This is a genomic window from Lactobacillus taiwanensis (assembly GCF_017894345.1).
Classification (GTDB): domain Bacteria; phylum Bacillota; class Bacilli; order Lactobacillales; family Lactobacillaceae; genus Lactobacillus; species Lactobacillus taiwanensis.
Genome location: NZ_CP059276.1, coordinates 173,015 through 230,685, shown reverse-complemented (window position 1 = coordinate 230,685; position 57,671 = coordinate 173,015). Strand labels below are relative to the sequence as shown.

The following is a 57,671-nucleotide window of genomic DNA, read 5'->3' as shown; positions in this document are numbered from 1 at the left end:
GATCAAAGTATGAGGGCGAGCTAAAAGATACTTAACCATATCAACTAATCTTTCTGAACGTTTCATGCTTTTACCTTCCTAAACATTAAATATTTCTAAGTTTAAATATACTCTACATAAAGAAAAATCACTAGCATTTTAAACAAAATACTAGTGATTGTTCGTAATCTTCTATTGTCAATTACATTTCATCAAACTCAAGCTCAATATTCTTGGTTAATAAATCCGTGTAACTATAAGATACTCGTTCAAAGTTGTTTTGATCTTGATCAAGATCTACAACAAATACTGCACGGTAGGTCTTAGTTAATCTACCCTTGCGGCGTGTTACTTTCTTTCTTCCTGCTTGAGCTACTACAATCAAGCTTTCACCCAAATGAGAATCCAAATTATGTTTAATTGCCATTAGTGTTGTTGGCACTGGACGTCACTCCTTTGCTTGATCTAATTTTATCAAAAAATTAATATTTTTTCAAGTCTGTAAATTGTAATCGTTTTATGCTTGCTGATCTTTTAAAAGATGAACTAACTTAACAAATTGTTCGAGAGTTAATTCTTCCGGACGAACCCTAACATCCAAGCCTAAATCACTAATTATTTTTTCTCGTTCATCTTTATCTTTAATTAAAGCTTTTAAATTATTAACTAATGTTTTACGACGCTGTGCAAAGCACATTTTTACTACATGATCAAAGAATGCATAATCACTAATATCAGGCTTTTCAATAAGTGGTGTTAAAACCACAACAGCTGAATCAACTTTAGGCCTTGGCATAAATGATGTACTTTTTACTTCTTCTGCCAGTCTTACATTCATTCGGCTTTGAACAGCGATAGTTAAGGGACCATATTCTTTAGTCTTTGGCTTAGCAACTAGTCTTTCAGCAACCTCTTTTTGCATCATCAATGTTAAACTAGAAAAATCCAAATCACTTTTAATAAGATTAAAAATAATCGGCGTTGTGATGTAGTAAGGCAAGTTAGCAACAATCTTTACTGCTTTACTTAAATTCAAGAAACCGCCATTATCTTCAATAAAGTTAGCCTTTAACACATCTTTCATTACTAACTTAAATCGATCTTTTAAATCTTCACCATCAATTTTTTGTGGCAATTCATTGTTTAAAATTTCTGGCAAATCTTGATCGACCTCATAAGCTAAGACGTTTGCCCCTGCTAACAGCAACTGTTCAGTTAATGAACCAATTCCTGGTCCAATTTCAATAACTTGATCTCCTGCTTGAATATCAGCTGCTTCAACTATTCCTTTAATAGCAGCCAAATCCACTAAAAAGTTTTGACCTAAATTCTTTTTCGCATGCATAAAGTAGCGATTTACAATTGCTTGAGTACGTACAGGACTAGCAATTGGCATACTATTTGACATCTTCAACTGCCCTCTTTAATTCATCATAAGTAATTCCAAACATCTTTAAACGTTTTAAAAATTGTTTACTGTTTCCATAGCCGATCCCTAGTTTAACACCAACCTTTTCACGTAAAAGACGTGCTTCTGAACTCATTCCTAAGCCTAAATCATCGTACTTTTCTTTAGTAATATCGCTTTTTATAGGCTGAACTTCATGTAAATCGCTGAGTGCGCGCTCTAAAGCTTCTTTTGAGGCATGTTCAACTCCCAAACTATTTCCACGCTTAGTTGGTTCTCCTTCTTTACGTGTAATAAAAGCCTGTTTGGCATTAGGAGCAGCTTCAGTAACTAATCGGCGTATTCTTTCACCGTTATAATCTGGATCAGTAAAAATTATTATTTCTCTTGTTTGAGAAAGTTTCTTTATTTCAGCTAAGGTTTCTTTAGATACTTCTGAACCGTTGGTTTCAATCGTTTCAATTCCAGGAAAGAACTGTTTCAACCGTTTCGTATCGTCCCTACCCTCAACAATAACTACTGCATTAAACTGCTTTTTATTCTTTGATTCCATATGCCCTCATCGTATTTTCAAACGTATGCTTAGCGACTTCTTCAACAGATGTATCGCGTAACTTAGCAATTGCCTCTGCCACATAGCGAACATATCCTGGCTCATTTTGTTTGCCACGGTATGGCTTAGGAGTTAGATATGGTGCATCTGTTTCAATTAAAAACTTATCCCATGGTACAACTTTAGCAGAAGCATGTACGTCAGTTGCCTTTGTAAAGGAAACAACCCCAGAAAATGAAACCATCATCCCTAAATCAAGAAACTTTTTAAGCCATTCTGGATCACCATTAAAATTGTGAATAATTCCGCCATATTCACCCACATGACTATCTTTTAAAACTTGATATGTATCTTCAAAAGCATCTCGAGTATGAATATTAACTGGCATTTTTAAACTATGTGCTAAATCAAGTTGCCTTGCAAAAACTTTTCGTTGAACATCTCTAGGTGATTCATCCCAGTAATAATCTAGTCCGATTTCTCCTAAAGCAACCGTTTTAGGATTTTTCAGCTGCTCAACTAGCTTATCTTCTGCTTTTTGATCGTAGTCTTTAGCTACATCTGGACAATAACCAACAATAGCGTATAAATTATCAAATCTCTGACTAAGGTCAACGGCGCGTTCATTAAATTCTGGATCTTGTCCGGCAACTGCACTTCTTACTACATCTAATTCTTTCGCCCGATCAAGATAAATCTCTTCTTTTCCGCGAAAAGGAACGTCATTTAGATGCGTATGTGAATCAAAAATCTCCATTAGCCTAATTCAGCCCCAACTTCATGCTCATTGCCTACAAGAGCTAATTTAACTTGACCATCTTTTTCACTAGATAAAAGCATACCTTGACTTTCATGTCCCAGCATCTTACGTGGCTTCAAGTTAGTTACTGCTAATACCTTTTTATCTAACAATTCACTTGCATCTGGATAAAACTTACGAATACCACTCAAAATTTGGCGCTCATTACCATCACCAAAGTCTAGCTTAAACATCAAAAGCTTGCTTGAGCCTTTTACGGGTTCAACAGATAAAATTTGACCTACTTGGATCTTTACTTTATCAAAGTCATCAATAGTAATGTGCTTTTCTTCATTTTGTTGACTTCTAGTCTTCTTCTTTGGCTTAGCCTTCTTCATTTCTTCCTTAATGTATTTAACTTCTACATCATTCTTAAGTCTTGGGAAGATTGGAGTTGGCTTTTCAGTAACTTTAATATTCCAGTCAAAAGCACCAAATTCAAGTTTCTTTTGATCTTCATTATTCCAATTAAGACCAAGTTGTTCAAACATCTTAACTGGGCTTTGAGTCATTACTGGTGCAATTAAAATGGCAACTAAGCGAAGACTCTCTGCTAAATTAGACATTACTTTAGATAATTCTTCACTCTTGCCCTCTTTATTCAAAGTCCAAGGCGTTGTTTCATCGATATACTTGTTTGCACGAGAAATAAGCTTCCAAACACTGTCCAAAGCTTGAGAGAAGTGAAGTGCATCCATTTGCTTTTGGTACTCTGAAATTGTTTCATTAGCAGTCTTAATTAAGTCTTGAGCAACTTCATCTTGTTCTGATGCAACAGGTGCTACTTGACCATTTTGGTATTGATTAATCATTGAAACAGTTCTGTTTAATAAGTTACCCAAATCATTAGCAAGATCAAAGTTAACTCTTTCAACAAAGTCTTCGGGAGTAAAAATACCATCTGACCCAAATGGAATTGCACGCATCAAGTAATAACGAAGTGCATCTAAGCCGTAGCGTTCAACAATCATTTCTGGGTAAACAGCGTTTCCTTTAGACTTAGACATTTTACCGTCTCTCATCAATACCCAGCCATGACCAAAAATTTGCTTAGGAAGAGGTAAATCAAGTGCCATTAACATAATTGGCCAATAAATTGTATGGAAACGAACAATTTCTTTACCAACTAAATGCACATCAGCTGGCCAATACTTTTTAAATAATGAATCATCATCAGAGCCGTATCCCAAAGCAGTAATATAGTTTGATAAAGCATCAATCCAAACATAAACAACATGTTTTGGATCACTAGGTACAGGAATACCCCAGTCAACGGTCGTACGAGTTACTGATAAATCTTCCAAGCCAGGTTTAATAAAATTATTTACCATTTCTTTTTCACGAGAGTGAGGCAAAATAAAGTCTGGGTGATCCTTGTAGTATTGAAGTAAGCGATCAGCATATTTGCTCATTCTAAAGAAGTATGATGGTTCTTTAACTAAACGTACTTCGTGACCTGAAGGTGCCTTTCCACCAATAACGTTCCCATCATCATCTTTGTATACTTCAGCAAGTTGAGATTCAGTAAAGTATTCCTCATCTTCTACAGAATACCACCCAGTATATTCACCTAGGTAAATATCACCTTGCTTTAATAATCTTTCAAAAATCTTTTGAACAGCCTTAACATGGTCTTCATCGGTTGTTCTAATGAAGCGATCGTAAGAAACGTCTAGCATTTTCCATAATTCTTTGTAAGAATTGGCCATCTTATCCACAAATTCTTGGGGTTTAATTCCTTGTGCTTCAGCTTTTTGTTCAATCTTCAAACCATGCTCATCAGTTCCAGTTAAAAAGAATGTGTCAAAGCCGCGAGATTTTTTATAACGGGTCATTGTATCAGCCGCAATAGTAGTATAAGCGTTACCGATAGTTAATTTTCCAGATGGATAGTAAATAGGTGTAGTAATATAGAAAGTTTTCTTTTCAGCCATCTTTATTCTTCCTCTCATAAGTCTTTTAATTGCTAGTATAACATAGCATGCAGGACTTAATTTGTACATTAAAAAAGGAATTCCATAAAATACGGAATTCCTACAAATTATTTAGATAATTAATTGTCATATGTCGCTCGAATCCTGGGCGTATCAATATTGGCTTTTACCAAGTTATTTACAATAGCTGTTGGCATTACTTCAGCCATTATACCAACAGCTATTGCCATAGCAAAAATTAAAGCATTTTCCCAATTGCCACGCATTATTTCATTAATTAGTAAAACAACTGGAACAATAACCAGAATCAATGTCAAAAAGATTTTGGTTAATCTTTTCATACTAAAATTAAAGAAATGGTTTTCTAGATTAAGCTTAGAAAGATTTTGGACTACTCTTCCAAAAACAGTTTCTTTACCAGTCGCAAAAACAACGCCAATGCCTGATCCAGAAAGAATAATTGTGCCAGCATATAAAATATTAGCGTAATCTAAGCCATCATTTTTATCAGTGTAATTAGCACTCTTTTTCACAGTGTCTTCTTCGCCAAGTAAAGAACACTCTAAATCATTACTTTTAAGTAACTTAATGTCAGCGGGAACAATATCTCCAGTTTTAAGTAACACGACATCACCAATTGTTAGATCTTTAGTTAAAATTTTTTGCGGTGTGCAATCGCGCATTACTTGAGTTGTTCTAGAAATTCGATTTATCAAGTTCTGAATATTAGTATTAATACGAATATTCTGCACAGCAGTTAAAATTACTGAGATAAATAAAATAGCTAAAACAAAAATTGCTGGACTTAAGTTAAGAGTACGTTGAGAAGAATTTAGAAAAATTGCTACAATTGCTAAAAAAAATAACGTCAGGGAAAAAGGAGTTATAAAAGCCTTTAGAAAATAGTGAAACTTAGTCTTATCATGTTTGATTATTATTTCATTAGAACCGTATTTTGCTAAGCGTTGCCTCGCATCTTTACTTTGAAGGCCACTAATTGAGGTTTTTAATCGTTGCAGCGTCGCAAACTTATCTTCGCGTGCAATCCGGCGCACCAGCTTGGTGTCTGTAGTATTTCTTGTGCCGGAAGTGTTGATTTTGAACATCTTCAACATCCTTTCTTAAGAACCTAGCAAACAAACAAAAAGACCGATGCAAAAACTGCATCGGCTTAAATCCAAGCGATTTTTATACTCGTCGTTCAGTTTTAACACTACGTGACGTAAGGTTATTTAACATAACTAGCTGGCTGGGGAGGGCCTTATATCGACGATCCCTGTTTGACCCGTTGGCATCTCTGGATGTTGCTGGGCGACAGCATGTGTTCACGTAGGAGTCTCACCTAACAGTTTATTTGCTCTAAATATTTAATTTCTACTGATACTTTAACGGCTAACTAGCATTTAGTCAAGTCCTTAATGCGGTTTTCGCATACTCTTAAATAAAACAAGACCAAAACTAATTAAGGCCGCAATCACTAATCCCCAAACTAAATTTACGCTTTGTGGATGGTCTATTTTTTGTAATTCTTCTTGAGTTAAAGAATTTTTATCATAAGACAACTTATCTTTTTGTGCGATTAAGGTTGCACAGGCATTAAATACCAATTGAATGCCCGAATTAAAAGTTGCTTGCTTTTCACTTCTCAACTTGTTACCCGCATAGCGAATAATGTTACTACATTTAGCCTGCGTTAAAGTGTCCTGATAATTTTTACCAACAAGAATTTGGATATTTTTCTTCTTGTTTTGTAAGGCTGCTGCAATGATAACTTGATTCTTCTGTGGTCGAATTCTATTTATTGCATTACTATCCTTTAAACTTAAAAGACGAATCTCAGGTTTACTCTTTGTCTTTTGATACTCTACATTTTTTTGCGTAACAAGTTCTTCAGTTTTAGTGTTAAACAAATTTTCTGGATCATTAATAAATGAACTTGTACTAGCAGTTAATAATAGAAGACAAGCTAATAAAGATAGAAAACTAACAAATTTATTTTTCATTATCAGCCTTCTCTAACCTATCAGCTAAGCTTTGAACATACTTATGATCTAACGTTACTTGTTCAATTGCTACACCCTTTTCACGTAAGAGTTTAAGTGCCAAAGGATTATCATGATAATCATAATAATAATTGATTTTCTTAATGCCTGCTTGCACTAAACATTTACTGCAATTAAAGCATGGAAAATAGGTAACATAAATTTCAGTACCTTCAGTTGAGATACCATTTTTAGCACACTGAATTAAAGCGTTCATTTCAGAATGAATAGTTCTAACGCAATGTCCATCAACCATCAAGTGACCTACGTCATCACAGTGCGGCTGACCGGAAACACTACCGTTATATCCCGTTGCAATCATCCGGTCATCCTTAACTATTACGCTCCCAACTAAAGCACGATCACAAGTGGAGCGTTGTGCGATAACTAAGGCCTGCATCATGAAATATTGCTTCCACGGAATCCTGTCTCTTGTCATTAATCTTACCTTCTTTAAATTATTTGTTTAATCTATCAAAATAATTTAAACCAATTGCTTCTCTAACTTCTTGTAGAGTTTGGTTAGCAACTTCATTTGCCTTCTTTGATCCTTCTAAGAGCATTTCATATACAGCATCTGGATCTTGAGCAAATTTCTCACGACGCTCTCTAATTGGAGCGAGTTCTTCTTCAAGAACCTTGTTTAAGTAACGTTTGATTTTTACGTCGCCCAAACCACCTTTTCGGTATTGTTCTTTAAGTTCAGCTACCTTATCTTTATCTGGTGCAAAAACATCAAGATAAGTAAATACAGTGTTTCCTTCTACTTGACCAGGATCTTCTACATGAATATGGTTTGGATCGGTGTACATTGACATAACTTTCTTTTGTACAGTCTTTGCATCATCAGCTAAGTAAATCGCATTGCCAAGTGATTTAGACATCTTCGCATTGCCATCTAAGCCTGGAAGTCTACCTTGTCCCTTAGGTGGGAAGTAGCCCTTTGGCTCAACCAAAATATCAGTATTATATACTCGGTTAAATGTACGTACAATTTCACGAGTTTGTTCAAGCATTGGTTCTTGATCATCCCCTACCGGTACCACAGTTGCTTTAAAGGCGGTAATATCAGCAGCTTGGGAAACAGGATAATTCAAGAATCCAACTGGAATTGAATCTTTAAAATTCTTTTGTTTAATTTCAGTCTTAACAGTTGGATTTCTCTCTAAACGTGCAACTGTTACCAAATCCATGTAATAAGCAGTTAATTCAAAAAGAGCAGGGATTTGTGATTGCACATAGATAGTAGACTTTTTAGGATCTAGTCCAACAGCTAAATAGTCTAAAGCCACTTGAATTAAGCTATTCTTAATTTTTTCAGGATCTCTAGCATTATCAGTTAGTGCTTGAGTGTCCGCAATCATAATATAAGGCTCATATTTACCTTCATTTTGTAATTTTACACGGTTTTTTAAGGAGCCAATATAGTGACCAATATGAAGTTTTCCGGTTGGTCTATCCCCAGTTAATAAAATTTCCTTTGTCATATTTTTTCTCCAATATATCTGTAATCTTTAACTTTACCTCCAATTCTAGCAAAAATCCTTATTTGTTTAAACTTACCTAAAACTTGCTAAAATTAAATTGAGAGAAAAATTATATAAAGAAAGGATGAATAAGGATGTGTAGTCATTATGAAATGCCGTCGCTTAAAGAAATTAAGACATATCTAAAAACCGATTTAAAATTACCGCTAGTTGTATCAAAAAATATTGAAGATAAATTTGAATCCGTTACTCAAATTTATCCTAAATCTCCATCTTTAGTTATGCTATATAGCGATGACGAACTAAAGCTAGTCGAAAAGAAATGGGGCTATCCTAGTCCATTTAAAAAGAATCGAGTAATTTATAATGCTCGGGTAGAGCGTTTTTATGAAGAAAAGCCATCAATGTGGGATGATTCATTTGCTCGTCAGCGTTGTATTATTTTAGCTAATGAATTCTGGGAAAGCAGCAAGCAAACTTACCTTGCTTCAAATAACAAAACCTATCATGAGCACTCATCTTTTACTGCAAAAGATGAACCGATGGCACTAATTGCTGGCATTTATAAAGGTGATGATTTTTCAATGGTTACTACTGCTTCTAATGATACTGTGCTTCCAGTTCATGAAAGAATGCCATTAGTATTAAAGCCATCTGAATTACGTCGTTGGCTCTTTCAAAACTTTACTTCTCTACTTGATCGTTCAGAATATAATTTGGATAGGCATCAGTTGCCACATCGTTAGCAAAATGATATAATCATTTTGCTTATGCGGGTATAGTTTAATGGTAAAATGTCAGCTTCCCAAGCTGAAGATGCGGGTTCGATTCACGCTATCCGCTTATATTAAAAACGAGGAACTCTACGAAGTTCCTCGTTTTTTGTTAGGCTAAAATCACCATAAAAATTCCATTTAGGATTGCTAAATAAATTGGCATCACGATTCTTTGTGAATATAAGTAAGACCAAGCAAATAGCATCCCATAAAGACTATTAAGAATAAATAAACTAAATGAAGTTTGAAAATTAAGTATTCCATAGAGAAAGCCTGAACACATAATGCCAACTATACCGCTAACCATATTCTGGGCTCTAAACCCATAATTAAAGAAAAAGCCTGTTGTTAAATATACTTGCATCGCTGGCAGCAAAAGACCAGTAGAAAATATAAGAAACCAAAATAAAAGATTACATTCAGCTTTTTGATAAATTATTTGAAAAGACATTAAGGGCACGCTTCCCTTAGCTTGAAGATAGGAAACAAAAATACGTCCTAAAATCACGAGAATGGATACACCAACTATAAATCCATAATCTGCCAATAAAGGCATTGTAGGCCTTTTTTCAAAAAATCGTTGTTCTCGATTAAATTGACGAATATAAAAATATAAAGTAAACAAGGAACAAAGTAAGAAAAAAAAGTACCCTATTTTATTTACATGATCATTTAATAGAGCTAATTTTTTAACTCCAATTACAATTAAATACAAGACTAAATAAACAATATATCTAGTCAAATTTCCTTGTCTGGATGATGGCGTATTCATGTCTTTTCCCCTTTATATCAATTACTTTCAATTATAGCAAAGCATTTAATATTAGTTGTACTTCATGAAAAATATATACTTATTGACAACGCTTACTTTGGTGATTAACATGAAAGATAAGATAAAAAGAGAGGTAATACTAATGAACTTAATTGCAATTGATATTGGCGGAACAACTATTAAAATCGCTACTTGGATAAATCAAAAATTAAAAATGATATTTATCATTGATACGCCAGATAATTTAGATACTTTTTATGAGGAATTAACTGATGCAGTTAATGAAATAAAAGCTAATCATAAAATTGATGGTGTAGCAATTTCTTCTCCCGGTGCTGTTAATAAAGCTACCGGAGTAATTGAAGGAGCAAGTGCCCTACCTTATATCCATAACTTTAAAATCGTACCTGAATTAGAAAAAAGATTTGGTCTACCAGTAAGTATCGAAAATGATGCAAATTGTGCAGCTCTTGCCGAAATCGCTGACGGAGCAGCTAAAGGATGCAAGAGCATGGTATTTTTAGTTATTGGGACCGGTGTTGGCGGAAGTATCATTATTAACAATCAAATTTGGCATGGTGCTCATCTCTACGGTGGTGAATTTGGCTTTATGATTATTGATGGTAAGCAGTTAAGCGATCTAGCTTCACCTGTTACCATGGCTAAGAGCTACAATAAGAAAACTGGAAAAGATTTTGACGGTAAAACTGTTTTTGAACTCGCAGACACTGATGATCCAATTGCTCAAGAAGAACGCGAAAAGTTCTTACATGCTCTTGCTGTCGCAATTTTTAATATTCAACACAGTTTTGATCCTGAAAAAATTATTATTGGTGGTGGAATTTCACAAAATCCGGAATTAGTTCCACTACTTGATGATGAGATTGCTAAATTAAGAAATAAGATCGAAGTTACGACAATTAAACCAATTTTGGATATTTGTACGTTAAAAAATGAAGCAAATTTGCGTGGAGCGGTTGCAGATTTTGAAAAAGAGCATTAAATTTTATATAGACACTTTTTTATTATTAAATAAATGTGTTTGAAAGCATCATGAAAAAGGACTGAGGAAACTACCTCAGTCCTTTTTTGTTATCTAATTAAGTAAAGTATATATTTTAAAATGAAAGTGCTTTACTTCTATTTTAAATAAGCTTATATTTATACATGTAAAATATGTAAGCGATTACAAAGAGGGAATATTATGAATAAGCAAAAAATGCCTAAAGACTTCTTCTGGGGCAATTCAGTTTCAAGTATGCAAACTGAAGGCGCCTGGGATGAAGACGGTAAAGGCTTATCAGTTTACGATGTACGACCTGCTACAGAAAATACTACAGACTGGCACAGCGCGATTGATGAATACCATCGTTATGATGAGGATTTAGACCTAATGAAAGAAATGAATATGAATATGTATCGTATTCAAATTTCATGGTCAAGAGTTTGTCCCGAGGGAGACGGGGATTTTAATCCTAAGGGAATTGAATTTTACGACAAATTAGTAAATGCCATGCTTGATCGCGGAATCGAGCCAATGATTTGTCTTTATCACTTTGACATGCCACTACACCTAGCTAAAGAATACAACGGTTTTATGTCACGCCATGTTGTTGATGCTTTTGTTAGATTCGGCAAAAAGATGATTGATCATTTTTCAGATCGAGTTAAGTACTGGATTATTTTCAATGAACACAATCTTTATTTCCAAGATGAAGTATTTAACATCTCCGGTTATGAAAAAGGTGATAAAACTTTAGATGATATGTATACCATCTTTCACCACACCATGATCAGTCATATTCGATTAGCTAATTACATCCATGAAAAATATGATGATGTAAAAATCGGTGGAATGCTTGCCTTCCAACAAATTTATCCTGAAACTTCAAAGTCTACTGATGTTTGGGCAGCAAAACAAATTCAAGAATTTTTGAATTTCAATATTTATGATGCAGATACTGGTCGCGGTTATTCACCAGAAGTGATGCAATATGCTAAAGAACATAATATTAGTTGGGATATAACCGAAGATGATAAAGAAGAAATGAAAAAAGCAAAAGCTGACTTTTTAGCTTTTAGTTACTATTCTTCTTGGACAGTTTCAGCTGATAAAATTCCTGCTGACGTTGCACCTAACCGTTACATGAATTATGGCGGTGTAGAAAACAAGTATCTCAAGACAAATGCTTGGGGCTGGACAATTGATCCACTTGGTTTTAGAAACGCTATTACCACTATGTATAACCATTACAAGATTCCAGTTTTCCCAATTGAAAACGGAATCGGCCTAAAAGAAACTTGGGATGGTGAGCATATGATCGAAGATGATGAACGTATTGCTTACCACGAGGAACATATTAAGGCTATGAAAGATGCCATGTTCTTAGATGGAGCTAAAGTTTTAGGTTATCTAGGCTGGGGATTAATCGACATTCCAAGTTCACATGCCGATATGGAAAAGCGTTACGGTGCTGTTTATGTCAACCGTTCAAATCATGACTTAAAAGATTTAAAACGTGTTCCAAAGAAATCATTTTATTGGTTCCAAAAAGTATTAAAAGATAATGGAGACGAAATATAATGGGCGAACAAAAACAATCAGGCTTTAGTGTGTTTGTTAATAAATGCATACTGCCTCCAGTAATGAAATTTGTTAATACTAAGGCTATCCAAGCTTTACAAAATGGTATGATTTATACTTTACCATTTATTCTTATTGGATCTATTTTCTTAATTTTAGGAAATATTCCTATTCCAGCTGTAGCTGATGCAATTAATAGTTCCGGATGGGGAGCCTTCTTTAACCAAGCCTACACTACTACTTTTAGTATCATGGCTATGTGGGCATCAGTTGGTATTGCCTACATTTATGTTAAAAATGAAGGATATGAACCATTAGCTCCCGGTCTTACTTCACTAGCCGCATTCTTAATGCTTCAAACTTTAACTATTGACAGCCCATTAAAGAATGCCATGGCTAAAGGTATTGACGGTGGAATGAGTGCAAAAGCAGTAACTGAAAATATTGATAAGTTACCACACGCTTTACAAACATTCTTAGAATCTCCAGTTACAGGAGTATTTAACATTACCTGGCTTGGCGGAGACGGTATGATCGCTGCAATTATTGTTGGTTTATTAGTCGGCTGGATTTACTCAGCTATTATGAAAAAAGGTTGGACTATTAAGTTACCTGAACAAGTTCCAGCTGCTGTTTCTAACCAATTTACTGCTATGATTCCATCAGGAATTATCTTAATTGGTACTATGCTTATTTACGCAGGCTTTAAGTTAACTACTGGTTCAGACTTCTTACAATGGACCTACCAGACTCTTCAAATTCCACTTCAAGGTATTTCAGATTCACTTGGTGGTGCCATCGCTATTGGATTCTTAGTACCATTCTTCTGGTTCTTTGGTGTTCACGGTGGTTTGATTGTTGGTTCCTTAGCTGGTCCAATGCTTCAGGCCAACTCATTCGATAACGCTCAATTATACAAGGCCGGTAAGTTAACTATCGCTAACGGTGCCCACGTTGTTACTAACGAATTCTACAACAACTTCATTAACTTAACTGGTTCAGGTATTACTATAGGTTTAATTATCTTTATCTTAATTGCTGCTAAATCAGCACAATTACGTTCAATTGGTAAAGTTGAATTAGTTCCTGGTATCTTTAATATTAACGAACCATTCCTATTTGGTTTACCTATTGTTATGAACCCATTCTTAGCAATCCCATTCTTCTTAACTCCAGTTGTAGTTGCAATTTCAACTTACTTTGTAATTAAAACCGGTATTGTTCCTCCTCTTAACGGTTTTGCTTGTCCATGGACAATGCCTGCTGTTATTTCTGGTTTCCTAATTGGTGGCTGGAAGATGGCAATTTGGCAAGCATGTACATTAGTAATTTCAACCTTGATCTACTGGCCATTTGCTAGAAAATACGACAAGATCTTGGTTCAAAGAGAAGCTGCAACGCTTAAGAAAGACGAAGCTGAAGGTAAATAATTTTTTAGTTATTAATTGACACTTATAATTAAAATAGTGCTATAATGTAAATGCTTTCAATGATGAAAGTGCATACATTTAATTTATAGATCAACACTCAAACACTGAAAAACACCTAATTGTATTTACAAAGGAGATAATTATTATGGCAGATAAAACTATTATGTTAGCTTGTTCAGCAGGTATGTCAACTTCACTTTTGGTATCAAAGATGCAAAACGCAGCTAAGGAAAAAGGTAAAGACTATAAGATCTTTGCTACTGCAGCATCAGGTATCCAAGATGAAATTGATAAGGAACACCCAGATGTATTAATGCTTGGACCTCAAGTTCAATATATGGAAGATAGTGTTAAAAAGATCACTGATGAAGCAGGCATTCCATTAACAGTCATTAACATGCAAGATTACGGTATGATGAATGGTGAACATGTTCTTGAAACTGCTCAAGAATTAATGGGCGACAAATAGTCAAAATGAATGACGAAGTAAAAATTGTTAATGAATTCGATCGCGATGGACATCACTTTAAAATTGGAGTTAGTGCAGATGGGCAAGTTTCTATCTATGTAGATAATGAAACTAAAGCCCATCATGGCTATCATTTCCCAGGTGTGATTCAGGTTCCTAAGGGTCTTGAACTAGATGGAAAAATGATGTTGCAACTACCAATTGATTGCGATGCCGCAATTGATCAAGGAATTCAAGAATTAAAACAAAAATAATTTATGGGAGATGCTTGCTGACATAGTAAAATAAAATATTGTCAGGAGCATCTTTTATTTTAAAAATACTATCTAGGAGAATTAAAATTATGGCACAAGAAAATAGCGATAACATGCAAGTTGTAATGGGAATTATTATGCAAGCTGGTAATGCAAAGGCTGCTGCTATGCAAGCAATCCAAGCTGCTAAAAAAGGCGATTTTGAAAAGGCTGATGAGTTTATTAAGCAAGCAAACGAAGGTTTAGTAAATGCTCACAACGTTCAAACCGATATGTTAACCCAAGAAGCACAAGGTAATCACGTAAAAGTTGACCTTTACATGGTTCATGCACAAGACCACTTAATGACAGCCATTACTTTTATTGACTTAGCAAAAGAAGTAGTAGCTGTTTACAAAAAAATGGCTGAAAAATAATGACTGCAGAAGCGAAATACTTAAAAGTTGCTCGAATTCTACAAAAAAGAATTGAAGATGGAGTCTATAAACCACAAAATCCCCTTCCTGACCAAAAAACACTTGCAGAAGAATTACACGTAAGCCGTTTAACTGTTAAAAAAGCTTTAGATGGGCTGCAAAGAAAAGGACTCGTTTATAAAGAATCTGGTTTAGGTACTTTTGTCTTAGGTCCAGTTCCAATTCAAGATAAGTTTGATTCACCAGCAAATGCTTTTAGTGGATTGGCTAATTTACTGGGATCAGATGAAGTTACTAGTGATATCATCGAATTTAATGTCGAATTTCCAAATGAAGATATTCAACATTACCTAAGAATAAAAGCTAGTGACCCTGTTTACAATATTCGGCGCTTAAGACGACTTGAAGGTAAACCTCTAATTCTTGAACATACTTTTATGCCCGTTAATTTAGTTCCGAATTTAAATGAAGATATCTTACACAATTCTATCTATAATTATCTTCATCATGATTTAAAACTAAAATTTAGCGTTGCATATCGTAAAATCAAAGCTGCTAAAGCTGATGATTGGGATCAAAAATATCTTCAAGCTAAAAAGGATGACCCAATCCTAGAGCTTGAACAGATCGTGTGGTTAAACAATGGTCAACCAGTTGAATATTCAACAAGCCGCAATCGCTACGATGAACGAAATTACGTCGTTTTGGAAACAAACAGCTTTTAAGTAAAAGTTCTAGAGCAATTCTAGAACTTTTTTTATAAAATTAAACAAATTAAGAAAGGAAAAAAGTATGACTAAAACCTACTCAATGCCTAAAGATTTTTACTGGGGCGGTGCTAGTGCTGCTAATCAATATGAAGGTGGCTATCAAGAAGGTGGTAAAGGATTAAATGCAATTGATGTCTTAACTAACGGCTCTGCTATCGAACCAAGGAAAGTTACTTGGAAAACACCAGACGGCAAAACTGGTACCACTGCAATGACTTGGGGAAACGAATTCAAATTGCCTGAAGGTGCAAAACCAGCTCTTTTAGATGATTACTATTACCCTAGTCATGAAGGAACAGACTTCTACCACCACTATAAAGAAGATATTAAATATATGGCTGATATGGGCTTTAATATGTTCCGTTTATCTTTAAATTGGTCACGTATTTTGCCAAATGGGGATGATGAAAAGCCAAATGAAGAAGGATTAGCCTTCTACGACAAGGTTTTTGATGAATGTGCTAAATATGGTATTGAACCTTTAGTAACTCTTTCGCACTATGAAACTCCCCTATCTTTAATCAACCGTTTTGGTGGCTGGAAAGATCGAAAAATGATTGATATCTTTGTTCACTATGCAGATATCGTCATGAATCACTACAAGGGTAAGGTTAAGTACTGGCTTACTTTTAACGAAATTAATGCGATGGATATGGCTCCTTATATGGGCGGAGGTCTAATTGATGGAAGTAAACAAAATCGTGCTCAAGGGGCTCATAATCAATTTGTAGCAAGTAGTAAAGTTGTTAAATTAGCTCATGAAATTGATCAAAGCAACCAGGTTGGTCAAATGCTTGCCTACTCTGCTTACTATCCTTATACTGCTGATCCAGCTGATCAAATTTTAGTTATGAAAGCTAAACAAGAAATGCTCTTTTACTCAGATGTTCAAACTGGTGGTCGTTACCCTGAATATCGTTTAAAACAATATGAACGTGATGGCATCAAACTTGATGATAAGCCAGAAGACTATGAGCTAATTAAAAACTATCCAGCAGACTTTCTCAGCTTTTCTTGTTACACCTCTAATGTCCTCACTACTCATGAAGCTGATGCTAAAGCTAATGGTAATGTTTCCGCAGGCGGCGTTAAGAACCCTTATCTTGACTATAATGCCTGGGGATGGGCAACCGACCCAGATGTATTACGAATTGCCTTAAATGACCTTTGGGATCGATACCACAAGCCCCTCTTTATCGTTGAAAATGGTCTTGGTTGGGGTGATGAATTAACTGAAGATCATAAGGTTCATGATGATTACCGCATTAACTATCTTCGTGCCCAAATCAAGTCAATGGAAGAAGCAGTTAATGAAGATGGCATTCCTTTAATGGGCTACACGATGTGGTCAGCAATTGATTTAGTATCAAATGGAACAGGTGAAATGAAGAAACGCTACGGCTTTGTGTACGTAGACCGCGATGACAAAGGTAACGGCTCATTAAAGAGATATCCTAAGGATTCCTTTAACTGGTACAAAAAAGTTATTGCATCACATGGTGAAGATTTAGACTAAAAGCAAAATAGAACCTAGCATTTCTAGGCTCTCTTTTTTTGACAAGATAGATAGAGAAAGACAAACAAAATGATTACAATCAAAGAACAAGCAAACTTTAAAGCAAGAGATTTCTTTAATTACCTAGATAGACAGCTTACTCAAGCAATTAAAAAAGCTCGTGGTAATGACTTACCTGTTAAAATTGCTGCAGGAACAACATATCAACAAAGAAATGTGAAAGCCGAAATCACTGAATATGAATTCGGTAAAAAATATGTTTCAGTTTTCAAGTCACCTAAAATAGATGTTAAAATTGGCTACTATTTAACCGATACACCTCAAGGTTGTCAGATTATTTTTAAAGAAGATGTTCTCAGCTATGACGAAAAGAAACATTCTAATATCGGTACTTGGTTTTACAACTGGCAATTAAAGCAAGGCGCTAAAAAGCAATTAAAACAAATGAAAAATAATGTGCTCACATATGCAAAATAACAAAAATGCCCTAGTCTCAAACAACGATAGTTTGAGATTAGGACTATTTTTTTAAATAATGTCATCAGAACTTTGATCATAGAATTTAGAATTTTGATAATTGTATACCAACTTAGAACTATCAAAAGGAGTTCCATTAGCTAAATAGAAAGTATCATAAACTTCTAAACAGGGATCTCCTTCTTCTAATTCTAGATACTTTGCTTCATCAGCAGTTAACTTTCTAACACGCATATATTTATCAGAGAAACGAATTTCTTTCTTTAAACCATCTTTGATATAGTCAAAAATCGATCCTTCAGCAATTTCCTTACTCATAAACGGAATAATGCTCTTAGGATAATATGATTCTTCCAAAACAAATGGCTTACCTTCTTGTCTGCGCAATCTTTTTATAAAGTAACATACTTCATCAGAATGAAGATACTCATTTAGAGGACTAGGCGCTTTTTTCTCTGAGAACTCAATGACTTCCGTACTAGGATTTTTTAATACATGAGCAAAACCAGCATTGTCTGTTAGTGACATATATCCATCTCGCCCAGTCGGTCTGACAAAAACTCCAGAACCTTGAACTTTATAAACTATTCCTCGTTGAGTCAACAACGTAATCGCCTGTAAGATCGTTGATTTACCAACCTGATATTCTTTCATTAATTCGGTAATTGTTGGTAATTTATCTCCATGATGAAGTTTGTTTTTGGTAATATAAGCTTTTATTTTATCCGCAACTAATTCATATTTTTTCATTACTATGTCCTTAAAATAAAAAACCTCATAGTTATATTTTAAACTACGAGGTTTTAAAAGCATATACTTTTTAATTATGCTTTAGTAGCATCAGCTTGTTCTTTCTTATAAATCGCTGTATCGTAGTGTCTAATAAATGGGAACCAAATTAAAAATGCTACTACAGCACATACAACCGAAAGAACGAAACCTTGCCAACTAGCAGTTGCAATCATACCACTTAATCCAACTGGAGTTGGCCATGGTTGTTGAACAATAATTTTAGGAACCATGTGCGTTGCGATTGCAACATAAGCTACAGCACCAGAAGCAAGTGGTGCACAAATAAATGGAATAAATAGACCCACATTATAAACAATAGGTAATCCAAAAATTAATGGTTCGTTAATGTTAAAGATTGCGGGAATCAATTCAAGCTTACCTAGTTCTTTCAATTGCTTTGATCTAGCCAAAAATGCAATAAAGATTGCCATACCTAAAGTAGCACCAGAACCACCAATAGTAACAAATGCGTTTATTGGGTCACCAGCAAATACATGGAATCCACCTTTTACGTTATCTGCCATATTTGCTAAAACAATTGCTTGATAGAAACTTGATGTAATTGTAGCACCATGAATACCAAACCACCATAAAAAGTGAATGAAGAAGATAACGATTAAGAATCCCCACCAAGTATCAGCAATAGCAGAAATAAATGAAAATGGAATATATAGTACTTGGAAAATATCAGTACCTAGAACAATTAAAATGATATCAATAATACCAATTGTAAATGCAACGACAAATCCTGGAATTAATGCAGAAAATGAATTTGCCACACCAGATGGAACAGATGCTGGCATCTTAATGCGCCAATTATGTTTAATACAGAAACGATAAATTTGAACCGTTAACCAAGCAACTACTAAGCCAGTAAAAATACCAGTTGCACCGATTCTGGTCAACCCAGAACCAGATACACTATATCCTCCTGCTATTACATTATTATTTTTTAAAATATTTATAAAAATTGTGCTGCCGCTTTTCCAAACCAATTGTGGAACAGTGATGAATAGGCCCATTAAAGTTAAGAAAACAGCGTTTAATGGATCAAGTAGCAAATTCTCTTCTTTACGGTAAATATCTGCATAATTATATGCAAATGAACCAGCAAAGAAAATTGCAATAATCCCCATAGTCGCATTATAGATAACTGTGTACATATTACTAAAACGACCGATGGTATTATTGTAAAAATCTACAAATCCTTTAGCAGTAATAACTTGTGGTAAAACCGTTAAAACTAAAAACATTGATCCAATGATAGAAAAGGCAATAATGGAATAACCAGCACCCATAATTGCACGTACAAAACGTGAACCTGAGAACTTGCCGAGTATCTTCATCATTTTATTTTTAAATGATGGTTGCGCAGTGTCAGACATAGTACATCCCCCTCAATTTGTCCTACTGTCTATTACTTTCAAATGTCTTAATTGCTCCTGCATATTTGTCGCGACCATTTTGAATGTTGCTAATTCTTCTTAAGATTAAGATGGATCCTAATATTCCAATAATTAAAATTGTAAAGATCACATTTGCGACATCATTTGTAGTCATAAAAGGAAATAGAATCTTTCCAAATGGTAAATAGCAACCTATAGCAAAGATTACATTTGCAGCTAGCTGCAGTTGATAATACAGTTGGGTAAATTTCAAGTCAGTATTTTTAACATTCCACTTACTTATCTGCTCTACTGAAGCTATTAATAATAAAACAAATAATAATCCTGAAATTATCGAAGCAACAATATCGTGGTAACAAATTGCAAAAACTAACCAAAATAGATTAGTGAATAAGAACGCCGCAGAAAAATAACGAATCATTAAATAGCGGCTAAAATTTATAGATCTTACACTCATGTCATGTTTCTTTTGTTCTAAACTCTGATCTTTTTTAGTCATTATTGTATCTGTCCTTTCAATATTGTTCCTGAACAATTCAGACAACACCTGTATAATACTCCACTATGAAACCGCTTGCAACAATAATAACTGTTTTCTTATAAAAAATAAAATTCTATACTTTTACGCTTTACAATTGAGTTTTTAATTTGTAGAATGAATTCCGAAAACGCTTACTTTAGAAAGGACGTATTGAATATGACTGGATACACTATGCCTGAGGGCTTTTTATGGGGCGGCGCTGTTGCCGCTCACCAACTTGAAGGTGCATGGGATGAAGATGGAAAGGGAATGTCAGTTGCTGACGTTATGACAGTAGGATCAGCAACTAAGCCACGTGAAATTACTGATGGTGTTATTCCTGGTAAGAACTACCCTAACCATGACGCAATTGATTTTTACCACCACTACAAAGGTGATATTAAGTTAATGGCGGAAATGGGCTTTAAGGCTTTCCGTACTTCAATAGCTTGGACTAGAATTTTTCCTAAGGGCGACGAAAAAGAACCAAATGAAGCAGGGCTTAAGTTCTATGATGACTTATTTGACGAATGTCATAAATATGGAATTGAACCTGTAATTACCCTTTCTCACTTTGAAATTCCATATCACTTAGTTAAAGAATATGGTGGCTTTACTAACCGTAAATTAATTGATTACTTCGTTCGCTTTGCCCGTGTTTGTTTCAAGCGCTACAAGAACAAAGTTAAATACTGGATGACTTTCAACGAAATTGATAATCAATCTAGTTTTAACAATGACTTCTTAATGGCTACTAACTCTGGTATCTTGTTTAATAATGGAATGGGCGATAAAGAAAAAGAAGCTGCTATGTATCAAGCTGCCCACTATGAATTAGTTGCTTCTGCTTTAGCAGTTAAAGAAGGTCACAAGATTAATCCCGACTTCCAAATTGGTTGTATGATTAACTACTCACCTGTTCGTCCTTTAACTTCATCATCAGATGATGTTTTACTTGCTGATAAATTTGAACAAAGACGTGACTTCTTCTCCGATGTACACGTTAACGGTGAATATCCAAATGCTGTTGAAGATTACATTGAAAGAAATGGTTATCGTCCAGATATTACTGAAGAAGATAAGATTGCCTTAAAAGAAGGTACAGTAGACTACGTTGGCTTCTCATACTATCAATCCACTACTGTTTCAAGTAAGAAAGTTAAACCAGATGAATTAACTGACTTACAAAAAGCGATCGTAGAAAACCCTACTTTAGAGCGTAGTGACTGGGGTTGGGAAATTGATCCAGAAGGTTTGAGAATCTCTCTTAACCACCTAACTGACCGCTACCACAAGCCACTATTTATCGTTGAAAATGGTCTCGGTGCTTACGATAAGCGCGAAGCTGACGGTTCAGTTCACGATCCATACAGAATTGACTACCTAAGAAAACACATTGAACAAATGGAAAAGGCTGTTGTTTTAGACGGTGTTGACTTGATGGGTTATCTTCCTTGGGGATGCATTGACTTAGTTTCAGCTGGAACTGGTCAAATGGACAAACGCTACGGCTTCATCTATGTTGACAAGAATGATAAGGGTGAAGGAACACTAGAACGTTCAAAGAAGGATTCATTTAACTGGTATAAGAAAGTCATTGAATCTAACGGTAAAGACTTAGATTAGTAATTTAAAATAGAATTTAGCAAGTATACTAAATCTTATTTTTTTCTTCCAAATTAGCAGTTAATGTGCCAGAGTGCTAAATAATTTACATTCTATCCTAACCTACTACAATAAACAGTGTAGAGAGCGTAATGGAAGGAAGTTTTATTATGGCAAACGAAATAATGAAGAATCGTAACAATGATAATATGATGGATCAATTAAGCGATTGGTTTAGTTTTCCAAAAGACTTTTTTGATGACAGTTCAATTAAGAACATTATGCAATCTGATGTAGCAGAAACTGATAAGGATTATATTGTTAAAGTTGACATGCCTGGAATGGATAAGAAAGATATCAAGGTTTCATATAAAGATGGTGTCTTAAATGTTTCAGGTAGCCGTGATTCGTTTGATAACTTAGATGACAAGAATGGCAATCTTCTTCACCGGGAAAGAAGCGTTGGTCACATTCAAAGAAGTTACCGCATCCCTGATGTTGACTCTAAAGAAATTGCCGCAAAAGATATTAATGGCGTTTTAACCATTACCTTGCCAAAATTAACTGAAGAAGATAAGGAAAATACAATTACTATTGAATAGTACTATTGCTTATAAAAAACATCCCGCTTACGCGAGATGTTTTTTAGTTTACTGCAATAATCTTAACATCGTAGTTTCCAGCTGGTGCTTCAACGGTTACCGTTGCACCAGCTTTTTGCTTCATTAAGGCTTGCCCTAAAGGCGAATCAAAGGATATCTTTCCCTTAGCTAAATCTGCTTCCATTCTACCAACAATACGATATTTTTCAGCTTCATCATCACCATCAAAAAGCAAAGTAACATTTGATCCTAAATCAATAGTTCCACTTTCATCTTTTTGAATAATTTCTGAATATCTTAATTGCTTATCTAAATAGCGCAAACGACTTTGTAAATGCCCTAATTCCATCTTAGCGGTAGTATATTCAGAATTCTCCGATAAGTCTCCCATACTACGAGCTTCTTGTAAGATTTTAATTCTCCGTGGCCGATCTTTTTTTAAGCGGGCTATCTCGTCTTTAATTTCTTGATAGCCTTCAGGCGTCATTTTTTGATAATAAACCATTATTTAACCTTAACATCATTTCCAGTAATCACATCTTGCTTGTAAAGATCACCATTCTTTACAGAATAATGACCAACAATTGTTCCAGTTGACTTCTCAGCTAAAGAATATTGTCCATTACCACCATCAATTAACGTAAAATTATCTGGTCCATAACTACTTGAATAGCCGTTTTCTTTAATAGTATTAGAAACCATCTTGTTAAACATGGTATCTGAAGAGTTATTAGCTGATGCGGCACTTTGACCACTATTATTTTGAGTATTAGATGCTGAAGAATTGGATGAGCCATTTAAATTATTTGATTTTTCTACTTCATTTGAATTAGACGAATTAGAGCTTGCTGATCCATTCTGACTGGTCTTCTTACTAGTACTACTCTTGGAATTTTCACTGCTCTTATCAGTCTTTTTATCTGAGCTGGTAGTTTCTGAATTATCAGTATCTATATCAGTTTTATCTTTCTTAGTTGTATGTTTTTTAGCTTTGTGGCTCTTTTTATGGCTCGTCTTAGTACTTTTAGCTTCATTATTAGTGTTAGACTGGCTTGCATTATTACTGCAACCTACGGCTAAAAGCATTGTCATTAGGGTAATTCCTGATACAAAAATATTCTTTTTCATAGTTCTTCCCTCCGATATTGTTATAAATATTATACTTCATAACGTCTATTGAAATACTTATGAAAGCTACTTTCATTCACAAAATTAGTGTATTAAATCATTATTTGCTGTATAGTAAATATAATGAAAAACATGATAAAAAAATTAAAGGAGTGTAAAATTATATGTCTCACGAATTAACCCTACAAGAAATTGATCAATTCCGCAGTGACTTCGATAATTCACGTAATGAAGTTGTTTCTCGTGCTGCTATGCGTTCTGGAGTGCTAGAAGCTTCATTTAATCCAGCAGTTACTAACCGCTTAAACGATGTCTTCTCTGTTGAAGTAGAAACTGATAATGTTACTAACCAAATGCAATCAGGTCGTTGCTGGTTATTTGCTACTTTGAATACTTTACGTCACGACTTTGGTAAAAAGTATAAGGCTAAGAATTTTACTTTATCTCAAGCTTACAACTTCTTCTGGGATAAGATTGAACGTGCAAATATTTTTTACGATGCAATTATTGATTCTGCTGATAAGCCTTTAGATGATCGTACTGTTAAAGCCTATATGAACTTTGCTGGCTCAGATGGTGGTCAATGGGCAATGGCTGCTTCGTTAGTTAAAAAATACGGTGTTGTACCAACTAATGCAATGCCTGAGAGTTTTAATACTAACCACACTGCTGGCTTAGCTGATGCTTTAGCTCGTAAGGAAAGAAAAGATGCCCTAGTTTTACGTAAATTAGTTCAAGAAGGTAAAACTGACGAAGTTGAAAAGAAGCGTAAAGAATTCTTAAGCGAAATTTACCGCATGACTGCAATTGCTGTTGGCGAACCACCTAAGACTTTTGACTTAGAATATCGAGACGATGATAAAAAGCTTCACTTAGATAAGGACTTAACTCCAGTTGAATTCTTTAATAAATACTGGGATGTTAACTTTGAAGATTATGTTTGTTTAACTAATGCACCAGATCATGAATATGGTAAGCTTTACTCTCTTCCATTTGAAGACAATGTTAATGGCGGTATTCCGATTACCTTCTTAAATGTTCCAATCGAATACTTAAAAGACGCTGCTATTAAACAATTAAAGGATGGCGAAAGTGTTTGGTTTGGCAATGATGTTTTGAAAGAAATGGACCGCAAGACTGGTTACTTAGATACTGAATTATATAAGACTGACGAATTATTTGATGTTGATACTTACATGACTAAGGCTGAAAGATTAGCTACTGGCGAAGGTGAAGTTAGTCATGCTATGACCTTAGTTGGTGTCGACTTAGATAAGGGTGAAATCCGTAAGTGGAAAGTTGAAAACTCATGGAGTGAAAAGTCAGGCCGTAAGGGCTACTTCACAATGAGCGATAAATGGTTTGATGAGTTTGTTTATGAAGTAGTTGTTAGAAAAGAATTCTTAACCGACGACCAAAAGAAACTCGCAGAAAGCAAGCCAACTCCACTTCCTGCTTGGGATTCACTAGCTTAGTAAAAACTAAAATATATACCAAAAAGAGATTTGTACCTATTGTTGATACAAATCTCTTTTTTCTTCAGCTATACATTCCATTCATCCATAAATTCTTGAACAAACTCACGCATATATTCAGTTCTTCGATGTGCTTCTTTCTTAGCAGCTGGAGTATTCATCAATCCTTCTAAATCAAATAATTTCTCGTAGAAGTGATTAATAGTTGTTTCCACATGGTTACGATATTGATCATGACTTACTAATTTTTCCGGTTTAATCTCTGGATCATAAATCTTATTACCATGCTTTCCGCCATACGTAAAAGCCCGCGCAATTCCAATTGCACCCAAGCTTTCAATTCGGTCAGCATCTTGTACATATTGTCCACTCAAGGACAGCTTATAGTGGTGCTCAATATTAGCTGAAAAAGACATATGTTGAATTGTAAATAAAATATCCTGCGCTTCTAATTCAGTAAATCCAATTTTTGGCAGTAACTCTTCAATTTCCGAGATTACTTTACTAGGATCCTCGCAAATCTTTTCATCAATCGTATCATGTAAATAACTTCCTGTCTGAATAATAGCAACAACTCTACTATCTTCATGTGCATCAGGATAATCGCTTAGATACATTTTTGTAGCTAAGTTTGCTACTCTTTGTCCATGATAGTAATCATGGCCTGTTTTTTCTCCTTTTAACTGTTTTTTGGTAAATTGCTTAACTAATTCAATATCCATCTTGCACCCTCTTTTCTATATTTTAATTCTAACAGACACAAGAAAAAGATCTATCAGATATTTTATCCAATAGATCTTTAATTTACAGGTAACTCTTTGCAGCTTTTAAATAGTAGTCTACCTCATCATCAGCACATCTTACAAAATGTCCCGGTTCAATTTCATGTAATGAACGAGGCTTTCGAGGATCAAATTTTGAATCATCATATTGTATTCTTTGTCTTTTACGTTCAACTTCTGGATCAGGAATAGGCACGGCAGAAATTAAACTCTTAGTGTAATCATGCAGTGGACGATTATAGACTTCATCTGCTGTTCCTACTTCAAGCAACTTTCCAAACCGCATAACTCCAATTCGATCAGAAATAAATTTAACCATTGAAAGATCATGGGCAATGAACAAGTAGGTTAACTTTTTCTTTTCTTGTAATTCTTTCATTAGATTAACTACCTGCGCCTGAATCGATACATCTAGTGCAGAAATCGGTTCATCAGCTACGATAAACTTCGGATTAATTGCTAAAGCTCTGGCAATCCCAATTCTTTGACGTTGACCACCAGAGAATTCATGCGGAAATCTTGATGCATGTTCTTTACTTAAACCTACCAAGTTTAATAATTCAATAACACGCTTTTCCCTATCAGCTTTATTTTTAATTTGCTGGTGAATATCTAGACCTTCTGCAATAATATCTTCAACAGTCATTCTAGGATTTAAGGATGCGTATGGATCTTGAAAAATCATCTGTGCATCACGATGAAATTTCAATTTTTCCTTTTTGCCTTTTAATTTATTAACATCTTTTCCTTCAAAAATTATTTCTCCGTCAGTAGGCTCATAAAGATGCAAAATACTTCGTCCAGTAGTAGTCTTACCTGATCCTGATTCCCCTACTAAACCAAAAGTTTCACCTTCATAGATATCAAAACTGACATCATCTACAGCTTTGACAGTTGATCGACCCACTTTAAAGTATTGCTTTAAGTTTTTAACTTCTAAAATCTTTTTCTTTTCTGTCATCGCTTTTTCCTATCTATTATTTTTCTTTCATTTCTGCAAATTTTTTCTGTCTACGTCTAATCTCTGCTGGAGGAACAACTTTAGGAGCATTCGGATGCAGTAACCAGGTAGCAGCATAATGAGTCTCAGAAACCTTAAAGAAAGGTGGTTTTCTCTCGGCATCAATCTTCATCGCATACTTGTTACGTGGAGCAAAAGGATCTCCTTTAGGAGGATCTAGCAAGTTAGGAGGAGTTCCTGGAATTGATTCTAATTCTTCGCTTTCTAAAGTTGGCATTGAATTGATTAGCCCCCATGTATAAGGATGTTGTGGGTTATAGAAAATATCATCAACAGATCCATATTCTAAAATCTCCCCTGCATACATTACTGCTACTCGATCTGCCATTCCAGCAACTACACCTAAGTCATGGGTGATAAAAATAATTGATGTACCAATCTTTTTTTGCAAATCTTTCATTAAATCTAAAATTTCTGCTTGAACTGTTACATCTAAAGCCGTTGTTGGTTCATCAGCAAGTAAAATTTCTGGTTCACAAATTAAGGCAATTGCAATCACAATTCTTTGACGCATACCACCTGAAAATTGATGGGGATATTGATTAATTCTTTTTTCTGCATCTGGAATTCCAACAGCCTTCATCATTTCAAGAGCTTTTTTCCATGCTTCTTTTTTACTGACTCCCTTATGTTTAATCAGAGGCTCAGCAATTTGCTGGCCGATCTTCATTGTTGGATCTAAGGATGTCATTGGATCCTGAAAAATCATCGATATTTCATTTCCCCGAATTTTGCGCCAATCCTTTTCTTTAGTTGCCAATAAATTTTTACCGTGAAAATCAATCTCTCCACCAACTATTTCAGCGTTTTTAGCTAATAAGCCAATTATTGTTCGTGTAGTTACCGACTTTCCGGAACCTGATTCACCTACAATAGCTAATGTTTCTCCCTTGTTTAAATGAAAAGAAACGTTACGAATAGCCTTTACATCCCCAGCATATGTATGGAAATCAATTTTTAAATTTTTTACGTCTAAAACTTTTTCTGTCATTTCTTTTACCTTCTGCTCTTTGGATCTAATGCATCTCTTAAGCCATCACCTAACAAGTTAAAGGCAATCATCAAAACACATAACACAATTGCTGGGAACCACATCTGATATGGCAAAAATTGAAAATTCTTTTGCCCTTCATTAAGCAACACTCCAAGTGAAGTTTGAGGAGCAGATATACCAATACCGATAAAACTTAAAAATGCTTCAAAGAAAATAGCAGTTGGAATTGTGTACATCATTTGGATGATAATTAAACTTGAAAGATTAGGAACCAGGTGTTTTAACGCAATCTTCCAAGAAGACTGTCCTAAGTTACGGGCAGCTAAAACATATTCCTGATTCTTTAATGTTAATGTCTCCGCCCTAATTTGCCGAGCCATTGTTGTCCAAGAAGAAATGGCAATTGCTAAAATAATTGACATCATTCCTGGTTTTAAAACAACCAACATCAAAACAACAATTACTAAATTAGGAATTGACGAAATAATTTCGATAATTCGCTGCATTCCATTATCTACTCCTCCGCCTTTCCAACCAGAAACAATTCCATACAACACTCCAATGGTTAGGTCAAACAAAGCAGCAACAAAAGCGACAATTAAAGAAATTTTTGTTCCATAAATGATTCTTTGACCTAAGGGTCTGCCTAAATAATCAGTTCCAGCAAAGAAATACTTATCTTTAGGGATATGATTTTGTTCATATACATTTACCCACTTATCTCCCTGCTTTAATTTTCCATTTAAGCCATTAATTGCGCTCATACCAGGAACTTTTGCTGGCAAGTTTGCATACTGTGGGTGTGACTTTACCAAGGTCTTATTATTAATAAATGGCGTTGAACCAAATGCTATAAGAACCATTAAAATAATGACTACAGCTGAAACAATTGCTGATTTTTTCTTTTTTAATTGTAGCCAAACACTCTGACCAAAGGATAAAGATGGTCCTGCAATATTTTCATTATCTTGAGCTTCATCTGGAGGTAATTTTTTAAAATCTTCAGGACTTACATTGAATTCTTCGTTCATTCTCTATCCTTCCTTTCCTTGCAATCTAATTCTTGGATCAATTAAGCCGTAGATAATATCAGTAATTAATAAGACTACTACCAAGCCAATTGAATAAATCATTGTTACACCCATGATTGTTGGATAATCGTTAGTTAAAATTGACTTAACGAATTGCTCACCAATACCAGGAATGTTAAAAATATTTTCAATAACCATTGAACCAGTCATCAACGCTACGGTGTAAGGACCAAGCAACGTTACAATTGGAATCATACTATTACGCATTACATGTCCTCGAACAACTTCCATTCGACTCAAACCCTTAGCACGTCCAAGTTCCACATAATCCTGATTCATATTATCGACCATGCTAGTTCTTACAAATCGTTCAGTTTCAGCCATTGGAGCGACCGCTAAAGCAATCGTTGGCAAAACAGATTGTGAAAATGAACCCCAACCAGCAATTGAAAACCAGCCTAATTTTAAAGCAATATAGTATTGCAAGATAACAGCTAAAACAAAGTTAGGTACTGATCTTCCGATAATTGCCAAAACTGTTGAAGTAGAGTCAACCCAAGTACCTTGTTTTACAGCGGCTAAAGTTCCTAACAAAACTCCAAATACGACTCCTACCACCATAGCTTGCAAACCTAATTGCATAGAAACAGCCAACCGTGGCAAGATCAAACTAGTTACTGATTGATTAGCATATTGGAAAGAAGTACCGAAATCGCCCTTGAACATTCCACCCAAATAAATTAAATATTGAACAAAGACGGGCTTATTTAAACCATATTGTTCGTTCATAATTTTAATTTGAGTTGGTGTCATTTTAGCTTCATTTGCATAAGGCGACCCCGGCATAGCTTTCATTAAGAAGAAAGTTGCTGTTGCCACAATAAACAAAGTTAAGATCATATAAAAGACACGTTTTAATATATATTTACTCATATTTAGCCTTTCATTAACTCATACTTTTTAATATTGTATTTAATAAAAAAATCGGAGATTTTATAATCTTCGATTTTTCATTTAACTACTTATTTTGCAACATAAGCATGCTTAAAGTTGTATGATGCACCAGCACCATTGTAAATAACTCCCTTAACTGATGGTTTTACCATCCATGCTTCTTGTTGGTGGAATAATGGACTTACACCTTGTTCTTCAAGTAAGATCTTTTCTGCATCTTCTAAGTCATGATTTCTCTTGTTTACATCACCAGTAGTCTTAGAATCAGCAAGTAAGCTGTTGTATTTTTCATTGTCCCACTTACCAAAGTTCATTGCGTTATCAGGTGTTAGAAGATCTAAGAAAGTAATTGGGTCTGCGAAGTCACCACTCCATCCAGAGAAGGAAACATCAAAGTTGCCAGATACCATTCTGTCGATTGCAGTCTTCTTAGGAATGTTTTGAACGTGAACATTTACATCTTTCAATGTATCTTCTAATTGACTTTGAAGAGTTTCTGTTGCTTTCTTACTTGCATCGTCATCGTAGCCAAGCAAGTTGAAAGTTAAACTAGTCTTTCCAAGTTCCTTAAGGGCTTCTTTATATAATTCACGTGCCTTCTTAGCATCATGTTTCATGTAAGCTTCTGACTTAGGAGTTTCTACGTAGTCAACATAGTCTTTTCCTTTAATGTCTACAATACCTGGTGCAGTTAAAGTCTTAGCTACTTGGTTAGCTCCACCTAATGCATTTGCTAAAGCTGGACGATCAACAGCCATTGAAATAGCTTGGCGTAACTTAGCATTCTTAAATTCTGGTCTCTTAGCCATATTGTAGCTTAAGTATTGAGTACTTGCTTTCTTTCGAATAGTGTAACCAGTTTGATTCTTTAATTGCTTAGTGCCTTGTGCATCTAAAACAGCTGCATCTAACTTACCGGATTGATATAGGTTGTAAGCAGTAGTAGGTGTCTTCTGAATTGAGTAATCAATACTCTTAAGCTTAACATCCTTCTTGTCCCAGTACGAATCATTCTTAACTAACTCCCACTTCAAGTTAGAACCAGTCCAGCCTTTTTGAACAAAGGGACCATTATAAACTTGATACTTAGAAGCAGTTCCGTAATTGCTACCAGACTTTTCAACAGTCTTTTGATTTTGAGGGAAGAATAGTGGGAATCCCATTAACAACTTAAAGTATGGAATACGGTGTTCCAATTTAACTTCTAATTTGTAATCTCCTACTGCTTTAATACCTAAAGTACTTGGAGACTTCTTTCCTTTAGTAATTTCGTCAGCATTTTCAATTCCAGAAAATAGAGAAGTATATTGAGAACCAGTCTTTGGATCAACTGTTCTTTGCCAAGAATAAACAAAATCTTTCGCAGTTACAGGATCACCATTTGACCATTTTGCACCTTTACGTAAAGTGAAAGTCCAATTCTTTCCGTCTTTACTTTCAACAGTCTTAGTTGCTAAAGCATTTTCAACTTTTGAATTCTTTCCTAAACGATAAAGACCTTCATAAACATTATTTAATTGATTAAAACTCGTTTCATCTGTGGCTTTAGAAATATCCATAGTTTGAAGTTCAGTTTTTTCCATCCAAGTTAATGCTTGGTCACCTGAAGAGCTATTATCTTTCTTACCACAAGCAGTTAGGGCAACAGCGGCAAGGGCAGCCGTAGAAACAGCCGCAAATATCTTCTTAACTTTCATATTGTCCCCTCCAAAAAATAAAATACATTAAATTAAGATGAACTTTATTAAACACTATTTAAATAAGAAAGTAAAGATATTTTTAGTAAAAAATTAAAATTATATTTATATAAATTAAATTTTGTAAACAAATACTTATATACAAAAAAATACTAATAATTATCAGCTAAGCAGTAATTATTAGTATTCTGTACATAATTTATAATTTAATTAAGCCATTGAATCCCAGCAAGGAACAGGAGTTGCTTCGCCTTCAGCAATTTTCACTAGTTTCTCTGATAGGTATTGCTTCTTAACTACTACCTTAAAGAGGTATTCATCAAACCACTTGTCATCCATTACAAAGTAACCTTTTTCACCAACTTTGGTTCCCCAAGAGTTTTCAACTTTCCATTGACGTGGCTGATTATCCACAACATCTACACCAACAAAAGTCATCGCATGAGTAGAGCCACTAGCCCCAGTTTCAAGACGCTCTTTCTTACTTAAATTAGTTTCAATATTAAAAATAGTATCTGTTTCATATAAATCAGCAGCTAAAATTCCCTTTTGGCGATCACTTTGCTTACCAACATCACAACCAAACCAGATTGTTTCCCCATCTTTTAGTTGCTTAATTGCGGCTTCCTTAAGGTTTTCAATCTTCGTATTCAAAAATCTAATTGGACTTCCGCCTTCAACATTATCCTCAAATGGAAATGCATAAAGTTTGTCATATTCATGGTCTGGCGCGTTAAAGAGGACAACATAATCATCCAAATCATCTTCAAAATAATTGTGGAAAAAGTCTAACGGACTAAGATTTTGATCTAACTTGTACTTTCCATCATCATCTTTAAATTCTAAATCAAACTTTTGCACAGGTTGTCCAAAGGCGATCACAGCCATGCGGTAAACTTCACTTAAAAATGCTTGACGTTTTTGTTCAATTTCATCACTTTTGCCTTCTTGTGCTAGTTTACGTAAGATCAAACCATCTTCACGTAATTTCATGTTCAAGGCTTGGTTAAATGCTGCTGTATTATTTGCGGTAAAACTCTCATCTTGTGCATAAGTTGGCACCAAACCATACTTTCTAATCAAAGAAATAGCCATATGCCATTGCCCACCATCAGTATCTGGTGCTTGCAAGTAAAAATGCACAGTTCGATCATCCACAGGTTTATCCGCAGTTTCTAAGATATGATTGAAGAAAATATTTGCTCTTTCAATTCGATCCCAGAAGAAGAGGTAGCTTTGTGAAAAAGTAAAGTTCTTTGCATGATATTGCTTAGCAAACTTGTGACGTAATACATTTAACGCAGCAAATAGCCAGCAACGACCTGATTGTTTTTGATCAGTCACATTATCAGTGGGGATTTCAATTGAGAAAGTGCGATTTAAATCACGAATTCCTTCACTATTGAAACTTGCCTTTTGCACACCGTTATTCACAACAGCTAACTCTGCAATTTTATTTTGCTTATTTTGTTGATAATCTTGTTGAAATTTTGCAATTTCATCTAGTGTAAGTTCATGTGCCATATTAATTCTTCTTTCATAAATTACAATGTTTTATTTCCATTATAAAAAGGGACAGTCGTTTTGACCATCCCTTAATGTATCATTTACTTTTTGGCTGTCCAAAGCTTTATTTTCAATAACTAAGCCGTTTCCCAGATTTGAACTGGGGACCTCCTCCTTACCACGGCGGTGCTCTACCTCCTGAGCTAAAACGGCAAACCATTTTAATCCACATCTAATTATAACAAAAAAGACGAGGAGTGCCTCCAGCGCTCCTCGTCTTCTCTTTTTAATAACTATTTAATTTTAACCAAAGTGTACTTTCTCTTACCTTTACGGATAATTACGTACTTACCATCAAAATCATTATCAGGTTCAATAATGAAGTCAATATCATTTTGACGTTCACCATTTACGTAAATAGCGCCGTTCTTAACATCTTCACGTGCTTGACGCTTAGATGGTTCAATCTTAGTTTCAACCAAAAATTCAACGATATTCTTAGCTTCGTGGGTTGCTTCAGCACTTGGAGCGTTCTTCAAAGCTTGTTCAATTTGAGGCACAGACAAGCTCTTAACGTTACCTGAGAATAGGGCTTCAGTAATCATTTGAGCTTCTTTCAAGCCTTCTTCGCCATGAACAAACTTAGTTACTTCTTCAGCTAATCTCTTTTGAGCTGCTCGCTTCCAAGGTTCTTTTTCAGTCTTTTCAGCCAAGTCTTCGATTTCTTCACGAGATAAGAAAGTAAAGTACTTAAGGTATTTCACAACATCACGATCGTCTTGGTTAATCCAGAATTGGTAGAATTCGTAAGGACTCGTCTTTTCAGGATCAAGCCATACAGCACCACCAGCAGATTTACCAAACTTAGTACCATCAGCTTTAAGCATCAATGGAATGGTTAAACCAAATGCTGGACGATCTTGACCTTCAAGCTTGTGAATCAAATCAATACCAGCAGTAATATTGCCCCATTGATCAGAACCACCAATTTGAAGTTGAACACCATTGTCTTTGTTTAAGTGATAGAAGTCAATAGCTTGTAAAATTTGGTAAGTAAATTCAGTGAATGAAATACCATTTTCCAAACGACTAGCAACAACATCCTTATTAATCATGTTGTTAACTTGGAAAAACTTACCATAATCACGCAAGAAATCAATTAAGTTAAGTTTACCAAGCCACTCTGCATTATTTTTAATTTCAAAGTTTTCAGTACCAAATAGCTTCTTCATTTGAACAGTCAATTTCTCTTCATTGTGTTTAACTTGCTCAGCAGTTTGAAGAACACGTTCAGTCTTTCTACCAGACGGATCACCAATTGAACCAGTGCCCCCACCAATTAAAATTACGGGATGATAACCAGCCATTTGAAATCTTTTTAAAATCATAAATGGAATCAAGTGCCCAATATGAAGTGAATCTCCAGTTGGATCAGTTCCGCAGTAAAGAGCTAAATCATCGTGCTCTGCTAAGTATTTACGCAAGCCTTCTTCATCAGTTTCTTGATTAATAGCACCGCGCCATTTTAAATCTTCTAAAATGTCAAATTTTGCCATAATTTTTTCTCCTAACAAAAAACGTCCCTAAATTTCTCTCGAAATCTAGGGACGACTAAATTACTTCATTAGCCGTGGTACCACCCACGTTTGCGCTTAACGCGCCTTAAGTTCAGTTGATAAGGAAACTACCCCATCCGTACTTCGCCTGCTTAACCTGCCTAGCTCACACTAACCGCTAGTTCTCTGAACACTGAATTAAGTAGCTACTCTCATTTACCTACGATAATAAGGGAGAATAACATTTTAGTCAACTATTATTTATAAAATCCTTTAATATCTAGGCTATATCCCTTACCAGCGGACATATCATATTGAATTAACTGATAGTCTTTAAGTAGTTCTTTTTGCTTCTTAGTCAACTTATTTTCAGAAACTTTCTTACCATTTTGGTCAACTAATTCAAAACCATCCTCACCACTATAATTAATAGTTATTGCGGGTAACTCTTTATAGATGCGGGTAAGTAAGGCCTGGTATGCCGTGACTTTAGAATTAGTTTGATCTAGTGCCATCGGAATAAATGAACTAGTTGAAATATATTTATCAGGCTTAATCTTACTCTTTGCTCCATGTTCACGAGCATATTTATTTGAATAAATAAAGTAAGTCGTAGCATGAAGTTTTACAGGATATTTAGCTAATTGAGACTGATCAATTATCGCTGGGTAATGATCACCATAAAAGACAAGTGTAATTGGTTTATCAATCTCATCAATTTGCTTAATAAACTTCTTTACTGCTTTATCAGTATATTCCACTCCTTTAGTATAAGAAGCAAAACTGTTCTTTGTATTTTCATCAGCAATCAAAGATCCACTCACATTATCTTGATACTCATTTGATGAATAATAGTCGCCATATGGCATATGGTTCTGCATTGAGATTAGGTTAATAAATTGACCATCTTTTTGACTCTTAATCTGGCGTATTCCATTTTGATAAGCAGTTTCATCGGATAAGTATGGGTTAGAGCCAATAGTTTTTTGATCATAAATCTTATATTTAGATCCTAGGTAGGCAAATTTATTAAATCTAAACCGACGATAATTATCAATTCGCCCATAAAACGTCCCATTAAATGGATGAAGAGCACTGCTATACTTAAAGTTCATTCCAATTGTTGGATAGAAATTATAACGAGAAGTTATTTGTGTATATGGCGTGACAGCAGTAGAAAAAGTGCCCATATTAAATCCAGTTAAAGATTCATATTCCATATTTCCTGTTCCACCCCCATAGCCAGCACTAAGCATATGGCCAGCAGTGGTTGTTGTCATGAGCTTACGGATATACTTCATAGGATCACGAACACTATTAGAAATTTTAACAGTTGGAAATTCCTTTGGATCTACAAAACTTTCACTAAGATTAAAAACAATTGTTTGATCACTTAATTTGTTTTTTCTTGTTTTATTAATAGTTGTTGATTCACGCTTATACTTTTGAACGACTTGTTTAACTGCGCTTTCTGAATAATTAGCTGGTCTATCCATAATCGGCACTTTAATAAAGTCCAAGAAGGTCAGAATTGAGCCATTAGCTCCTGTACTATCCGGTGGATTTCTAAAGTTAGGATTATTATCAAATCCCTTAGAAATATAATAAATCGGTGAATTTTCATCATTAAACCATAACGGTGTAATCAAGATTAACAAGCTAATGATTACCTTTATCCAGCTTATCTTTTTACGTTTAAGATTAATTGGATACTTTTTTTCTAAAAATATAATTACAACAATTAAAAGTGCGAATCCTACTAAAATATAGATCAGATTTTTAACTCCCATCATAGGAATTAAAGTTTTCCAATTAACAATTTCACTAATTTCAGTTGGGTAAATTGGCTCTTCTCTTAAATTCATCTTAATACCATTACCAATAGCAATTCCCAAACCAAGAATAGTTGGAATGCTTGCTGCTACCCAAAAACGAGTTGTAATTACATAAAATATTTCAAAAATTGCCAATAGAAAAATGCTTGATAAAACAACTGTTCCTAATCTATTGGTAAAGATATAGACTAAAGTGACATTTAAATTACTCTTAAAGGTAAAGAAACCAATGATAGTTACAACCATGAAATAAGCAAAAAGACATATTATATGCAGATGTCTTTTAATAAAATTAATGCCTTCTTGTAAAAGATTAAGACTATCTTTTAAATTTCTACCAATAAACTTATTTAAAAATCGTTGAACATGCTTATTTGAAAGAACAAAGTTATTAAAAACAAAATTAATAATGAAGCTTGCTACTAATAAAGCCAGGATCAATAAGATCGTAACTTTTTTACTAACAGGAGCTAAAACAAGTTGTAATTTTTCCTTCCACAAAGTCATTCCATACGCAGTTGTTCCAAAAATGATTGCTGGAATCAAAATTGAAATAGTTTGATGTGAAATTTCCGACATCCATCTTCTAAAAAGTAATGCACCTGTAATTACAATTACAAACAATAATGGAGATGAAGGACTCATAAGCATGCTTGTATTCCAGGCCATATTCATTTGCGTAAATAAAACTGCTTGTGGTGTTTGAACTGGCATTAAAGCGATCGTTGCATAATAAATCACCGGAAGTAATATGACACTTAAAACAGTTAAGCCCAAGAGACATTTACTACTAATTTTCACTTTACTAATAAGCATTCCCCAAGCAAAGGGTAAAACTAAGTATAAGCCAAAAATACTATAGCTAGTTAAAAGCGAGTTTCCAGCGCTTAAAGTAAAAATTAAAAGTGTAATGGTAGTTAATAACAACACATTCTGCTTAGCATTTAACTTTTCTTGCAATCTAAAGATAAAGGGTTGAAAGAAAAGTGAAATGATAATTCCACTAAATAAAGCCGATGTACTTGTTAAAACTGGAAAAAAGATACCCCATAAATTCCAAGCAGAGAAAAACTGTGGTAAAGAAATAACAAAAACAAGATAGAAAATAATAAGAGTAATTACACCTTCCAGCCAGTTCTTAACTGCTTCCTTAAATGTGTATTCTTTATTACCATAGCTCATCCCATACCAAACCATCACAATAAGTTGAACTATGCTAATAACCATGCCAATCCGTGTCTTAGTAGAAACTTCAGTTGGATTATAGTTCCAGAATCCCAAAGTTTGAATTAGTACTCCCAGCAACAAACCAATGAGCAAAATCCACTGGATTGTTTTTCTTAACGTTGACTTCATTTGTATATCCCTAACTTTTTCTTGATTGTTACTAATACATCTACGCGTTTTCCATGGCCAGTGAAGAAATCAACAATATCTTTTCGGAATTGGAAGATCATAATTAATGTAGCAATTAAAAATATTAGTCCTTGTTTCCAACCAAAATTAACCCAAGTAAAAATACTGAATCCAAGCATATATACTAATGGTGGAATTGTAAGATTCTTCATAATAATGACTAAAAACAAGCCAATTAATAGCGCAATTAGTCCTGCTCTCCAATCAAAGAACACAATCCATAAAGCAGTTACAGCTACTCCCTTTCCACCTTTAAAGTGATTCCAAAATGGAAAAGAATGGCCTAAAACCACCCCTAAACCGGCAAAAGATAAATCCAAGCGATTACCATGATAAATAAAATAAACAATTAATAAAGCTACTAAAGTCTTTGCTAAGTCTCCAATACAAGTTAAAATGCCCCATTTTTTACCAAAGACTGCTCCCACATTGGCAGTTCCAGGATTTCCTGAGCCATATTTTGTTGGATCTTTATGTAAAAATATTTTTGTAACAATCATAGCAAAAAGGATATTTCCGAGGAAATATCCTATTACTAGTGAAATTAATTCATTCATTAATAAGCACGATCTCCGTTCCATAATTCATCTGTGTAAGGATCATATATGTAGTATACCTGATTAGAACTACCAGTAGTCCAATCAAATTGAGAATTCATTGAATTTTGATAAGTTTCATTATTATCAATATCCATTGAATCTAAGCCAAGATCATTTCGTACAATATTGGAAACTCTTTGCAACTCACGATCAGACATAACCTGATATGAAGCGTCTCCAATCATGGCTCCTACACCATGCATGTAATCACTAGACATATTCTTTGCTGAACTACGGTAGTTCTTTCCAATTTTAACTAATGAATTAAAGGTTAAATTAGTTCTTAAACTAGTAGAAAGAGAACTTAAAATTGAATTTAAATTCTTTAGAGTATTAACTGACATTGCATGATCTAAAACAGACATGATAACTTCACGCTGACGCAACTGTCTACCATAATCTCCTCGAGGATCATCATAACGCATTCTCGAGTAAGCCAATGCTTGACTACCATTTAAATGGACTGTTTTTCCTTTAGTAAAAATATAGCCATCGTAAGTAAAAGTTAATGGCGGAGTAACTGTAACGCCACCTACACCATCAACAATCTTTCTCATTCCGCCCATATTCATTGAAATATAATATTTAATCGGCACATTAAGAACTTTACTGGTAGTATTCATCGCCATCTTCGCACCACCAATATTATAAGCGGCATTAATTTTATGAACACTAAAGTTTTCAGTTCCAATCATACGCGCCATTGTATCACGCGGAATAGACATTAAAGATAATTTCTTCTTGGCTGGATTAACAGTCATTAAGATCATCGTATCAGAATTACCACGAACTTCTTTTCTGCCAAAGGCTCCTGTATCAGTTCCTAATAAGAGAATGTTGAATGGCTCTTTACCAGAAAAGCTATCTTGTTTTACAGCTGTTTTGGGATCATAAGTTTTATCAAACGCATTTTTAGCCTTAAGATATACTGAACCTGCGTAAACTCCAAATCCTAAAACTATCACTAAAATAACTGTAACAATGATATAGATTGGCTTTTTCTTATTATGTTTTTCCTTGTTCATCTCAATTCTTGAGAGAACCGGTTCTTTGGGCTTTTTATCCATAATATTCTTTCTCAAACTTTCTTAAAACAAGGATATTATAGCAAAATTACACTCTTAAAAGTCTATTATGCCAAATCTTAACTAATTAGTAAAAAAGAGGAAAACTTAAATTGCTTTCCTCTTTAATATTTATTCTAAAGTAATTGTAGTTGAGAAGTGAGAACTTTCATTTGGTGCTAAGGGATTATTCCCCTCTTTTTTCATCCAATCTGTCAATTCATCACTCTTGATATCAGGTAAACCAGCAAACGGCCCCATGCATAAAAACTTAGCTTCTGGATCAGTCATGGTCCATAGCGCTATATATGGAAAATCTTCCAACGTTAAAGAAATTTTATGTTCTGATTTTGCACTACTTAACTCAACACTAGTTAAACCTGGATTATTAATAATGATCAACCCATTATCAAATTCCGCATACGATAGTGGCAAAGTTCCCTTTTGTGCATTAGGTACTGGAATAACCTTCCCATTTCTAAATGGAATTGGATCAATTTGAAACTGAGTTAATTCTGTCACTTCTGGACTTAAAGTTAACTCATAGTCTGAAAATTCCAATTCATCTCCAGCTATTGGCACATTAAAGCCTGGGTGAAAACCAAGTCCAAATGGCATCGTTTCTTCTGAATTATTTTTAACTAAAAATTCTATCTTTAATTGATTAGCTTCTAACGTATAGGTAACCATTAAACTAAAATGAAATGGATAAACAGCTAGAGTCTCTTCATTTTCAGTTAAAGTCAGACTTACTCGATCGTCTCCCTTGTCAACTACTGTCCATGGATAATCACGAGCAAAGCCATGTTGCTTCATTTCATATATTTTTCCATTTAAAATATACTTATCGTCATTTGATTTTCCGATTGCCGGAAAAAGAATTGGAGCATGTTTTTCCCATTCGCTCCCATTCCAAATATAGTCGGCATTAGTAGTCTTATCAACTACATGAGTAAGTTGAGCACCGATCTCATTAATTTCAACCTTTAACTGGTTGTTTTCAATTGCTAGCATCCATTGTCCTCCTAAACAATTTCGACCAATCCCATTTTGAAAATATCACGCCATACTCAATATGTCAACTGTAAGCGATAATATATAGTTTATTATTGAATTTATTATTTCTTTATTTGTTATATAACTTGAGAAATTCTTTATAGCACATGATTATATTTAACTTGACTTTTAATTTGGTTCTAATACAATTAAAAGTGTTCTAATACTAAAAATGATTTAAGAATTAGGACAAGTTGATACAAAAAAAGGGCATCCCAGACGTGGGATGCCTTTTTTATTCCTTAGAATAATGTAGTTAACATTGCACCGCCAATAATTAAAATTAGGCCTGCAATGGTAAAAATCAAGCCGTTGCGAGTTTTCTTTTCGTGTAAGAAAATCAAGCCACCTAAAGTAGAAATCACTACACAAAGTTGTGAAATAACGAAAGCCATGTTAACTCCGTTATCTTGAACAGAAAGAATATAAGCTAGTGCAGCAATTGCATAAAGAATACCTGCTCCACCACTTTGAACTGTAGATTTTTCTTTCCAAACATGTAAATTCTTAGTAACTAATGTATAAATAAATACGGCTACTAACATACCAAGGGTTTGACCAAAGAAGATTGAAATACTGCTTCCATGTAAAGCCTTTGGAATAGAGCTTGAAGTAATGTATCCAAGCGAAGTAAGTACAAGCAAAATAATAGTACTTACTTGGTTAGACTTGTTTCCTTCGCTTGTTCCGCGATCAGTCAATGAAGTCAAAACAACTCCAACGATCAAAACAAGAATTCCAATAAAACCATATAGCTTAGCTTGTGGACTGCTCCATTCACCAAAAGCGAGCACACCGACAAGAGGCACACCAATTAACTGCAAACCGGTTGAAATTGGCATAGTTTCAGAAACACCAATTCTTTCATAAGAAATATATTGACCAACTTGACCAATTACCCAGCAAGCGCCTCCTAATGCAGAAAGCAGAAATAGGGACCAACTCATTGCCGGATGCATAATTGCCATTACAATTGCTCCAAAAATAAATGAAGCTGCAACAGTACCGACAATCTGATTATAAACTGTACTATTCTTCACACTAGCAATAACTAGAGGCATAAGTCCCCAGCCAATTGCTGGTAAAAACAAATAAACATATTTCATAATTTTGTATCTCTCCTAAACTTTTAAACAATTAATTCTATCAAGGATCGATACAATCTGACAAGAGCTAATTATGAAATCCTTTTCTTTGTCATTAAAATTCGATTACTTCGCCAAACTAAAATTAACAGAATAACTTCACCAATTAAAGGTAGAAAAATAATATTCAATGATGTTGCACTAGCAAAGACCATATGGAGGACAATTGCTACTAAAACCATAATCCATGAAGTCCATCTTCTAAACCATGGCTGCCAAATACTACCGGCTAAAACAAGATAATATACACACAGTAAAAAGCCTAAAACCAATAGCCAAGTCTGTCCTTGCACGGTAAAGATCTCTGCTCCCATCAAAGCAGCAAAGCCACTAATATAGGCTAAATATGCTAAAACAAGCATCATTACTAATCTGATAATCAATAGTTCCCTATCTTTATATTTCATTACCAGATTATTTTTAAAAATCACCATTCCAATCCAAGTTAAAAGTAGTAAAGCAAGAACTAGACCAATAGTAAATTTCATTGCCATTTGATTAGTCATCAAAAAGATAATAATTAAAATCAATCCTAATTCATAATAGAAATTCAAAGCAAAAATACTACTTTTCAACTCCATTGGTAACCAAAGTAAGACTACAGCAATAATAAAAAAGATGGCACATCTTCCCTTAAGTCCTTGATCAACAGCTGCATAATTAGGCAGATAGACCAAAAGTGCATCTAAAATTCCTAAAATGGATAAAGCAATTTTTATCCATGTATTTTGACTAATTTTTTTCATATAACTTCTCCCTTGTTCAAATTATCCCACTTTTCTATTTTTGAATCTTCAAAAAATTACTTACGAGAAAAAATTTTTTTCTGTTAGTATGATCAATGATGCAATTTTTCACTATTTACTTAAGGAGGAATATTTTTTTGGAAGAAATACATTAAACATTGTTCTACCACAATTAATAACCGCTTTTCATGTAGGTACAGGTACTATTCAGTGGCTAGTTACTGGTTATATGTTAATTATCTTGGAACTGGATTTTTTGGATGTTTGTTCCATTCCTAGTAGTTGCACTTATTTTTGCTTTTACTTCATTAAAAAATACTACTAAGATTACTAGACCACATATTGACTACCTTTCAATTATTGAATCAGTTATAGGTTTTGCCAGTTTAGTTGCTAGTGTTAGTCTTGCTTCTGACATCGGTTTAACTTCACCACTTGTTATTGTGCTATTTGTTTTGGCTATTGTCGTACTTGTATTTTATGTTCATCGTCAACTTAATTTGAAAAATCCAGTTTTAAATCTAAAAATCTTTTCAATTACCCAATTTAGAACTGGCGCACTTTTGGTAATAGTTGACTTTGGGATCATTTTATCTGCGATATATCTATTACCACAATTTATTCAAAAAGGTCTTTCATTGGCAGTAGCCTTAACAGGAATTATTATGCCTACTGGTGGACTTATTAATGCAATCACTTCTGCTTTAGCTGGTAGAATTTATGATAGTCAATGTGCTAAAAGACCAGCAGTTCTAAGTTTTATCATTGCTTTTATTGGGGCTTTAATGTTAGCCTTAGCTACTCCATCTGCTCCCGTTTGGTACATTATTTTGTCTCAAATTATTCTAATGATTGGTTGTCCTTTAGCAATGTCACCATCACAAACTTACGCTTTGAATGTTATTCAAGGTCCAGCTTCTGCCGACAGCTCAACTATCATTAACACTTTGCAACAAATCGTTGGTGCCGTTGCAACTGCGATTGCAACTATTTTATTAGCCATGGGTCAACGAATGAGTAAAAAGAGGGGTGAGCGCAGTGCGTTTTACTAACGGTGCTCACTACGGCTTCTACTTTACTTTAATCTTAATCGTTATCGGCTTTTTATTAAGTCTTACAATTAAAGCAGACAGAAACAATTAATCCTCATTTAAAAATTTTAGCCATATAAAAATACCGAGATTCGTAATTGAATCTCGGTATTTTTTGATCTATTTTATTTTTTCTCTTTAATAATATAGATTGGCCGATTCTTTACTTGAATATATACTCGGCCGATATACTTACCTAAAATACCAATGCAGAGTAATTGTAAACCACCAAGCAGAAGAATTACGCATACCATCGAAGCCCAACCAAAAATACTTGAGCCTGGGTAAAGTATTCTGCGTATAATCACAACTATTAAGCCAATAATTGATAAAACAAACGATCCTGTACCAATCCAAACAGCTAAGTTAAGCGGAGCTTGTGAAAAGTCTGCAATCCCATCCATTGCATATTTAAATAACTTCCAAGTATTCCAATCACTTTCACCAGCTACACGTTCAACATTGTGGTAATCTAAATACTTGGTCTTAAAACCAACCCAAGAGAAAATTCCTTTTGAAAATCGGTTGTATTCAGGCATATCTAAAACAGCATTTACCATTTGACGAGTCATCATCCGATAGTCACGAGCGCCAGGAACGATTTCTGTATCGGAGATCTTATTAACTACCTTATAGAACATATCACTCAGGAACGACTTAAATTTAGCTTCTCCTGTACGATCTACACGACGTGTTCCGATACAGTCATATTCGCCTGTCTTAATCAAATCATACATTTGTGGTAAAAACTTAGGTGGATCTTGTAAATCAACATCCATTACAACTATGTAATCTCCAGTAGCTGCTTGAAGACCAGCATAAAGAGCAGATTCCTTACCAAAATTTCTTGAAAAAGAAACAAAGTGAACATGCTCCGGATCCTTCTTGCGTAGTTCTTTAATTTCTTTTAGAGTATTATCCTTTGATCCATCGTTAATGAACCAATATTCTGGTTCCAAGTCTGGAATTGTATCCATTACTTTATTCACTGCTGGATAAAAAAGTGGTACAGATTCCTCTTCGTTATAACAAGGAACTATAATTGATAATTTTTTCATACTTTAACAGGCTTTCTTCTTACTTTCTAACGTCTACTTTTGATTTAGTAGTTTTTATTTTTCTAAATGTTAGTAATTTATTAATTACAAATTGAATCAAGGTAGCGATAAATGTAGAGACTGCCTTTACAATCAATTGATTATAACCAAGCTTAGTTACAAAAATAAATAGGCAGACTGTTGTAAATAAAGTTGTAATCTGTCCAACTAAATAGTAAGAAATAAATCTTACAAGCAATTTATCGTGAACCTTAAAGTTAAGAAAACTATTCCAGAAAAAGTTGTTGATTAACCCACAAGATGATGAAATAAAATTAGCTACTTCGACTTGCATCTTAAAGTGAGTCAGAATGGCAAAAATTCCAAAATCAACCCCTAATCCTAATACACCAATTAATACATAAATTATTAGCTGTCGCAAGTCTTCATTATGAAGTATTCTTTTAAAAATACCCACGGCTTCTTTTCCCTTCTTTAATCAATCATCACTTATTTTAAACTAATTTTTTTAAAAATACTTTCTTTTTGACAAATTATTAATAATTTAATACAATATACTTACTTTAAGTTAGCTCAAATTCGTTAATACTTATTTTTATATTTTAATTGTCTTATTTTATATTCGAAAGGAAAGATATATGGCAAAAAAATCAAAAATTGTTAAGGCTGCTAAGCAGCGTGAATTAATCAAAAAATACTATGAATTAAAAGAAGCTGGCAACGTAGAAGCATTAGCTAAATTACCGCTTGATGCTCATCCGACCCATTACCACAACCGTGATTTACATGATGGTAGACCACATGGTTATATGCGTAAGTTCGGAATGTCACGCTTACGCTTCAAAGAATTAGCACACAAGGGGCAACTTCCTGGAGTGCGCAAGGCTAGTTGGTAAAATTATAAAACTAGACCTTAGTTAAATCAAAACTTAAATATACAAACATAATTAGTCACACTTAAAGACCTTCCCCTTGGAAGGTCTTTTTTGATTTACAAAAAAAGCTCTGACTTTCGTCAGAGCTTTAATACTTAATAACTAGAAATTAGTCGTCAAGCTTTTCTTTGTTAACAACATCTAACTTATCGTCAAATGTGTAAACAACTGGTTCACCAGTCTTCATTTCTAAGTCCATGATGTCATCATCAGAGATGTTTTCAATGTACTTAGTTAAAGCACGTAGTGAATTACCGTGAGCAGCAATAATAACGTTCTTGCCGTCAAGTAAATCTGGAGCAATGTGATCTTCCCAGAATGGCATTACACGGTCTAAAGTAACGTGTAAGTTTTCTGCCTTAGGAACGATATGTGGATCCAAGTTTGCGTAACGACGGTCATGTGCTTGACTAAATTCGTTATCATCATCAATAGCTGGTGGTAAAACATCGTATGAACGACGCCAAATGTGAACTTGTTCGTCACCGTATTTTTCAGCAGTGGCCTTCTTGTTTAAACCTTGAAGAGCACCGTAATGACGTTCGTTTAATCTCCAAGTCTTAGTTTCTGGAATCCAAAGTTGGTCACTTTCTTCAAGTGCGTAGTGCAAAGTCTTGATAGCACGAGTTAATAATGAAGTGTAAGCTTGATCAAATTCAAGACCGTGTTCCTTGATTAAACGACCAGCTTTTTTAGCTTCTTCAACACCTTTTTCTGAAAGGTTTACATCAACCCAACCAGTAAATTGGTTGGAAAGGTTCCATTCACTTTGACCGTGACGAATTAAAACTAATTTCGACATGAACTGTATCTCCTTTAAAATTCAATGTTTCATTAACTATTTTACACGCTTATTCAGAATTTTCATAGGAAATCCCACAAATTTCCCTTATTCTTAGCGAATTTGTTCAAAGGTAGTCGCTTTCTTATCAACGTCTTGTCCAGCATTAGCAATTTGATAAGTAAAGCTTCTTGAGTGCATCTTTTTAACCTAGACTAACATATCATTATATTGCCATAATGAGACTTTATTATCTTGAAGCTTAGAGATCGTTAACTTGTTTCCTTGAGCTTCATAATTCCACTTACCAGATTTAGCATTTTCTTTATAAATTTTTTGGAAATCACTTGCACTATTGCTTGTTTTAAGAGCTGTGTCTTTATCTGGAGTAACAATTACTTGATCTCCATTATCAACAAAAGTCATGTAGGCATTTTGATTACCAGAAACTGAAGTATATTCATAGACGTGACTAGGCAAATGTTTAGCGATTGAATGACTAGCATAGTAATAGCCGCCACCTACAATAACCACTAATACAGCTGTCATAAACGTAGTAGTCATTTGTTTTTTACTTAATTTCATAAGATATCCTCCATATCTACCTTAAAGCTATGAATACCGCTTTCATTTTGCTGCTACAAAAATATATACGCAATTTCCAAACACCAAAGTAATAATTATTTATTAATGTTAAAATAACATTGAATATATTAAGATTTAAAGAATTGGAAGTACATATATGAAAGACATCAAATTACAAGGTGGTCACTTATCCTTAGATCAATTAAACGCTATCTTTAGAACAATTCCGCAAGAAATGGATGTTTTAGATGAAAATGATCGCGTTGTTTGGTCGTCAATGAATAAGCATCGGCTTTTCAAACGAACTGAAAAAGATATTGGTAAAACTGTTTTTGAAGTGCATCCCGGCCACAGTCAAAAGCATGTTAAGGAAGTTCTAAATCAAATGCATACTGGGAGTCGTAGCACCATTTCAATCATGATTACCAAAGACAATCAACCAGTTAATATTTCTTTTTATAGTCTTCATAATGAAGCTGGAAAATACATAGGCTGTATTGAAGTGACGCAGCCAGTAAGTAATCTACAGATCAGAGGAAGTAAATTACGTAATATTTTAAATGTCCTTAAAAAGCACTAAAGTTAAGTTCTTAGAATACTTTTTTGCACTTAAAATAGAGTAAAATAAACATTGTATACTTTTATTGGGGGAATAAATTTTATGAAGAAAAAATTTAGCTTTTTATTGCTACTAGGAATAGTGCTTGTTTCTTTAACTACAGCTTGTTCAAAAAAGAATTCTAAGCCAAAAACCAATCCAGAACCTTCTGCAAGCTCACTTATTAATGCTAACTTCAAAATTAGTTTTGCAAACGGTCACTTCACACAATCTCTTAATTCGGATGAAATGAATCAAAAATCAAAATTAGAAGGTCTTTTTAAGGATAAGGGCGACGTAACTAACCTTACTTATACTTTAACTCAAAAGAAAAAGTCTCAAACTGAACAAATGTGGCTTACGAAAAAAGATATGTATCTTCTATTAGAACAAAATAAAGGTCACTGGATTAAAAATTCAATCAATGCTGATACCTTTGATGCTGACCAAGTAAAAGAAAGATTTGATCCAGCAACCTTTAAGTCTATCAATAAGGCTTTTGCTAATAAAGCAACTGTTCAAAAAAAGAACGGCAACTATGTAGTTAGCTTTGATGGTACTGATACTAAACTTTGGAATGCTGTTAACCCACTAGTTATTGATGCTATGAACACACCTGGCTCTCAAAACATGCAGGTAGCTCGTCTTGTAAAATCAGCTCAACTGCAAAATCTTAATGTTACTTATCTTATCGATCCAACTACTAAGAAAGTTGAATCAATGACTTTTAAAGCACGATATACTGCTGGTGGAAAATATAACTTCACTTGGAACCTAACTTATGATCAACTAGGTCAGCACAGTGACTTGGCAGTTCCAGATAACATTCAAAAAGATGCAATTAGTGCTGAAGATATTAAGAAAGCCCAAGAAGAACAACAGCAAAATCAAAAATAATCATTTTAGAAAGATAAACTATGGCGAAAAATAAAACAAAAAACAAAAGAATTATTTTTCCTAACAACCAAGGCGGCAAAATTGCCGCTTTAATTTTAGGCATTATTATTTTAATAATCGTAATTTGGGGTTCAGTTATAGCATTTAAGAAACCTAGCACCAAAGATGCCTTAACTGATGCAGCTAATACAAAAATTGAAACTGCACGCGTTGACGTTAAAACTACTAACTCAAAAGCAAAGCTGTACTCAAATTATGTTGTTGGTCCTAATAATACTATCCATATTACAATGAAAAGCATTCCTAAATCTGATACTAATTCTGAATTATGGGCCAACAATAAATATGTATATCATCGTGACGGCACCAAACAATGGAATTACATTAAGCAAAATGCAATCTTCAGCGAGGTTTATTCAGACTATAAAAAATTATACACCGCTCATGATTTTAGCCAATTTTCTGATGATGCCTTCAAAGCAATGACGATTAAAGCTAACGGTTTTAACGGATATCTCATTTCTTATAATGGCGATAATCGCGATGTTATTAGAGGCATGCAAAATACTACTACAGTTGCCCCAACAAGCAACCCTCAATTAACTAATGTTAAAAGTATCAAATTGCGTATCAATGTTAACCGTAAAAAAGAGTTAACTGAAATGTACTATAAAGTTACTTATCATAGCAAAAAAGAGGGTACACTCACACTTCATCTTTACGATATCAATCAAGTTAATAAATTAAAGGTTCCATCTTATGTTACTAAAAATGCTAAAAAATTAGATTTTAAGCTTAAATAAAGGAGTTTTTTATTGTGAAATTAGGTATTATTGGCTCAGGAAAAATTGTTCACGATTTTTTATCAATAGCTAATCAAATCCCTCATCTTGATCTTACTGCTCTTTCAACTACTAAAAGAAGCCATCAAATCGGGCTTGAATTACAAAAGCAATATCATATTTCAAATTTATATGATGACAACAACAATTTATTTAATGACTCTAATGTCGATACAGTGTATGTTGCCGTTCCAAACAGTTTACATTTTTCTATTGCTAAAGCAGCGCTTGAAGCTGGTAAAAATGTTATTTGTGAAAAGCCCTTTGTAGCCACAATTGATGAAGCACGTGAACTAAAGAAAATTGCTGATAAAAACCAACTCATTATTGTTGAAGCAATAACTAACATCTATCTTGAAAATTTTAAATTTATTGAAGATAACTTAGCTAAAATTGCACCAATTCATGTTGTTAACTTAAACTATACTCAGTATTCAAGTCGCTACGACGCATTCTTAGAGGGTGATATTCAGCCTGCCTTTGATCCTAAAAAAGACGGCGGTGCATTAATGGATTTGGGCATCTATAACCTTCATATCATCGTTAAACTTTTTGGAAAACCAAATTCAGTTAAATACTTCTCTACTATTCAGAAAAATATCGATACTTCCGGCATCTTACACTTAAGCTACTCTGATAAACAAGCAAGCTCAATCGCGGCCAAAGACAGTTTTTCACCTAACGCCAGCACAATAGAAGGTGAAAAAGGCGTACTTATCATTTATGGTCATCCTAACGAAATGCCTAAGGTTGGAATCCAGTTGCGAGGAAAAGATCTTGAAGTTATTAATCATAATAAGTATTCTCACCGAATGATCGCGGAATTTATTGAATTTACCAAGATTATTGATCAACATAATTTTATGGTAGCAGATAAAGCTTTTACTCATAGTCTTAATACTTTAGCTGTTTTACAGGAAGCTAAAAGTCAACGTTAACAAAAATGGGACAGGAAAAATTCCTGCCCCATTTTTTAATATCTAATTTCTTCTACCCAATTCTTCACGAATTCGTTCAGCATCTTCACCTTTAGCTGTGAAAATTAAATGGTCACCTACTTCAATAATTGTATTTCCATGCGGCACTAACCATTTACTGTTTCTCCAAATTCGGCTAACCGTCATTTGCTCAATAAAGTCAAGGTTCATTAATTTCTGACCAGCGTATTTATGATTTCTAACCGTTACCTCGAACAATCCATTCTTAGTATCAGTCAGAATTCTTAAAATTGAAGGTGATTCAATTAATGCACGCAAAACCGAAGTTTGAACATTGAAGACATTATATATTTCAATATTTTCACTCTTTAAGTTCTTAATTATTTCAGGTTTTGGTTTCTCTTGGCTAGCGATTACACGTTGAACACCATGTTCTTTGGCCAACTGGGCAATCTTACGATTTAAATCATCTTCAATAAATCCAGCAACCAAAATATCACAATTAAAGATTCCAGCCTTATCCAAAGCTTCTTCACTTAGTCCATTAATCAACTTTAAATTTTCCACCTTGCTCTTATAGGTATCATAATTTTCTTTTTTATGAGTTACTAATAAAACATCATACCAATTATCATGCAGTTCTTGAGCAACTGGAACTGTCATAACATTTGTTCCCATCATAACAACTCGCTGTTTAATTTTATCCTCCTTAGTCAATTTGAAGATTGAATTAAACAAGATAGGTCCTAAAATACATGCTACAACTGCTGCCAAAATAAAGGCATCTGATTGCGTTTCAGTAATTGCATTTAGTTTACGAGCAACTTCCAACGTAGGAAGCACAATCGTAATTGTAGTCATAATTAAAAAGGTACCTGCAATACTATTACGCTTGTTGAAATTTCGTACATAAACTAAAAAAATCGGCAATTTTGCTAAAAGTAAAAATAATACTAAGACAGGAATCAGCATTAAAGCATTTGGATTGGTCAATAATGTTTTAAGATCTAACTTCACCCCAGTTGTAATGAAAAATATTGGAATGAAAAAGCCATATCCAATAGATGTTAACTTATCCATTGTAGCTTCACTTGGTTCTAACAATTTCATTACCATTCCTGCTAGAAAGGCACCTAAAATGTTTTCTGCTCCTACTCTTTCTGCAACTGTTACCAGAGTAAAAATCAAGAAAAATGCCAATCTAATATCAAGTTGCGTAGTTGATTTAGAAATTTTATTAAACCAATGATATGGCTGCTTAAATCGTTTCAGTAAAATAATAGCAACTAAAAATAGCAAGATAATTAGCCATAAACGTCCTGCATTCCCACCATTAATAGATGCATAGATTGTTAATAGTAATAAGGGAATAACTTCTCCTAGCACGGCTGTAAGTAAAATAGTCTGTCCAATTGGACGCGATAAGATTTCTTTTTCTTTTAACGTAGCAATAACTACTCCTAAAGCCACTGTCATAAAGATAATCATTGCTAGCATCCCATCACTGAATAATCCCATAAATTTAAGAATTTCAGCTAAGGCAAATGCTGTAATCGTTATAGTAACAAAAGATATTATAGCTATTCGTGCTGGATTTACTTTACTTTGTTTTGAATCAGGCAAGTCTTTCTTTTTAAATAGGTCAAAATTTATTTCCATTCCTGACAAGAACATCAATAAAATCACACCTAGATTAGACAAGAGCGAGACGCTACTAGTAATCTTAATGGTATTTAAAAGACTTTTTCCTAAGATTATTCCAGTCACAATTTCAGCAACAGCAGTCGGAATAGCATTAATTTTAAACCTAGCCATTAAGATTGGAATGACCAGTGCAGCTAAACTGACAATCAAAAGAGACAAATCCACTTTTCTTTTCTCCTCACAGTAAAATTACTGTCATTATACTAAAATAAGTCGGTCTTTGTGAACCGACTTATTTTTTACTCTGCTTCTTCAAAAGTAATTCTTCTTGCAATAACCTGTTTTTGAAGTGCTGGTGTTGTTGTAAAGTCAGTTAACCATTTACTTTGGGCTGTATCACTACCAGCAGCAATTGCATCTGATAAATTTCTAACAGGTGTATAGCCTTTAAGCATTCCAGCAAGGAAAGTACCAAGCAGTGCATCCCCACTACCTGTACTATCAACTTCTTCAATTTCAGGTGCATGTGCCATTAAAGCATCCATCATGTTAACAATTGCAGCGCCATTGGCACCTAAAGATATGAGAACATGTTGAGCACCCTTTACAACTAAGTTGTGTGCCATATCAATTAATTCTTTTGTAGTTACTTTTTCATTATCTTTTTCAAACCAATGCTTCAATTCAGTTTCATTTGGTTTAATTAACAATGGATTCATTGGTAAGATATCAAGTACATTTTCGTAAGGAACATCAACAACTAAACCTGCTGCTCGCTTATCAGCAACTCTAGCTAAATCAGTTAAATAAACTGGATCAATTCCCTTGGCAAAACTTCCCGCAATGACTAAGATATCACCAGCTTTTAATACCTTTAAATAATCTAATAATTTTTGCTGATTCTTAGCGGTAATTTTAATTCCACGTTTTTGCTCAATAAATTGATTCTCAATCTCAGCTTTATCAAGTTCTTCTGCAACTTGTTCTACATTTTTATGATTTACGATGCCAGTTGCAATTGATTCAATACCTAATTTTTTTAAAATAAGTGAAATATTGATTCCTTTGCCTACTACACTTTCACTAGGATCTAAAGTTACTGTATAAATCAAAATTATACTCCTCCATGCTTTTTTCATAGATTATTATAAGACAAAAAAGACATGATTCCTAATTCAGAAATCATGTCTTTTCATTTAGTCAAAATATTTTAAGAGACTATCTGTAAGTTCCCCATACTTGGTTATTTAAACGACCTACTAAATAGCCGTATTGACCATTTGCTCTTGGTTGTCTTAACCATACATAGTTACCAGAACGGTAGTACGCATCGTACTTAATTACAGTATTAATTGGTAAAGTCTCAATAATTGGGCTCTTAGTGCTTGCACCAGTTCTTAGGTTAATTGCTCCACCAGTAATGAAAGTGCCATTTTGTTTAGTCCAAGTAGCGTTATTATTAGTTGCTACTTGCTTTTGAGTATTTTGTTGAACAGGTCTATTAACGTTAGTATTTGCAGGTTTACTTGCTTCTGCAGAACCTTCTTTGAATGTTCCCCAAGCATTGCCGTTATTACGTCCTACTAAGTAACCATATTGACCGTTTGCTCTTGGTTGTCTTAACCATGTGTATTGGCCTTCTGTACGGTATGCATCATATTTAACTTCAGTATTTGTTGGAAGTTGAGCAATAACACTACTATTAGTGCTTGCACCAGTTCTTAGGTTAATTTCACCGCCAGTAACGAATACACCATTTTGCTTAGTCCAGTCACTATTTACATTAGTGTTTGTATTGTTGTGTACTGATTGACTTGGCTTAGCTGTGTTTTGAGCTGGTTTGTTGTTAGTTGCAGGTTTACTTGCTTCTGCGGAACCTTCTTTGAATGTTCCCCAAGCACTGCCGTTATTACGTCCTACTAAGTAACCATATTGACCGTTTGCTCTTGGTTGTCTTAACCATGTGTATTGGCCTTCTGTACGGTATGCATCATATTTAACTTCAGTATTTGCTGGAAGTTGAGCAATAACACTACTATTAGTGCTTGCACCAGTTCTTAGGTTAATTTCACCGCCAGTAACGAACACACCATTTTGCTTAGTCCAGTCACTATTTACATTAGTATTTGTATTGTCGTGTACTGGTTGACTTGGCTTGTTATTGTTTTGGGCTGGCTTATTGTTAGTTGCAGGTTTGCTTGCTTCTGCAGAACCTTCTTTGAATGTTCCCCAAGCATTGCCGTTGTTACGTCCTACTAAATAACCATATTGACCATTTGCTCTTGGTTGTCTTAACCATGTGTATTGGCCTTCTGTACGGTATGCATCGTATTTAACTTCGGTGTTTGTTGGAAGTAATGCGATTACCTTACTGTTGGTGCTTGCACCAGTTCTTAAGTTAATTTCACCGCCAGTAACGAACACACCATTTTGCTTAGTCCAGTCACTATTTACATTAGTATTTGTATTGTTGTGTACTGGTTGACTTGGCTTGTTATTGTTTTGGGCAGGTTTACTAACATTATTGTTGTTAGTTGCTGGCTTAGTTACTTCATTAGCAACTGAGTTTGTCTTGAAAGTACCCCAATCTTGACCGTTTGCACGACCTACTAAATAGCCATATTGATTATTTGCACGTGGTTGTCTTAACCATGTGTAATTACCTTTGGTGCTATATGCATCATACTTAACTTCAGTATTTGCTGGAAGTTGAGCAATAACGCTACTATTAGTACTTGCACCGGTTCTTAAATTGATCGCTCCACCAGTAGTAAAAGTACCTTCTTGCTTAACCCAGCTAGTATCAACCGTTTTGTTGTCATTAATAAATGGATTTGCAGGTACTTGACTACTACTTTGAGAACTAGTATTAACGTTTGACGTATTAGTACTTGTACTTGCATTAGAGCTACTGTTTTGACTTGCACCATTACCTTTCTTTGAAAGGGGAACTACGTTAACATTTCCATCAACATTTTGACCACGCCAATTTTGTGTATATTGCCAAATAGCTACATTATCCATTGACGGGAAGTAATTGTAGTCAGGATTATCTTCACGACCATTAGTTTTGTACTTAGCTACCCATAATGAATTTGGATATTTTTCAGTGATCTTATTAGTATCTACCTTATTCTTTAATAGCGACTCACTAGAATATAGCATTGGATTATATCCACCATTGTGAACAGTATCCATAAAACTAGTAATTGCATTAGTATTATCTTCGATACTACCAGTAGTCTTGTTATGAGGATCTTGTTCCCAATCAGCTGCTAAATACGATCCTTGTTGTAATCCAGCAGATTTTGCAGAATTAACTGCATAATTTCCTTCTTGAACGGCTTGATTACTGTTATCACCAAAGTGAGTATAGTGATACCCCAAAGTCATCATATTATTTTGCTCAGCACTAGAAATTTGTCCTTGAGCTCTAGGGTTTTGATAATTTGTACCTTCAGATACCTTCACTACAGCAAATTGAGCCCCTGACTTAGCTTGTTGAGTTAAGTCCTTGCCTTGCCAACTCGAAACATCTACACCAGCAGATTTTGCAGGTACAGTATCAGTTGCGGCTTGTGCTACTTGATGAGTTTTAGTAACTCCCACAGGATCAATAATTGCTAAAGCTGTCATAGCACTAGCACAAGCTAATGCACTAATAAATTTCTTATTTGTTGAACGCATTAAAAAAATTTCTCCTCCAAAAAATCTTAATGAATAAATTCTATCTTTTTAAATTAACGAACCAATACGGATTTAGCAGATACCCATTGGTTACCGCCAAGGTCATACCAAGTTTGTCCTTGAACATTTGCTACACGGAAGTATCTCCAACTTGAACCATCTTTCAAGAATTTACCTGAAATTTGATCTTGTCCAGGAACACGCCATACTGCTACACCGTAGTCTGGCTTGGAATTAATAGTTAACACACCAGATTTAGCAGTGATTTGTGCTTCTTGAGTAGTATATTGTGCCATAATCCATTTTCCGTTACTAATTTCGTAATATAAGTTACCGTTGTAGTATTTTGAAGATAAAACAACGAACTCACTACCAGCGTCAACTTGTTGGTTTAACTTTTGACCACCTGGTGCTGATAAAACGTCAACAGTCTTAGTAACTTTAACTAAAACAGTAGATGCAGCCTTAGGAGCAGTATTGGTGCTGATCCATTGAGTACCATAGTTGCTAGTAGCAGGATTAGTTGCAACGCTTTGATAACTTTGAACTGGCTTAACTGCAGCAATTGGCTTCACAACAGTCTTAGCGCTAGTAGTAACTGGAGTTGTCTTAACTTCTTTAACTTCAACCTTCTTAGGTTTAACTACTGGAGCTTCAGTAGTCTTAGTGTCTTCTTTAGTTGCAGCTACTGGAGTTATCTTAACAACTGAAGTTGTTTCTTTCTTAACAGATTCAACTGGTTTAACTGCTGGAGTTTCAACCTTCTTAACAGTTTCAGTTTTCTTAGTTTCAGTAGTTTTAACTACTGGAGCAGCAGGCTTAACTTCCTTGTTTTCAGTTTTAGCAGCTTCAGTCTTCACAGGAGTTACCTTAGCTGGTTCAGCTTTAACAACCTCCTTCTTAGGTGCAACTGCTAATGAAGTAGCTAATCGTTTTACAGGTTGTGCTGCCTTAGTCTCAGTTTTAACATTTAAGGTTGTTGTTTGGACTGGAGTTTTAACTTCAGCTGCCTTCTTTACTTCTACAGTTGCAGTTTTAACTGGAGCAGCAGGAGCTTGATTCTTAGCTTGTTGAGTTTGTGCTACTGGTGTCTTAACTGCTTGACTTGCTTTATTATTAGTAGTTGCAGCTGTATTTTGCTTATTACTATTATTAGTGTTAGTAGCTGCAGTATTAGCAGTAGTTGTATTAGTAGTAATTGGACTAAATGCAAGTGCATTAATCCAGCCGTTACCAATAAATGCACGCTTTACGCCGTTGTTATAAGTAATATATTTAGTAACATTTACGTTTTGACCAACTCTTGCAGTATCTACTTGTGTACCAACACTAGGATCAACTGGTGCACTCGTAATTGGCGTTGTTTGTGCAACCGTACGGTTTTCGTTAACAACTTGGGTAACGGGATCGTATTTGTCAAAACCATTAGTTGCAATCACACTATTAAGCGTCTTAGCATAATTTGGATCAGTAGCGTATTTACCTTGTAAACCATTTTGAGTTGCTTGAGCATAGTTATTTGAGTTTTCTACCCAAGTACCAGAGTAATAGTTACCCATTTGGTTACGTAATAAAGCACCATTATCTTCAAATGATTCAGTATACGATGGATACTTTCTGAATCCGGCATTAGTAGTGTAGTAACCACCGTTGCCGTATTCGCCAGTGTTCATGTTTACAGATTGGCCATTGTAAGAACCCTTAATACCAAATAAGTTATTATTAGGTTCTTGTGACAGACCTGATTGACCCCAAGCTGATTCAACTGTTGCTTGAGCAAGCATAACTGAAGTATAAGTACCATACTTAGATGATGCAGTCGTAGCAGCTGGAATAGCTTTATTTAAAAATTCTTGTTTATAGGTTGCAGCTTGAACAGTACCTTCACCAGTTTTTAAAGGATTATCTGGTTTAAGGTTGTTGGTAACTGATATACCGGCAGTTGTGATAAGTGCCGCGGTAGCAATACCAGTGAATGTTCGTTTTTTCATTGCTTAAACTCCCTCCAATTTACATACA

At 34.5% G+C, this 57,671-nt stretch carries 57 protein-coding genes, 2 tRNA genes and 1 riboswitch (1 of these 60 cut by a window edge); of the genes, 20 read left to right on the top strand and 39 right to left on the bottom strand.

The window, feature by feature from the left end; all coding sequences use genetic code 11:
- From purR to trpS, 10 genes are all read right to left on the bottom strand, one after another.
- A protein-coding gene (gene purR / locus H1A07_RS01125; RefSeq protein WP_210145125.1) for a pur operon repressor crosses the window boundary here: on the bottom strand, positions 1 to 66 show its beginning. 771 nt of this gene lie to the left of the window's left edge; the window shows 66 of its 837 coding nt (coding positions 1-66); it begins with the start codon at positions 64 to 66; its stop codon lies beyond the left edge, outside the window.
- 115 nt (positions 67 to 181) lie between these two features.
- On the bottom strand, positions 182 to 421 hold the full coding sequence (locus H1A07_RS01120) for a Veg family protein (RefSeq protein ID WP_057718070.1): 240 nt from the start codon (positions 419 to 421) through the stop codon (positions 182 to 184).
- Positions 422 to 496: 75 nt separating this feature from the next.
- Complete coding sequence (rsmA, locus tag H1A07_RS01115; protein ID WP_210145124.1) at positions 497 to 1,387, bottom strand: 16S rRNA (adenine(1518)-N(6)/adenine(1519)-N(6))-dimethyltransferase RsmA; 891 nt, start codon at positions 1,385 to 1,387, stop codon at positions 497 to 499.
- Positions 1,377 to 1,940 (bottom strand): ribonuclease M5, encoded by a 564-nt coding sequence (gene rnmV / locus H1A07_RS01110; protein WP_210145123.1) that lies wholly within the window; start codon positions 1,938 to 1,940, stop codon positions 1,377 to 1,379. Before rnmV ends, rsmA begins: the two co-directional genes overlap by 11 nt.
- Positions 1,924 to 2,697 carry a TatD family hydrolase gene (locus tag H1A07_RS01105; protein ID WP_210145122.1) on the bottom strand — a complete coding sequence of 258 codons (774 nt, stop codon included), beginning with the start codon at positions 2,695 to 2,697 and terminating at the stop codon, positions 1,924 to 1,926. The genes rnmV and H1A07_RS01105 overlap by 17 nt, the downstream gene beginning before the upstream one ends.
- The gene (gene metG / locus H1A07_RS01100; protein ID WP_210145121.1) at positions 2,697 to 4,673 is read right to left on the bottom strand and encodes a methionine--tRNA ligase; all 1,977 of its coding nucleotides are present in this window, start codon (positions 4,671 to 4,673) and stop codon (positions 2,697 to 2,699) included. Before metG ends, H1A07_RS01105 begins: the two co-directional genes overlap by 1 nt.
- A 119-nt stretch (positions 4,674 to 4,792) precedes the next feature.
- Positions 4,793 to 5,788, bottom strand: coding sequence for a P-type ATPase actuator domain-containing protein (locus tag H1A07_RS01095; protein WP_210145120.1), 996 nt, complete (start codon positions 5,786 to 5,788; stop codon positions 4,793 to 4,795).
- Between the two features lie 70 nt (positions 5,789 to 5,858).
- Positions 5,859 to 6,030: riboswitch (M-box (ykoK) riboswitch) on the bottom strand.
- 58 nt (positions 6,031 to 6,088) lie between these two features.
- On the bottom strand, positions 6,089 to 6,676 hold the full coding sequence (locus tag H1A07_RS01090) for a TPM domain-containing protein (RefSeq protein ID WP_094498901.1): 588 nt from the start codon (positions 6,674 to 6,676) through the stop codon (positions 6,089 to 6,091).
- The gene (locus H1A07_RS01085; protein WP_057718077.1) at positions 6,666 to 7,154 is read right to left on the bottom strand and encodes a ComE operon protein 2; all 489 of its coding nucleotides are present in this window, start codon (positions 7,152 to 7,154) and stop codon (positions 6,666 to 6,668) included. The genes H1A07_RS01090 and H1A07_RS01085 overlap by 11 nt, the downstream gene beginning before the upstream one ends.
- A gap of 19 nt (positions 7,155 to 7,173) precedes the next feature.
- The gene (gene trpS / locus H1A07_RS01080; protein WP_057718078.1) at positions 7,174 to 8,202 is read right to left on the bottom strand and encodes a tryptophan--tRNA ligase; all 1,029 of its coding nucleotides are present in this window, start codon (positions 8,200 to 8,202) and stop codon (positions 7,174 to 7,176) included.
- Positions 8,203 to 8,336: 134 nt separating this feature from the next.
- Between trpS and H1A07_RS01075 the strand changes: the two genes are divergently transcribed.
- Positions 8,337 to 8,948: an SOS response-associated peptidase family protein gene (locus H1A07_RS01075; RefSeq protein WP_034525281.1), complete on the top strand. Its 612-nt coding sequence runs from the start codon at positions 8,337 to 8,339 to the stop codon at positions 8,946 to 8,948.
- 26 nt (positions 8,949 to 8,974) lie between these two features.
- Positions 8,975 to 9,045, top strand: a tRNA-Gly gene (locus H1A07_RS01070).
- A 42-nt stretch (positions 9,046 to 9,087) separates the two neighbouring features.
- On the opposite strand, the gene H1A07_RS01065 is transcribed toward H1A07_RS01070, so the two are convergent.
- On the bottom strand, positions 9,088 to 9,750 hold the full coding sequence (locus H1A07_RS01065) for a CPBP family glutamic-type intramembrane protease (protein WP_057718079.1): 663 nt from the start codon (positions 9,748 to 9,750) through the stop codon (positions 9,088 to 9,090).
- 142 nt (positions 9,751 to 9,892) lie between these two features.
- Here H1A07_RS01065 and H1A07_RS01060 point away from each other — a divergent pair, with 142 nt between their 5' ends.
- From H1A07_RS01060 to H1A07_RS01020, 9 genes are all read left to right on the top strand, one after another.
- Positions 9,893 to 10,753 carry an ROK family protein gene (locus H1A07_RS01060; RefSeq protein WP_210145119.1) on the top strand — a complete coding sequence of 287 codons (861 nt, stop codon included), beginning with the start codon at positions 9,893 to 9,895 and terminating at the stop codon, positions 10,751 to 10,753.
- A gap of 201 nt (positions 10,754 to 10,954) precedes the next feature.
- Complete coding sequence (locus H1A07_RS01055) at positions 10,955 to 12,334, top strand: glycoside hydrolase family 1 protein (protein WP_210145118.1); 1,380 nt, start codon at positions 10,955 to 10,957, stop codon at positions 12,332 to 12,334.
- Positions 12,334 to 13,764 carry a PTS sugar transporter subunit IIC gene (locus tag H1A07_RS01050; RefSeq protein ID WP_094496062.1) on the top strand — a complete coding sequence of 477 codons (1,431 nt, stop codon included), beginning with the start codon at positions 12,334 to 12,336 and terminating at the stop codon, positions 13,762 to 13,764. Before H1A07_RS01055 ends, H1A07_RS01050 begins: the two co-directional genes overlap by 1 nt.
- Positions 13,765 to 13,909: 145 nt before the next feature.
- Positions 13,910 to 14,233, top strand: a complete 324-nt coding sequence (locus H1A07_RS01045) for a PTS sugar transporter subunit IIB (RefSeq protein ID WP_057718083.1) — start codon at positions 13,910 to 13,912, stop codon at positions 14,231 to 14,233.
- 5 nt (positions 14,234 to 14,238) lie between these two features.
- Positions 14,239 to 14,487 carry a hypothetical protein gene (locus tag H1A07_RS01040; protein WP_210145117.1) on the top strand — a complete coding sequence of 83 codons (249 nt, stop codon included), beginning with the start codon at positions 14,239 to 14,241 and terminating at the stop codon, positions 14,485 to 14,487.
- 89 nt (positions 14,488 to 14,576) lie between these two features.
- The gene (locus tag H1A07_RS01035; protein ID WP_004898685.1) at positions 14,577 to 14,903 is read left to right on the top strand and encodes a PTS lactose/cellobiose transporter subunit IIA; all 327 of its coding nucleotides are present in this window, start codon (positions 14,577 to 14,579) and stop codon (positions 14,901 to 14,903) included.
- Positions 14,903 to 15,628, top strand: coding sequence for a GntR family transcriptional regulator (locus H1A07_RS01030; protein WP_210145116.1), 726 nt, complete (start codon positions 14,903 to 14,905; stop codon positions 15,626 to 15,628). The genes H1A07_RS01035 and H1A07_RS01030 overlap by 1 nt, the downstream gene beginning before the upstream one ends.
- A gap of 67 nt (positions 15,629 to 15,695) precedes the next feature.
- Positions 15,696 to 17,189 carry a glycoside hydrolase family 1 protein gene (locus H1A07_RS01025; RefSeq protein ID WP_210145115.1) on the top strand — a complete coding sequence of 498 codons (1,494 nt, stop codon included), beginning with the start codon at positions 15,696 to 15,698 and terminating at the stop codon, positions 17,187 to 17,189.
- Positions 17,190 to 17,258: 69 nt separating this feature from the next.
- Positions 17,259 to 17,666: a DUF3284 domain-containing protein gene (locus H1A07_RS01020; protein ID WP_210145114.1), complete on the top strand. Its 408-nt coding sequence runs from the start codon at positions 17,259 to 17,261 to the stop codon at positions 17,664 to 17,666.
- A 51-nt stretch (positions 17,667 to 17,717) separates the two neighbouring features.
- Here H1A07_RS01020 and H1A07_RS01015 read toward each other — a convergent pair whose 3' ends face one another.
- The 3 genes from H1A07_RS01015 to H1A07_RS01005 form a co-directional block, all read right to left on the bottom strand.
- On the bottom strand, positions 17,718 to 18,416 hold the full coding sequence (locus tag H1A07_RS01015) for a GntR family transcriptional regulator (protein ID WP_210145113.1): 699 nt from the start codon (positions 18,414 to 18,416) through the stop codon (positions 17,718 to 17,720).
- A gap of 74 nt (positions 18,417 to 18,490) precedes the next feature.
- On the bottom strand, positions 18,491 to 19,843 hold the full coding sequence (gene celB / locus H1A07_RS01010; RefSeq protein WP_210145112.1) for a PTS cellobiose transporter subunit IIC: 1,353 nt from the start codon (positions 19,841 to 19,843) through the stop codon (positions 18,491 to 18,493).
- A gap of 22 nt (positions 19,844 to 19,865) precedes the next feature.
- Positions 19,866 to 20,363 carry a PTS cellobiose transporter subunit IIA gene (locus H1A07_RS01005; protein WP_210145111.1) on the bottom strand — a complete coding sequence of 166 codons (498 nt, stop codon included), beginning with the start codon at positions 20,361 to 20,363 and terminating at the stop codon, positions 19,866 to 19,868.
- Positions 20,364 to 20,561: 198 nt separating this feature from the next.
- Between H1A07_RS01005 and H1A07_RS01000 the strand changes: the two genes are divergently transcribed.
- Positions 20,562 to 22,010: a 6-phospho-beta-glucosidase gene (locus H1A07_RS01000; protein WP_210145110.1), complete on the top strand. Its 1,449-nt coding sequence runs from the start codon at positions 20,562 to 20,564 to the stop codon at positions 22,008 to 22,010.
- 149 nt (positions 22,011 to 22,159) lie between these two features.
- Positions 22,160 to 22,591, top strand: a complete 432-nt coding sequence (locus tag H1A07_RS00995) for an Hsp20/alpha crystallin family protein (protein WP_210145109.1) — start codon at positions 22,160 to 22,162, stop codon at positions 22,589 to 22,591.
- A gap of 43 nt (positions 22,592 to 22,634) precedes the next feature.
- On the opposite strand, the gene greA is transcribed toward H1A07_RS00995, so the two are convergent.
- The gene (greA, locus tag H1A07_RS00990; protein ID WP_210145108.1) at positions 22,635 to 23,096 is read right to left on the bottom strand and encodes a transcription elongation factor GreA; all 462 of its coding nucleotides are present in this window, start codon (positions 23,094 to 23,096) and stop codon (positions 22,635 to 22,637) included.
- The gene (locus H1A07_RS00985) at positions 23,096 to 23,719 is read right to left on the bottom strand and encodes a hypothetical protein (protein ID WP_094498889.1); all 624 of its coding nucleotides are present in this window, start codon (positions 23,717 to 23,719) and stop codon (positions 23,096 to 23,098) included. Before H1A07_RS00985 ends, greA begins: the two co-directional genes overlap by 1 nt.
- Before the next feature lie 164 nt (positions 23,720 to 23,883).
- On the opposite strand from H1A07_RS00985, the gene H1A07_RS00980 reads away from it, so the two are divergent.
- Positions 23,884 to 25,194 carry a C1 family peptidase gene (locus H1A07_RS00980; protein ID WP_057718097.1) on the top strand — a complete coding sequence of 437 codons (1,311 nt, stop codon included), beginning with the start codon at positions 23,884 to 23,886 and terminating at the stop codon, positions 25,192 to 25,194.
- Positions 25,195 to 25,262: 68 nt separating this feature from the next.
- Here the strand turns inward: H1A07_RS00980 and H1A07_RS00975 are convergent, their stop codons facing one another.
- From H1A07_RS00975 to H1A07_RS00905, 15 genes are all read right to left on the bottom strand, one after another.
- Positions 25,263 to 25,916: an HD domain-containing protein gene (locus H1A07_RS00975; protein ID WP_210145107.1), complete on the bottom strand. Its 654-nt coding sequence runs from the start codon at positions 25,914 to 25,916 to the stop codon at positions 25,263 to 25,265.
- Between the two features lie 82 nt (positions 25,917 to 25,998).
- Complete coding sequence (locus H1A07_RS00970; protein WP_210145106.1) at positions 25,999 to 26,937, bottom strand: ABC transporter ATP-binding protein; 939 nt, start codon at positions 26,935 to 26,937, stop codon at positions 25,999 to 26,001.
- A gap of 16 nt (positions 26,938 to 26,953) precedes the next feature.
- Positions 26,954 to 27,988: an ABC transporter ATP-binding protein gene (locus H1A07_RS00965; RefSeq protein ID WP_094517068.1), complete on the bottom strand. Its 1,035-nt coding sequence runs from the start codon at positions 27,986 to 27,988 to the stop codon at positions 26,954 to 26,956.
- 5 nt (positions 27,989 to 27,993) lie between these two features.
- Positions 27,994 to 29,022 carry an ABC transporter permease gene (locus H1A07_RS00960; RefSeq protein WP_094496056.1) on the bottom strand — a complete coding sequence of 343 codons (1,029 nt, stop codon included), beginning with the start codon at positions 29,020 to 29,022 and terminating at the stop codon, positions 27,994 to 27,996.
- 3 nt (positions 29,023 to 29,025) lie between these two features.
- On the bottom strand, positions 29,026 to 29,955 hold the full coding sequence (opp3b, locus tag H1A07_RS00955; RefSeq protein WP_057718102.1) for an oligopeptide ABC transporter permease: 930 nt from the start codon (positions 29,953 to 29,955) through the stop codon (positions 29,026 to 29,028).
- An 89-nt stretch (positions 29,956 to 30,044) separates the two neighbouring features.
- Complete coding sequence (locus tag H1A07_RS00950) at positions 30,045 to 31,673, bottom strand: peptide ABC transporter substrate-binding protein (RefSeq protein ID WP_210145105.1); 1,629 nt, start codon at positions 31,671 to 31,673, stop codon at positions 30,045 to 30,047.
- A gap of 210 nt (positions 31,674 to 31,883) precedes the next feature.
- Positions 31,884 to 33,197: a C1 family peptidase gene (locus tag H1A07_RS00945; protein ID WP_210145104.1), complete on the bottom strand. Its 1,314-nt coding sequence runs from the start codon at positions 33,195 to 33,197 to the stop codon at positions 31,884 to 31,886.
- 122 nt (positions 33,198 to 33,319) lie between these two features.
- Positions 33,320 to 33,392, bottom strand: a tRNA-Thr gene (locus H1A07_RS00940).
- 80 nt (positions 33,393 to 33,472) lie between these two features.
- Entirely contained in the window at positions 33,473 to 34,735 is a 1,263-nt protein-coding gene (gene tyrS / locus H1A07_RS00935) for a tyrosine--tRNA ligase (RefSeq protein WP_210145103.1), read from the bottom strand.
- 257 nt (positions 34,736 to 34,992) lie between these two features.
- Positions 34,993 to 37,926, bottom strand: a complete 2,934-nt coding sequence (locus H1A07_RS00930) for an LTA synthase family protein (protein ID WP_210145102.1) — start codon at positions 37,924 to 37,926, stop codon at positions 34,993 to 34,995.
- Complete coding sequence (locus H1A07_RS00925; protein WP_094503360.1) at positions 37,923 to 38,543, bottom strand: glycerol-3-phosphate acyltransferase; 621 nt, start codon at positions 38,541 to 38,543, stop codon at positions 37,923 to 37,925. Before H1A07_RS00925 ends, H1A07_RS00930 begins: the two co-directional genes overlap by 4 nt.
- Positions 38,543 to 39,652: an LCP family glycopolymer transferase gene (locus tag H1A07_RS00920; protein WP_210145101.1), complete on the bottom strand. Its 1,110-nt coding sequence runs from the start codon at positions 39,650 to 39,652 to the stop codon at positions 38,543 to 38,545. The genes H1A07_RS00925 and H1A07_RS00920 overlap by 1 nt, the downstream gene beginning before the upstream one ends.
- A gap of 129 nt (positions 39,653 to 39,781) precedes the next feature.
- The gene (locus H1A07_RS00915) at positions 39,782 to 40,663 is read right to left on the bottom strand and encodes an aldose 1-epimerase family protein (protein WP_210145100.1); all 882 of its coding nucleotides are present in this window, start codon (positions 40,661 to 40,663) and stop codon (positions 39,782 to 39,784) included.
- Positions 40,664 to 40,947: 284 nt separating this feature from the next.
- Positions 40,948 to 41,811, bottom strand: coding sequence for a GRP family sugar transporter (locus tag H1A07_RS00910; protein ID WP_057718110.1), 864 nt, complete (start codon positions 41,809 to 41,811; stop codon positions 40,948 to 40,950).
- 71 nt (positions 41,812 to 41,882) lie between these two features.
- Positions 41,883 to 42,596 carry a hypothetical protein gene (locus H1A07_RS00905; protein WP_210145099.1) on the bottom strand — a complete coding sequence of 238 codons (714 nt, stop codon included), beginning with the start codon at positions 42,594 to 42,596 and terminating at the stop codon, positions 41,883 to 41,885.
- A 260-nt stretch (positions 42,597 to 42,856) separates the two neighbouring features.
- On the opposite strand from H1A07_RS00905, the gene H1A07_RS00900 reads away from it, so the two are divergent.
- On the top strand, positions 42,857 to 43,648 hold the full coding sequence (locus H1A07_RS00900; RefSeq protein WP_244974147.1) for an MFS transporter: 792 nt from the start codon (positions 42,857 to 42,859) through the stop codon (positions 43,646 to 43,648).
- A gap of 164 nt (positions 43,649 to 43,812) precedes the next feature.
- Here H1A07_RS00900 and H1A07_RS00895 read toward each other — a convergent pair whose 3' ends face one another.
- Together H1A07_RS00895 and H1A07_RS00890 are read right to left on the bottom strand one after the other, a co-directional pair.
- Positions 43,813 to 44,745, bottom strand: a complete 933-nt coding sequence (locus H1A07_RS00895; protein ID WP_057718114.1) for a glycosyltransferase family 2 protein — start codon at positions 44,743 to 44,745, stop codon at positions 43,813 to 43,815.
- Between the two features lie 19 nt (positions 44,746 to 44,764).
- Complete coding sequence (locus H1A07_RS00890; RefSeq protein WP_057718115.1) at positions 44,765 to 45,202, bottom strand: GtrA family protein; 438 nt, start codon at positions 45,200 to 45,202, stop codon at positions 44,765 to 44,767.
- A 181-nt stretch (positions 45,203 to 45,383) separates the two neighbouring features.
- Between H1A07_RS00890 and rpsN the strand changes: the two genes are divergently transcribed.
- On the top strand, positions 45,384 to 45,641 hold the full coding sequence (gene rpsN, locus H1A07_RS00885) for a 30S ribosomal protein S14 (protein ID WP_057718116.1): 258 nt from the start codon (positions 45,384 to 45,386) through the stop codon (positions 45,639 to 45,641).
- Positions 45,642 to 45,789: 148 nt separating this feature from the next.
- Here the strand turns inward: rpsN and H1A07_RS00880 are convergent, their stop codons facing one another.
- The gene (locus H1A07_RS00880) at positions 45,790 to 46,482 is read right to left on the bottom strand and encodes a 2,3-diphosphoglycerate-dependent phosphoglycerate mutase (protein ID WP_057718117.1); all 693 of its coding nucleotides are present in this window, start codon (positions 46,480 to 46,482) and stop codon (positions 45,790 to 45,792) included.
- A 189-nt stretch (positions 46,483 to 46,671) separates the two neighbouring features.
- Entirely contained in the window at positions 46,672 to 47,046 is a 375-nt protein-coding gene (locus H1A07_RS00875) for a hypothetical protein (protein ID WP_244974146.1), read from the bottom strand.
- Positions 47,047 to 47,203: 157 nt separating this feature from the next.
- Here H1A07_RS00875 and H1A07_RS00870 point away from each other — a divergent pair, with 157 nt between their 5' ends.
- The 4 genes from H1A07_RS00870 to H1A07_RS00855 all read left to right on the top strand — a co-directional run bounded on the left by H1A07_RS00870 (position 47,204) and on the right by H1A07_RS00855 (position 50,321).
- Positions 47,204 to 47,626: a PAS domain-containing protein gene (locus tag H1A07_RS00870; protein ID WP_057718118.1), complete on the top strand. Its 423-nt coding sequence runs from the start codon at positions 47,204 to 47,206 to the stop codon at positions 47,624 to 47,626.
- Positions 47,627 to 47,707: 81 nt separating this feature from the next.
- Complete coding sequence (locus H1A07_RS00865) at positions 47,708 to 48,541, top strand: DUF6612 family protein (RefSeq protein ID WP_210145098.1); 834 nt, start codon at positions 47,708 to 47,710, stop codon at positions 48,539 to 48,541.
- A gap of 20 nt (positions 48,542 to 48,561) precedes the next feature.
- Entirely contained in the window at positions 48,562 to 49,344 is a 783-nt protein-coding gene (locus tag H1A07_RS00860) for a hypothetical protein (RefSeq protein ID WP_210145097.1), read from the top strand.
- A gap of 14 nt (positions 49,345 to 49,358) precedes the next feature.
- On the top strand, positions 49,359 to 50,321 hold the full coding sequence (locus H1A07_RS00855; protein WP_210145096.1) for a Gfo/Idh/MocA family protein: 963 nt from the start codon (positions 49,359 to 49,361) through the stop codon (positions 50,319 to 50,321).
- Between the two features lie 42 nt (positions 50,322 to 50,363).
- On the opposite strand, the gene H1A07_RS00850 is transcribed toward H1A07_RS00855, so the two are convergent.
- From H1A07_RS00850 to H1A07_RS00835, 4 genes are all read right to left on the bottom strand, one after another.
- Complete coding sequence (locus H1A07_RS00850; RefSeq protein WP_210145095.1) at positions 50,364 to 52,190, bottom strand: monovalent cation:proton antiporter family protein; 1,827 nt, start codon at positions 52,188 to 52,190, stop codon at positions 50,364 to 50,366.
- A gap of 74 nt (positions 52,191 to 52,264) precedes the next feature.
- Positions 52,265 to 53,104 carry a PfkB family carbohydrate kinase gene (locus tag H1A07_RS00845; RefSeq protein ID WP_210145094.1) on the bottom strand — a complete coding sequence of 280 codons (840 nt, stop codon included), beginning with the start codon at positions 53,102 to 53,104 and terminating at the stop codon, positions 52,265 to 52,267.
- A 79-nt stretch (positions 53,105 to 53,183) separates the two neighbouring features.
- Positions 53,184 to 55,652: a GH25 family lysozyme gene (locus H1A07_RS00840; RefSeq protein ID WP_210145093.1), complete on the bottom strand. Its 2,469-nt coding sequence runs from the start codon at positions 55,650 to 55,652 to the stop codon at positions 53,184 to 53,186.
- Between the two features lie 53 nt (positions 55,653 to 55,705).
- Complete coding sequence (locus H1A07_RS00835; protein WP_210145092.1) at positions 55,706 to 57,643, bottom strand: glycoside hydrolase family 73 protein; 1,938 nt, start codon at positions 57,641 to 57,643, stop codon at positions 55,706 to 55,708.
- Between the last annotated feature and the right edge of the window lie 28 nt (positions 57,644 to 57,671).

What these genes read in the sequence shown, in the direction of transcription:
- opp3b (WP_057718102.1), bottom strand. Translation starts at nt 29,955, where the DNA reads ATGAGTAAATATATATTAAAACGTGTCTTTTATATGATCTTAACTTTG.
- H1A07_RS00905 (WP_210145099.1), bottom strand. Translation starts at nt 42,596, where the DNA reads ATGAAAAAAATTAGTCAAAATACATGGATAAAAATTGCTTTATCCATT.
- tyrS (WP_210145103.1), bottom strand. Translation starts at nt 34,735, where the DNA reads ATGGCAAAATTTGACATTTTAGAAGATTTAAAATGGCGCGGTGCTATT.
- H1A07_RS01085 (WP_057718077.1), bottom strand. Translation starts at nt 7,154, where the DNA reads ATGACAAGAGACAGGATTCCGTGGAAGCAATATTTCATGATGCAGGCC.
- H1A07_RS00900 (WP_244974147.1), top strand. Translation starts at nt 42,857, where the DNA reads ATGTTTGTTCCATTCCTAGTAGTTGCACTTATTTTTGCTTTTACTTCA.
- metG (WP_210145121.1), bottom strand. Translation starts at nt 4,673, where the DNA reads ATGGCTGAAAAGAAAACTTTCTATATTACTACACCTATTTACTATCCA.
- H1A07_RS01035 (WP_004898685.1), top strand. Translation starts at nt 14,577, where the DNA reads ATGGCACAAGAAAATAGCGATAACATGCAAGTTGTAATGGGAATTATT.
- H1A07_RS00975 (WP_210145107.1), bottom strand. Translation starts at nt 25,916, where the DNA reads ATGGATATTGAATTAGTTAAGCAATTTACCAAAAAACAGTTAAAAGGA.
- H1A07_RS00870 (WP_057718118.1), top strand. Translation starts at nt 47,204, where the DNA reads ATGAAAGACATCAAATTACAAGGTGGTCACTTATCCTTAGATCAATTA.
- H1A07_RS00960 (WP_094496056.1), bottom strand. Translation starts at nt 29,022, where the DNA reads ATGAACGAAGAATTCAATGTAAGTCCTGAAGATTTTAAAAAATTACCT.
- H1A07_RS01040 (WP_210145117.1), top strand. Translation starts at nt 14,239, where the DNA reads ATGAATGACGAAGTAAAAATTGTTAATGAATTCGATCGCGATGGACAT.
- rpsN (WP_057718116.1), top strand. Translation starts at nt 45,384, where the DNA reads ATGGCAAAAAAATCAAAAATTGTTAAGGCTGCTAAGCAGCGTGAATTA.
- rnmV (WP_210145123.1), bottom strand. Translation starts at nt 1,940, where the DNA reads ATGGAATCAAAGAATAAAAAGCAGTTTAATGCAGTAGTTATTGTTGAG.
- H1A07_RS01005 (WP_210145111.1), bottom strand. Translation starts at nt 20,363, where the DNA reads ATGACTAAAAAAGATCAGAGTTTAGAACAAAAGAAACATGACATGAGT.
- trpS (WP_057718078.1), bottom strand. Translation starts at nt 8,202, where the DNA reads ATGACAAAGGAAATTTTATTAACTGGGGATAGACCAACCGGAAAACTT.
- H1A07_RS00995 (WP_210145109.1), top strand. Translation starts at nt 22,160, where the DNA reads ATGGCAAACGAAATAATGAAGAATCGTAACAATGATAATATGATGGAT.
- H1A07_RS01065 (WP_057718079.1), bottom strand. Translation starts at nt 9,750, where the DNA reads ATGAATACGCCATCATCCAGACAAGGAAATTTGACTAGATATATTGTT.
- H1A07_RS00970 (WP_210145106.1), bottom strand. Translation starts at nt 26,937, where the DNA reads ATGACAGAAAAGAAAAAGATTTTAGAAGTTAAAAACTTAAAGCAATAC.
- H1A07_RS00945 (WP_210145104.1), bottom strand. Translation starts at nt 33,197, where the DNA reads ATGGCACATGAACTTACACTAGATGAAATTGCAAAATTTCAACAAGAT.
- H1A07_RS01095 (WP_210145120.1), bottom strand. Translation starts at nt 5,788, where the DNA reads ATGTTGAAGATGTTCAAAATCAACACTTCCGGCACAAGAAATACTACA.
- greA (WP_210145108.1), bottom strand. Translation starts at nt 23,096, where the DNA reads ATGGTTTATTATCAAAAAATGACGCCTGAAGGCTATCAAGAAATTAAA.
- H1A07_RS01050 (WP_094496062.1), top strand. Translation starts at nt 12,334, where the DNA reads ATGGGCGAACAAAAACAATCAGGCTTTAGTGTGTTTGTTAATAAATGC.
- H1A07_RS00920 (WP_210145101.1), bottom strand. Translation starts at nt 39,652, where the DNA reads ATGGATAAAAAGCCCAAAGAACCGGTTCTCTCAAGAATTGAGATGAAC.
- H1A07_RS00910 (WP_057718110.1), bottom strand. Translation starts at nt 41,811, where the DNA reads ATGAAATATGTTTATTTGTTTTTACCAGCAATTGGCTGGGGACTTATG.
- H1A07_RS00950 (WP_210145105.1), bottom strand. Translation starts at nt 31,673, where the DNA reads ATGAAAGTTAAGAAGATATTTGCGGCTGTTTCTACGGCTGCCCTTGCC.
- H1A07_RS00985 (WP_094498889.1), bottom strand. Translation starts at nt 23,719, where the DNA reads ATGAAAAAGAATATTTTTGTATCAGGAATTACCCTAATGACAATGCTT.
- H1A07_RS00860 (WP_210145097.1), top strand. Translation starts at nt 48,562, where the DNA reads ATGGCGAAAAATAAAACAAAAAACAAAAGAATTATTTTTCCTAACAAC.
- H1A07_RS01105 (WP_210145122.1), bottom strand. Translation starts at nt 2,697, where the DNA reads ATGGAGATTTTTGATTCACATACGCATCTAAATGACGTTCCTTTTCGC.
- H1A07_RS00835 (WP_210145092.1), bottom strand. Translation starts at nt 57,643, where the DNA reads ATGAAAAAACGAACATTCACTGGTATTGCTACCGCGGCACTTATCACA.
- H1A07_RS00895 (WP_057718114.1), bottom strand. Translation starts at nt 44,745, where the DNA reads ATGAAAAAATTATCAATTATAGTTCCTTGTTATAACGAAGAGGAATCT.
- H1A07_RS00865 (WP_210145098.1), top strand. Translation starts at nt 47,708, where the DNA reads ATGAAGAAAAAATTTAGCTTTTTATTGCTACTAGGAATAGTGCTTGTT.
- H1A07_RS01020 (WP_210145114.1), top strand. Translation starts at nt 17,259, where the DNA reads ATGATTACAATCAAAGAACAAGCAAACTTTAAAGCAAGAGATTTCTTT.
- celB (WP_210145112.1), bottom strand. Translation starts at nt 19,843, where the DNA reads ATGTCTGACACTGCGCAACCATCATTTAAAAATAAAATGATGAAGATA.
- H1A07_RS01000 (WP_210145110.1), top strand. Translation starts at nt 20,562, where the DNA reads ATGACTGGATACACTATGCCTGAGGGCTTTTTATGGGGCGGCGCTGTT.
- H1A07_RS00980 (WP_057718097.1), top strand. Translation starts at nt 23,884, where the DNA reads ATGTCTCACGAATTAACCCTACAAGAAATTGATCAATTCCGCAGTGAC.
- H1A07_RS01075 (WP_034525281.1), top strand. Translation starts at nt 8,337, where the DNA reads ATGTGTAGTCATTATGAAATGCCGTCGCTTAAAGAAATTAAGACATAT.
- H1A07_RS00930 (WP_210145102.1), bottom strand. Translation starts at nt 37,926, where the DNA reads ATGAAGTCAACGTTAAGAAAAACAATCCAGTGGATTTTGCTCATTGGT.
- H1A07_RS00915 (WP_210145100.1), bottom strand. Translation starts at nt 40,663, where the DNA reads ATGCTAGCAATTGAAAACAACCAGTTAAAGGTTGAAATTAATGAGATC.
- H1A07_RS01090 (WP_094498901.1), bottom strand. Translation starts at nt 6,676, where the DNA reads ATGAAAAATAAATTTGTTAGTTTTCTATCTTTATTAGCTTGTCTTCTA.
- H1A07_RS01030 (WP_210145116.1), top strand. Translation starts at nt 14,903, where the DNA reads ATGACTGCAGAAGCGAAATACTTAAAAGTTGCTCGAATTCTACAAAAA.
- H1A07_RS00875 (WP_244974146.1), bottom strand. Translation starts at nt 47,046, where the DNA reads ATGAAATTAAGTAAAAAACAAATGACTACTACGTTTATGACAGCTGTA.
- H1A07_RS01045 (WP_057718083.1), top strand. Translation starts at nt 13,910, where the DNA reads ATGGCAGATAAAACTATTATGTTAGCTTGTTCAGCAGGTATGTCAACT.
- H1A07_RS01055 (WP_210145118.1), top strand. Translation starts at nt 10,955, where the DNA reads ATGAATAAGCAAAAAATGCCTAAAGACTTCTTCTGGGGCAATTCAGTT.
- H1A07_RS00840 (WP_210145093.1), bottom strand. Translation starts at nt 55,652, where the DNA reads ATGCGTTCAACAAATAAGAAATTTATTAGTGCATTAGCTTGTGCTAGT.
- H1A07_RS01060 (WP_210145119.1), top strand. Translation starts at nt 9,893, where the DNA reads ATGAACTTAATTGCAATTGATATTGGCGGAACAACTATTAAAATCGCT.
- rsmA (WP_210145124.1), bottom strand. Translation starts at nt 1,387, where the DNA reads ATGTCAAATAGTATGCCAATTGCTAGTCCTGTACGTACTCAAGCAATT.
- H1A07_RS00845 (WP_210145094.1), bottom strand. Translation starts at nt 53,104, where the DNA reads ATGAAAAAAGCATGGAGGAGTATAATTTTGATTTATACAGTAACTTTA.
- H1A07_RS00925 (WP_094503360.1), bottom strand. Translation starts at nt 38,543, where the DNA reads ATGAATGAATTAATTTCACTAGTAATAGGATATTTCCTCGGAAATATC.
- H1A07_RS01025 (WP_210145115.1), top strand. Translation starts at nt 15,696, where the DNA reads ATGACTAAAACCTACTCAATGCCTAAAGATTTTTACTGGGGCGGTGCT.
- H1A07_RS00965 (WP_094517068.1), bottom strand. Translation starts at nt 27,988, where the DNA reads ATGACAGAAAAAGTTTTAGACGTAAAAAATTTAAAAATTGATTTCCAT.
- H1A07_RS00880 (WP_057718117.1), bottom strand. Translation starts at nt 46,482, where the DNA reads ATGTCGAAATTAGTTTTAATTCGTCACGGTCAAAGTGAATGGAACCTT.
- H1A07_RS01015 (WP_210145113.1), bottom strand. Translation starts at nt 18,416, where the DNA reads ATGAAAAAATATGAATTAGTTGCGGATAAAATAAAAGCTTATATTACC.